The 57,671-nt window shown below is 30.2% G+C and carries 34 protein-coding genes and 1 pseudogene (2 of these 35 running past the window's edge); 13 read left to right on the forward strand and 22 right to left on the reverse strand.

Annotated features, from left to right (window positions below):
• From radC to ACFQZW_RS03490, 18 genes are all read right to left on the reverse strand, one after another.
• Positions 1-76: the beginning of a RadC family protein gene (gene radC / locus ACFQZW_RS03405; RefSeq protein ID WP_298264344.1), read on the reverse strand. The gene continues 623 nt to the left of window position 1, outside the view; the window shows 76 of its 699 coding nt (coding positions 1-76); its start codon is at positions 74-76; its stop codon lies off the left edge, out of view.
• 353 nt (positions 77-429) lie between these two features.
• Positions 430-2,358: a SusD/RagB family nutrient-binding outer membrane lipoprotein gene (locus tag ACFQZW_RS03410; RefSeq protein WP_386781462.1), complete on the reverse strand. Its 1,929-nt coding sequence runs from the start codon at positions 2,356-2,358 to the stop codon at positions 430-432.
• Between the two features lie 18 nt (positions 2,359-2,376).
• A complete protein-coding gene (locus ACFQZW_RS03415) occupies positions 2,377-5,499 on the reverse strand; it encodes a SusC/RagA family TonB-linked outer membrane protein (protein ID WP_386781463.1) in 3,123 nt (1,040 codons plus the stop codon).
• Between the two features lie 869 nt (positions 5,500-6,368).
• Positions 6,369-7,205, reverse strand: coding sequence for an endonuclease/exonuclease/phosphatase family protein (locus tag ACFQZW_RS03420; RefSeq protein ID WP_386781464.1), 837 nt, complete (start codon positions 7,203-7,205; stop codon positions 6,369-6,371).
• An 8-nt stretch (positions 7,206-7,213) separates the two neighbouring features.
• Positions 7,214-9,232, reverse strand: a complete 2,019-nt coding sequence (locus ACFQZW_RS03425) for a glycoside hydrolase family 97 protein (protein WP_386781465.1) — start codon at positions 9,230-9,232, stop codon at positions 7,214-7,216.
• Positions 9,233-9,246: 14 nt separating this feature from the next.
• Positions 9,247-11,511, reverse strand: coding sequence for a DUF4838 domain-containing protein (locus ACFQZW_RS03430; RefSeq protein ID WP_386781466.1), 2,265 nt, complete (start codon positions 11,509-11,511; stop codon positions 9,247-9,249).
• Positions 11,501-12,682, reverse strand: a complete 1,182-nt coding sequence (locus tag ACFQZW_RS03435) for a PNGase F N-terminal domain-containing protein (RefSeq protein ID WP_386781467.1) — start codon at positions 12,680-12,682, stop codon at positions 11,501-11,503. The genes ACFQZW_RS03430 and ACFQZW_RS03435 overlap by 11 nt, the downstream gene beginning before the upstream one ends.
• A gap of 11 nt (positions 12,683-12,693) precedes the next feature.
• Positions 12,694-14,943: a GH92 family glycosyl hydrolase gene (locus tag ACFQZW_RS03440; protein WP_386781468.1), complete on the reverse strand. Its 2,250-nt coding sequence runs from the start codon at positions 14,941-14,943 to the stop codon at positions 12,694-12,696.
• 7 nt (positions 14,944-14,950) lie between these two features.
• The gene (locus ACFQZW_RS03445; RefSeq protein ID WP_386781469.1) at positions 14,951-16,426 is read right to left on the reverse strand and encodes an alpha-L-fucosidase; all 1,476 of its coding nucleotides are present in this window, start codon (positions 16,424-16,426) and stop codon (positions 14,951-14,953) included.
• A 4-nt stretch (positions 16,427-16,430) separates the two neighbouring features.
• Entirely contained in the window at positions 16,431-18,746 is a 2,316-nt protein-coding gene (locus tag ACFQZW_RS03450; RefSeq protein ID WP_386781470.1) for a GH92 family glycosyl hydrolase, read from the reverse strand.
• A 9-nt stretch (positions 18,747-18,755) separates the two neighbouring features.
• A complete protein-coding gene (locus tag ACFQZW_RS03455) occupies positions 18,756-21,077 on the reverse strand; it encodes a glycoside hydrolase family 20 protein (protein WP_386781471.1) in 2,322 nt (773 codons plus the stop codon).
• A gap of 33 nt (positions 21,078-21,110) precedes the next feature.
• Entirely contained in the window at positions 21,111-22,130 is a 1,020-nt protein-coding gene (locus ACFQZW_RS03460; protein WP_386781472.1) for an isoaspartyl peptidase/L-asparaginase family protein, read from the reverse strand.
• A 10-nt stretch (positions 22,131-22,140) separates the two neighbouring features.
• Positions 22,141-24,378 (reverse strand): GH92 family glycosyl hydrolase, encoded by a 2,238-nt coding sequence (locus ACFQZW_RS03465; protein WP_386781473.1) that lies wholly within the window; start codon positions 24,376-24,378, stop codon positions 22,141-22,143.
• 6 nt (positions 24,379-24,384) lie between these two features.
• Positions 24,385-25,503: a hypothetical protein gene (locus ACFQZW_RS03470; protein WP_386781474.1), complete on the reverse strand. Its 1,119-nt coding sequence runs from the start codon at positions 25,501-25,503 to the stop codon at positions 24,385-24,387.
• A gap of 7 nt (positions 25,504-25,510) precedes the next feature.
• Positions 25,511-26,572, reverse strand: coding sequence for a sugar-binding protein (locus tag ACFQZW_RS03475; protein ID WP_372800638.1), 1,062 nt, complete (start codon positions 26,570-26,572; stop codon positions 25,511-25,513).
• Between the two features lie 11 nt (positions 26,573-26,583).
• Positions 26,584-27,549, reverse strand: a complete 966-nt coding sequence (locus ACFQZW_RS03480; RefSeq protein WP_298264321.1) for a glycoside hydrolase family 130 protein — start codon at positions 27,547-27,549, stop codon at positions 26,584-26,586.
• A gap of 37 nt (positions 27,550-27,586) precedes the next feature.
• A complete protein-coding gene (locus ACFQZW_RS03485) occupies positions 27,587-29,467 on the reverse strand; it encodes a sodium:solute symporter family protein (RefSeq protein WP_298264319.1) in 1,881 nt (626 codons plus the stop codon).
• A 12-nt stretch (positions 29,468-29,479) separates the two neighbouring features.
• Positions 29,480-31,732, reverse strand: a complete 2,253-nt coding sequence (locus ACFQZW_RS03490; protein ID WP_386781475.1) for a GH92 family glycosyl hydrolase — start codon at positions 31,730-31,732, stop codon at positions 29,480-29,482.
• 134 nt (positions 31,733-31,866) lie between these two features.
• Between ACFQZW_RS03490 and ACFQZW_RS03495 the strand changes: the two genes are divergently transcribed.
• The 4 genes from ACFQZW_RS03495 to ACFQZW_RS03510 all read left to right on the forward strand — a co-directional run bounded on the left by ACFQZW_RS03495 (position 31,867) and on the right by ACFQZW_RS03510 (position 36,605).
• Positions 31,867-32,946 (forward strand): sensor histidine kinase, encoded by a 1,080-nt coding sequence (locus tag ACFQZW_RS03495; protein WP_386781476.1) that lies wholly within the window; start codon positions 31,867-31,869, stop codon positions 32,944-32,946.
• Positions 32,943-33,644 carry a LytR/AlgR family response regulator transcription factor gene (locus tag ACFQZW_RS03500; protein ID WP_298264314.1) on the forward strand — a complete coding sequence of 234 codons (702 nt, stop codon included), beginning with the start codon at positions 32,943-32,945 and terminating at the stop codon, positions 33,642-33,644. Before ACFQZW_RS03495 ends, ACFQZW_RS03500 begins: the two co-directional genes overlap by 4 nt.
• A gap of 111 nt (positions 33,645-33,755) precedes the next feature.
• A complete protein-coding gene (trkA, locus tag ACFQZW_RS03505) occupies positions 33,756-35,102 on the forward strand; it encodes a Trk system potassium transporter TrkA (protein ID WP_298264312.1) in 1,347 nt (448 codons plus the stop codon).
• 3 nt (positions 35,103-35,105) lie between these two features.
• A complete protein-coding gene (locus tag ACFQZW_RS03510; RefSeq protein ID WP_298264310.1) occupies positions 35,106-36,605 on the forward strand; it encodes a TrkH family potassium uptake protein in 1,500 nt (499 codons plus the stop codon).
• 7 nt (positions 36,606-36,612) lie between these two features.
• Here ACFQZW_RS03510 and ACFQZW_RS03515 read toward each other — a convergent pair whose 3' ends face one another.
• From ACFQZW_RS03515 to ACFQZW_RS03530, 4 genes are all read right to left on the reverse strand, one after another.
• A complete protein-coding gene (locus tag ACFQZW_RS03515; protein ID WP_372802450.1) occupies positions 36,613-36,930 on the reverse strand; it encodes a metal-sulfur cluster assembly factor in 318 nt (105 codons plus the stop codon).
• The gene (locus tag ACFQZW_RS03520; RefSeq protein WP_386781477.1) at positions 36,923-38,212 is read right to left on the reverse strand and encodes a hypothetical protein; all 1,290 of its coding nucleotides are present in this window, start codon (positions 38,210-38,212) and stop codon (positions 36,923-36,925) included. The genes ACFQZW_RS03515 and ACFQZW_RS03520 overlap by 8 nt, the downstream gene beginning before the upstream one ends.
• Positions 38,213-38,216: 4 nt before the next feature.
• Positions 38,217-38,756: a DUF2249 domain-containing protein gene (locus ACFQZW_RS03525; protein WP_298285730.1), complete on the reverse strand. Its 540-nt coding sequence runs from the start codon at positions 38,754-38,756 to the stop codon at positions 38,217-38,219.
• 114 nt (positions 38,757-38,870) lie between these two features.
• A complete protein-coding gene (locus ACFQZW_RS03530) occupies positions 38,871-40,226 on the reverse strand; it encodes a UDP-N-acetylmuramate--L-alanine ligase (protein ID WP_298264303.1) in 1,356 nt (451 codons plus the stop codon).
• Positions 40,227-40,400: 174 nt separating this feature from the next.
• Between ACFQZW_RS03530 and ACFQZW_RS03535 the strand changes: the two genes are divergently transcribed.
• The 9 genes and pseudogenes from ACFQZW_RS03535 to ACFQZW_RS03575 all read left to right on the forward strand — a co-directional run.
• Positions 40,401-43,415 (forward strand): gliding motility-associated C-terminal domain-containing protein, encoded by a 3,015-nt coding sequence (locus ACFQZW_RS03535; RefSeq protein ID WP_386781478.1) that lies wholly within the window; start codon positions 40,401-40,403, stop codon positions 43,413-43,415.
• A gap of 2 nt (positions 43,416-43,417) precedes the next feature.
• On the forward strand, positions 43,418-44,350 hold the full coding sequence (locus ACFQZW_RS03540; RefSeq protein ID WP_298264300.1) for a PorP/SprF family type IX secretion system membrane protein: 933 nt from the start codon (positions 43,418-43,420) through the stop codon (positions 44,348-44,350).
• A gap of 16 nt (positions 44,351-44,366) precedes the next feature.
• Positions 44,367-46,259 (forward strand): OmpA family protein, encoded by a 1,893-nt coding sequence (locus ACFQZW_RS03545; RefSeq protein ID WP_386781479.1) that lies wholly within the window; start codon positions 44,367-44,369, stop codon positions 46,257-46,259.
• Between the two features lie 83 nt (positions 46,260-46,342).
• Entirely contained in the window at positions 46,343-52,465 is a 6,123-nt protein-coding gene (locus ACFQZW_RS03550; protein ID WP_386781480.1) for an alpha-2-macroglobulin family protein, read from the forward strand.
• Between the two features lie 48 nt (positions 52,466-52,513).
• On the forward strand, positions 52,514-53,335 hold the full coding sequence (gene kdsA, locus ACFQZW_RS03555; RefSeq protein ID WP_386781481.1) for a 3-deoxy-8-phosphooctulonate synthase: 822 nt from the start codon (positions 52,514-52,516) through the stop codon (positions 53,333-53,335).
• A pseudogene (locus tag ACFQZW_RS03560) lies at positions 53,332-53,537 on the forward strand (hypothetical protein); the annotation flags it as partial. The gene kdsA and the pseudogene ACFQZW_RS03560, both read left to right, overlap by 4 nt.
• A 179-nt stretch (positions 53,538-53,716) precedes the next feature.
• Positions 53,717-54,274, forward strand: coding sequence for an RNA polymerase sigma factor (locus ACFQZW_RS03565; RefSeq protein WP_386781482.1), 558 nt, complete (start codon positions 53,717-53,719; stop codon positions 54,272-54,274).
• A gap of 116 nt (positions 54,275-54,390) precedes the next feature.
• On the forward strand, positions 54,391-55,524 hold the full coding sequence (locus ACFQZW_RS03570; protein WP_386781483.1) for a FecR family protein: 1,134 nt from the start codon (positions 54,391-54,393) through the stop codon (positions 55,522-55,524).
• 271 nt (positions 55,525-55,795) lie between these two features.
• A protein-coding gene (locus tag ACFQZW_RS03575) for a SusC/RagA family TonB-linked outer membrane protein (RefSeq protein ID WP_386781484.1) crosses the window boundary here: on the forward strand, positions 55,796-57,671 show its 5' portion. It continues 1,703 nt past the right edge of the window; the window shows 1,876 of its 3,579 coding nt (coding positions 1-1,876); the start codon lies at positions 55,796-55,798; the stop codon falls past the right edge of the window.

Genomic DNA, 57,671 nt, shown 5'->3' on the forward strand with positions numbered 1-57,671 from the left:
TTAAAAGCATTTTTTCTCTTGGTCTATCATCTTCAGCCCAAAATTTAATTGATCGAATGTGGTTTTCATAATTCATAAGCATCTTTTATCCAAAGATAACAGATTTTTAGATACTTAAGTAAAAACAAAAAAAAGAGAACTGGGACAAGCAGTTCTCTTTTAAAAAAAATCAATTACTAATTCAAATATTATAAACATTGGCATTTTTAAATAAACCTGAAAACTTATTTAATAAAATAAAAATTTATAATTCTTTTTGACATGATAAAGGAACGTAAATATATATTGACTAAATAATTATTTCGACCAATAACCTATTTCAAAAGACCAATTAATTAATTTACTTATTATCTTATAGTTAAGTATAAAAAAATCCCTATAAAATTATAGGGATTTTTACTTATATTAATTCAAAAATCTAGATCATTTTTAATGTTTTGCCCACCATAAAGGAGTAAATACATTATCTGATCCACCTAAATGATTGATAGCTTGCTCATAACCTTGAGGATAACTATTGTTTAATCCTGAAGGGTATTTTAATCTTTGAGGGAATACTTTAACACTATTTGTCATATAATTTCCTAAAGTTAAATCAGGTAAATTATCAATTAAATTTTCAATAGCAGGGTTCTCAAAGAATGGTAATCCAAGTCTTCTATGATCATTCCAAGTTTCTAATGGTAACCAAGGTGTTTGAGCAATAAATTTTTGAGTTATAATTTTTGTTAATAAATCATTTTTAACTGCTCCTCCTTTATAAATGGTATTTTCAGGATATTTAAACTCATAAGTTCCTGCTTGACCTGTGTAACCATCAATATAATCCATTGTTACTGTAGCAGAAGGTTCTGCAGTGTGAGTCCAACTTACTGAAGTACCAGCTCTGTTATAATTTTCTGAAGCTAAGTAAGTTCCTATATATGAAGAAACTCCATTGTATTCAAAACTAAGGCTAATTCCTTCTTCATAAGCAGCTTGACCACTTAATGGAACATCCCAACCTCTTACAGCAGCTTCAGCAATTAAGAAATATGATTCCCAAGGGCCAAAAAATACACGTTTATTAGTTCCATTTCTGTATTTATCAGCTAAACGAGGAATACTTCCTCCCCAGCTTCTTACTCTATTATTGGAACCTTTTTCTGCCCAATCTCCAGCAACTGGAGCATTCCAAGTATTTGTAGCTTCAATAGATATATCATTTGTTTCACCATTTTCTGAATTATCAGCGTTTCCAATAACTAAGTTTCTTTTAGTTGTTGAGGTCCAACTTGGAGACCAAGAAGGGTATCTGTTATACTGTGAGTTATCAAAATCACCAGGAATTGGATACAATGCGTATGCTCTAGGATCTATTGAATGGTGTAGTCCATCAAACCAGAATCCAGCTGAAGGATCATTTGTTAATGTAGTAAAATGATCTTCAAATTTTAACCCCATATAATTAGCTGGCTTAATACTTCCTTGCTTGTCAGCCGATACTTGATCTGCAGAAGATACACCACCTAATCCAACCATTAGATTGTTTTGAGTTGCTGTTAAGAATTGATCCCACCATTGTCTTGTCATCACACCTGTAATAGCATCCCATCCATTATTTTCTTGAACTTGGAATGTATCATCTAAAGTGGAAATATAAACTCCCCCACGAGCTGCATCTTCAAACTCTGCTTGCGCTTTTGCTGGTGCTACTTCTGATAAACGCATAGCCAAACGCATTCTTAAAGAGTTTCCGTATTGAACCCATTTTGTATAATCGTATCCATATGCAGGATCCCAATTAGCTAAACCATCATTAGTTACACCTTCATCAATTGAATTTGTAGCCTCTTTAAGTTCTGCTAAAATAAAAGTATAAACTTCTTCAACACTGTTATAGTCAGGGTTTACACCTTGAAAACCTCCTACTGGTATTGGACCAAAATTATCAGACATTTCACTCATTAAATAAGCTCTCCAAATTCTTGCAATTTGTTTTAAGTTTGCTGTATATACTTTTGAAGTACCCGCTTCAATTTGTTCATCAGCAACTTTAATTGCATTATTAGCATCTTTTAGCCAACCTGAAATATATCTGTAATAATCACTTGTCCATCCATCACTATGGTAACCTTCTGATAAAGAACCAACAACTTGCATTCTACCTGCATCTGTCCAATACAATACAAACACTCTTTCAGCAATATGTGGATCTTGTTGTGCTCCTACAATAGAATTATCAATAAAGTATTCTACTTGAACTTGACTACTACTTGCAGCAGTAGGGTCTACATTTATTTCTTCAAATTCTGAACATGATACAATCAAACTCGCAGAACCAAGAAATAAACCTATTTTTTTAAATATTTTTTTCATTATAATATATTTTTTTTATTAAAAACTTAATGACAAGTTTAAAAATATGGTACTTGATGTAGGAGCTGACATGTTCTCAAATCCAACAGCATTTGTTGCTGTAGCATAAACAGACTCAGGATCTACACCATTTAAATGACTTGAAATTAGCCATACATTGTTAGCAGAAATTCCAGCTTTAGCATTTTGAATTCCAGTGTTTTCTAACCATTTTTTAGGCAAGTTATAATTTAAAGCAACATTTCTTAATCTTACATTTGAAGCATCATAAATATTATGCTCACCTATACCTAAGTTACCAGTTCTAGAATTTAATGCTGACCAATATATTTGAGGTGAAACTCCTACTGTATTTTGAGTATATCCACCATTTCCATCATCAATAACACCATCAAAAACTATGTCTTCTCTTGCTCCATTTACTACAGTTACCGCTGCATTACCAGAACTTTGTAGAGCTCTGTTGGTACCTGAATAGATTTCTCCTCCAATTCTAGCATCAATTAAAAAGCTGAAAGAAAGGTTCTTGTAAGCAAAACTATTAGAGAATCCAATTAAAGCATCAGGTTGTTGGTTTCCTAATTTAAATTGTTCAGTAGTTGCAGTTGGAAGTCCTTGAGCATCAACTATAATTGCTCCATTGTGTGGGCTTGTTGCATCATCAACTCTTTGAAATTTAGTACCCCAAATTTCACCATATCCTCCACCTGCTACAGCTACAATTGATAAATTATCAAATCCTCCAAGTTGTCTTTGAGTAACATCCTCAGTTAATTCAATTATTGAATTCTCGTTTTTTGAATAATTTAAATTCATACCCCATGAAAATCCATCAGGGTTGTCAATTATAGTTCCATTTAACATTAACTCAAATCCTTTATTTTGAATATCACCAGCATTTACAATTTCACTTGTATAACCACTTAAAGGATCTAATGGTAACGCAACTAATTGATTTGTTGCATTTGATTTATACCAAGAAAAATCAATAGTTAAACGATTGCTAAACATACGAGCATCAAAACCAAATTCTAATGATTTAATTAACTCGCTCTTTACATCTGAATTGAATAATGTAGAATTACTAGTAGCAGTTGTATGTCCAAATGGATCTTTACCTATAGAATAAGAATTGTACAGTTTGTAAGGGTCTAAATCGTTACCAACAGTTGCATAAGAAGCTCTAATTTTACCAAAGTTTAACCATTCTGGTAAATTTCCGTCATTTTTCTTAATCATTTCTGTAACTACCAATGAGGTACTTATTGATGGGTAGAAGAATGATCTGTTTTCTTTACTTAATGTTGAAGACCAGTCATTACGACCTGTTAAATCTAAGAAAGCATAACCATCATAACTTAATTGTAAAGTTCCATATAATGAATTCATTCTTCTTTCACTAAATCCTTGATTTACAGTTGCTTTATTTTTACCATTGTTTAATGAAAATAAGTTTGGAACTTCTAGCTCACCTGAACTAGAACTTAATCTACTAGATTCTCTAGACATTAAATTTCCTCCTAAAGTAAATCCACCACCAAACTTTCCAAATAATTCGTCTTTTTGACCAATTAATAAGGCACTATAATTCTTTTCAATAAAGGTATTTTTACCTAAACTATATCTACCTGTTGAAGACAACGGACTTCCTGCATATAACTTAGATTCTGTATTTGTAGTATATAAATCAGCTCCAGCTTTAATTTCAGAAGTTAACCAATCTGCAATTTGGTATTTTAAAGATCCGTTTAACATAAAACGATCTCTTGAATCCATACTTAAATTATTTTTTGAAGCCCAATAAGGGTTTATAGCTTGTGAATTAGGATCGTACCAAAACATTTTTCCAAACTCATTTGTACCTGCCTTAAAATCTGTAATATCTAAAGTTATTGGTAATGAATACATAGTTGCAAACGCATTTGAAGCATTTACACCATTTAATGGACGGTTTTCTGCTTTCGCATTGATATACTGAACTTTAACATCCGTTGTCCATTTATTATTTTTCCCAAAAGTAGATACCGATCTAGTTAATAAATTAACTCTTTCTAAAGTTGCTCCAGGAATTTTACTATCATCATTTAAATAGGTTGCAGATGAAAATAATGAGCTTTTATCACTCACTTGTTGTTGGAAAGAAATTGTATGAGTTTGGTTAATACCAGTTTTAGAATAATTTTTTAAATTATCATACGCTTTTAAGGTAACTTGCTCTCCATTCCAATTTTCAACTTGTTGTCCTTCAATTTTTGGTCCCCAACTTGAACCTCCCATTTGATCATATACTCCATTAGACCCTTGTCCGAAAGTATTTTGTAACTCTGGACTTGACCCTAAAGTTTCAAAACCTATAGAAGTTGAATAAGTAATTCCTAAACCAGGAGTTTCTTTACCTTTTTTAGTTGTAATTAAAATTACCCCATTACCTGCTCTAGACCCGTACAATGCAGCCGCAGAAGCTCCTTTTAGCACAGACATACTTTCGATATTTTCAGGGTTTAAATCTCCTAAACCGTTCCCCATATCTTGAGATGGATTCCAAAAATCATTATTCGCAGCTCCTGTAAAGTTATCCATTGGGATACCATCCACAACAATTAATGGTTGGTTATCTCCTGTTAATGAGCTATTCCCTCTTAATACAATTTTAGAAGAACTTGCAGGCCCATTACTACCTTTAACAACCTGAACACCAGCCACTTTACCAGTTATCGCATTCGCAATGTTTGATTCTCTTGATTGAGTTATAGCAGCTCCATCAACTTCTTGTACTGCATAACCAAGAGATTTTTTCTCTCTTTTAATACCTAAAGCTGTTACAACTACTTCATCAAGAGATTCAGCACTTTGCTCTAATGTTACATTAATTATACTTTTTCCATTAACAGCTACTTCTTTAGTAGCATAACCTAAAAATGAAAATTGCAATATGGCATTGTCGCTTTTAACGTCAATACTATATTTACCATCAAAATCTGATGAGACACCTGTAGTTGTGCCTTTAATAACTACATTAACACCCGGAAGCGGAGTCCCATCCGTAGCATCTGTAATAGTTCCCGTTACTGTTTGTGCTTGAATACTAGAAAAACCTACTATACAAATCACAAAAAACAGTTTTAGTACTTTTTGTATCATTCATTAATTAATTTGAGTTTATAATAGCCTAAAAGTAATTAATCAATAATTTTTACATACATAATTTCGACCAATGGCGATTCTAATTAGATTAAGGGTTTATTTTTTTATAATTTACATTGAAGTTTCTTGTTAAGAAAAGTTTACTTTAATATTAAAAATAAATAAAGAAAACACAAACAATTTAGGGTTTTAAGATACAAAAATAGCAAAAAGTATTTTGAAAACCATTATTTTGTTGACTGTATTTACCGTAATTAAGGTTAGATAGAGCGCCATTTAATATACTCAATTTTGAAAATTACAGAATTAAAACTCCTTGTTCTAACTCTGAAGAATACCCAGTATACTTATAACTGTCAAAGCTTTAAAAACCGTCTGTATAACTGGCCACACTTATTACATCACAAAGCGAATCTATTTTCCATTTACGTTTATGAATTCCTGACAGCATTTGTGTTTTATCCAAATCTCAGTGTAATACTTTGTTTTTGTTTTTATAAAATATGTTTGCATTAGGTCTAACAGATTACATTTTATCTGCCTATTAATTAACCCTTTTATTAATCTTTTTAATTTTTAATCTTTTGAAATTAAAGGCATTTTCGGTCAAACTTGAGCTGTAGATTCTCACAATCACATAGTATCATTAGCTGTTATAACAAACATATCTGGACAACCATTTATGATTTTAAAATCTATTGTGGTATTTTAAAGTATTTGGAAAAGCAATTTTTAAACATTCAAGCTTATTTCTTCATCTTTAACAGCCTATGTTACTTTTTTACTATTTTTCAACTTCTGCACTAATAAAATTCCTTTGAAACTTTATTGGACGTTTACTTAAAATTTTTTCTTTTGATAATTATCTATTCCGTTTCAAATTCAATAAATACGGGGAAGTGATCTGAAGGATATTTGCAATTATTAGAATCACTTAACACTGCAAATTTTAGCACCTTAATATTATTTTTACTTGAAAAAATATAATCAATTCTATCTGTAACTGGTTTCTCAAATTTAAATCCGTTAAATGTACCTACGGGTCCAAATGGGTTTAAAATACTCGCTTTTTTTGTGTCATTTAATACCGTAGAAATTAATTCAATAGGTTTTGTTGTTGGTTTTAAATTGAAGTCTCCCATCAGCAAAACTGGGAGTTTCTGAATATTAAATTCTTGAATTTTTTGAAGTATCAATTCTGCGCTTTTAAATCTTGCTTCATTTCCAATATGATCAAAATGTGTATTAAACACCCAAAATTGTTGTTTTGTTTGTAGATTTTCAAATAAACCAAAAGTGCAAATTCGTTCCATTGATGCATCCCAACCAACAGAAATAATGTTTGGGGTTTTACTTAACCAAAAAGTTTCCTCTTTCACTATTTTAAATTTGGTATTGTTATAAAAAATAGCACTGTATTCTCCTTTTTGTTTTCCATCATCTCTACCAACTCCAATATAACTATAGTTCTTTAACACATTATTTAAATACACAACTTGGTGGTGTAACCCTTCTTGAATTCCTAATATATCTGGTTGATAAAAGCTAATTTGGTTACTTAAAAATTCTTTTCTTTTTGACCATTGATTTTCTCCATCATTTACATTATCATATCGAATATTATAAGTCATAGCTCTATAAGTTTGACCTTTTATTGAATAGGATAGTAAAAAGACAAGTAAATAATAAAGTAGTTGTTTCATTTTGAAATTTATATTGGTGAAAATTTAATTGCCTGTCCACCTCCTGGGGCAAGTTTTAATGTAAGTACTGTTTTTGATGTTACCTCTTTTTGTTTAATTTCAATAGCTTGTGGATTAGTTTTCCAATTGGCTTTTTGACCATCTGCATAAATATGAGCCATATACTTTTTATTGTTATCTAAAAAGGACAATTCTACGTTTAATTCTCGTTCTTCTTCATCTGAAATACTTCCTAAAAACCAATTATCACTATGTTTATCTTTTCTTGCTATGGTTATATAATCTCCAATTTCACCATTTAAAACGGTTGACTTTTCCCAATCGGTAGCAAAATCTTTAATGAAGTTAAATGCTGGTTGATTTTCATAATTTTCAATTAAATCGGAAGCCATTTGTAAAGGGCTATACAAAATTACAAACAATCCTAATTGCTTTGCTATGGTAGTATTAACTCTTGAGCTACCATCATCTAAAGAATTCCACTTAACCCTATTTATTGCATTTTTAAATAGAATGTCAAAAGTACCAGGAGTATAATCTATAGGTCCTGCTAAGCCTCTTGTAAAAGGTAAAATGGTATGATGTTCAGGAGGATTTCCTGAACTCCAAGCATTCCATTCCATACCTCGTGCTCCTTCTCTTGTCATCATATTAGGATATGTTCTTCTAATTCCTGTTGGTTTTATCGGTTCATGTGCATTAATCATAATTTGATACTTGGCAGCAGATTCCACTACTTTTCTATAATGATTTACCATGTATTGTCCATGGTGAAACTGGCCTTTAGTTTGTATTGCACCAGCATAGCCTGTTTTAACAGTTTTAACCCCTAAATTATGATACATTGAAAATACTTTGTCTAAATTATCTTCAAAATAGGCTGCGTCTCCTCCAGTTTCTACATGGCCAATAAATTCAATATTTTTAGAAGTAGCATAAGAGGTTATTTCTTTTAAATCAAAGTCTTCATAAGGTGTAATAAAATCAAAAGCTCCTTTTTTGCCCCAATTTTCCCAGCCTGTATTCCATCCTTCGGCCAATACTCCTTGTATATTATTTTTTGAGGCAAAATCTATATATTCTTTAGTTGTTTTGGTTGTAGCACCATGTCTTTCTCCTAAAGTCCAAGTATGAGTTCCTAGGTGCATTCCCCACCAAATTCCGATATATTTCATAGGTTCTATCCAAGAAACATCTTCAATTTTATTTGGTTCATTAAGGTTTAAAATTAAATTGGATGCTATCAATTTTTCTGCTTTATCCGTAATTTGAATGGTTCGCCACGGTGTAACCATTGGTGTTTTTGCTTTTACTTTCACACCATTTGGCCATGGAACTAAATTGCTTTGGAATGAGAAATTTTCTTTTTCATTAGTTAACAACGTCATTCCTGCATAATTGGTTAAATTAGCTTCATGTATGCTCAAATAAACGTCCTTTTCTGTTTTAAAAGTTATTGGTGTATTCGCACTTTCAATATGATTTATTGAGTCGTATTGATAAAGTATTTCGTAAGAATCAAAATTTGCTGGAGTGTACCAAGCAGTATAATTTTTATTAAAATTAAACTCCGTAATTTCATTACTTATTAAAAGACTATCCAATAGTTTTTGTTTAGGAATTTCATATCTAAATCCAATACCATCATCAAAGACTCTAAAAATTAATTTCATTTTTCTAAACGGTTGCACTCTTTCATGAACTGAAACCGAGAGCTCATTATAATTATTTTGAATGATTTTATTTTCTCCCCAAACTTGTTCCCAAGTTGAATTTGAGCTTGTAGTTTCAAATAAATCTATCGTGAAATTACTTGCCATATCATTCGTATTTTTAAATTCAAACCCAAGTTTAGATGGTTTGATTAATAATGAATCCTTATAAAAGATAGCATAATTTAAAAACCCTTTTGTTTCATTAAAAACCAGTTCTATTTGTTTGTTAGGTGAGAGAATATTCAATGAATTTTCTTTTTTACAACTTACTATAAAAACTAGCATTAATAGGAATGTAAAAATCTTTTTCATTTAATTTTTAAATTTTAATTAATTAACACCTCATCAGCAAAAATCCAAGAAGGCAACCCAGCAGCATGATGCCAATATGGTGCTTCTTTCATATTTTCGGCAACTACTTTTATGTATTTTGCACTTACATTTGGAAACTTCAGCTTAAAATATTTAATATCATTTATTTTACTTGTCTTAGTTAATGGTTCATCATTAATTACAGTTCCAAGTTTTGTGTAATTAATATCATCATTTGAATAATAGTACGAAACACTTTTTGGGAAAAACACGATATGATTGGTTACCTGCAAAAAAGCTGTAGTTATGGAATTTATATTATTACTTTGTTCTAAATCTATAACTGCTTCCAAATTATTACCTTCAAAACCTAACCAGTTAGCGTAAAAATTACTACCTCCTAAAGCTCCATCTGTTAAGGTTTGTGGATTTTCATTTGCATATTTTTTAGGTTTAGTTAACAAGGTTACTTTTTTTCCTTTGGCTATATTTGGTATTGTTGCAACCTCTAATGATTTTCTATAACCATTATAATATTCTTCAATCGTAAATCCCATTTCATTCATTAAAGTAATATGATTTTTTTTACAAGTTTCATAAAAATTAATGAGTTTTTCGTTCGCATATGGATTGATGTTTTTATTTCCTTTATCATCAAAAATAACTAATTGAAAATCTTTAGAAATTCCTTTTTTACAAGCTTCTAAAATAGCATAATCAACACTTATTCTTGCACATTTAATACGTTCTAAAACTTCAGGAGAGGCTGCTACTTTTTCAGCTTCATTAAAAAAAGAATCATACTGTTTTAATAATTCTGGGTTTAAAAAAGAATCAAAAGCTTGTGATGGGTCTCCATATAAAAACAAGAAAAAGTTTTTATCTTCTTGTATTTTTTTGTGAACTAAATCTATATATTTTTTTACATATACTCCAGCTTCTTTATAATAACCATTGGTAAATTCAGTAATTAACTCCTCAATATCTAAATTTGGGTTCCACAATAATTTAGCTGTTATGTAGGAACGTAGTTCAAACAACTCACTTGGATTTTGACTATGCTGTTCAAAAACCCATTTTGCATTATTATTTTTAAAAAATTGAAGGTTTGGTTGTAACGTATGTATGTTTGGAAATGGTGCTAAAAAATTGGTAAACTGTGTGGTATAATCCCAAATTCTAATATTTTCAGTAATTTGTTTCCAACCTTTTAAATCTTCTGAAAAATCATCACATTTTTCTTCAATAGGCGCACTTCTATCACATTCAATAGAACATAATGTGATTAATACATTACTTAAAGGCTTTGTTTTTGAAGGCTTTCTTGTATATTGATAAGCCAATGTTGAAATGGTTTTATTTGGGAAATCAGCAGCAATTTTATTTACAAATTGTATCATAGTACCACTAGGACTTCCTTCTGCTTCATCTATAGCTTTACACTTTTCACAAGTACAATACTGTTGATTGTCATTTTGACTTACAGAAATTACACTTGCTTCTGGATATTGATGAAACAAAGAAGCTACAGAATCTTTCACAATTTTATAAACCTCATTGTTGGTCAAACACAATTGGGTTGGCAATCTTTTAGCACCTCTTAAAGCATAGTATTCTGGATGCTCTTTGTAAAAAACTTCTTCAGGCAAAAACTTGTTAAAAGTATGAACTCTTGCCATAGGTACGTAATATGGAAAAGCATTTGTTGTTACTTTATGTTTAGCTGCAAATTCAGGGTTTTCATAAAACAATTTTGAATGCACCGTTCTTGTGGTAATATTTGGTTGGTATTCAAAATCTATATTTTTATCTAAAGAAATTATTTTTTGTGTAGGTATATCCTCAACTTTAGGTGTATACCATTTACAATTTAAATAACCCTCTAAGAACTCATAAACTGCATTTTTAAGTGCAATTTCAGAGCCACCAGAAATAACAATATTATTAGTTTCTTCTACTTTTATTTTAAGCTTGTTTTTGTTAAAGTCTTCAACTTTTAAAAACAATTTGTATTTATTTGTAGCTACTTTATTTTCAACAACTATAGGAATTTTAACTGTAGAAATTTTTTGAATATATGCTTGTAACTCTTCTGAGACAGCTAACATTTCATTAGAAAAATTTTCGGCTATTACAATTTCATAATTAGAAGTTCCATTATTTACAAGTTGTAGTTGCTTGTTATTTTTACAAGAAATTACAATGATTCCTAAAAAACCAATCAATAATTTTATATAGATATTTTTCATCGTTACCAATAATCTTTTATTATTCTTCATATGTTATATAAGCTGATACTAACCAATGATTTAATTTATCATCAAAAGCAGCTGTTGCAGGAATTGAAATTTGTAGCGTATGTATTCCTTCTTTTAAATCTCCTAAATCAACCACAAATGGTTTTACAGATGAACCTGGACACCAATTGGATCTAGATAAATCTGACGAAGCAATTCGTTCTTCAATTTCTTTTACTTTGTAAGCTCTAGCTTCAAAATCAATATAAGAAGCCGAATCTTTTTTTAGCCAAACTCCCGATGTTGGGTTAAAGCGTCTAAATGAAGCACAATCATCTCTCCAAGGTATGGTGTCAATTACTAGTTTGTTATTGCAACGAACACTGTTTTTTATTTTAATAAATTCATCTCCTCCACTATGTCCACCATGTCCTGTAGCAGTGTAATATAATTTAACATTTTTAGCTTTTTTTGGGAGTTCAAATTTTTGTTCTAACGTAGTCTTTGCAAAAAAATCAGGTAGAGATTGTCCATTTACATAAGGTATGGTGTTTACTAATGGTTGTACTTTAAGAGTTTTTCTCGCTCGGTTTGAGTACAACAAATCTACATCTACTTCATAGCCTTCTTTTGTCCAAGTATCAACCCATACTCCAACATAAAAGGTGTTAGTAACTAAATTTTTTAACTGAGATATGTCATGTTCCCAAACTACTTGTTTTTCCCATTTTGGAATATATACAGGTTTTCTATGCTTTCCTTCATCATTACTGTAAAAACCTACACCAAAAGGTGTCATAAAGCGCATTAATTCAATAACAGGTTTATAATTCTTGGTTGTTTTTACCCCTTTAAACTTTTCGTCAATGGCTGATTCAATAGGAAATTCTTTGTTGTTTTTTGAAATATTTAGAATCGATAATTCATTTAGGTCTTTTACTACAAAACAAGATCCTGATTTGTCCCATCTATCTCCATTTGAGCGCAATGTTATTTTAATTTTAACATCTGTTCCCTTTGGAAAACTTGGAACGGTTACTTTTTTATAAATAATTCGACCATTTTGCAATCGATTAATTCCATCTTTCTCAACAATATCTCCTCCAAAATTAATAGGTTCGTTTTTAAAAATAGTATATTTTAAACTTTGCTGTGCATGTACTGAAAAAAATGCAGCAAACATTAATGTTATAAATAGGAGTTTTAATTTCATTTGAATGCTATTTACTTTAAAATAATCTTTATTTTTTTTCCTTCAACTAACTCTTTATGATTGATAAAATAACTATTGTGTTTTTTACCATTTAATAAAATATGTTGAATGTTTCCATTTGAATTTGACTCTCTTTCAATTATTAATTCGTTATTTTTATAATATGTAGTATCTAGTTGAATGGTAATTTTGTCAAACATTGGAGTTGTAATGGTATATTTTGGCTCACCAGGAGCAATTGGATAAATTCCCATCATTGAATACACTAACCAAGCCGACATAGTACCAGTATCATCGTTTCCTGGAATGCCATCTGGTGTGTTTTTAAAATATTGTTTCACTAATTTTTTCACTAATTTTTGGCTTCTCCACTCTTGTCCTCTTACATAATTAAATAAATAAGGATACGCTATATCTGGTTCGTTTGCCATATCAAATTGATCTTCATCAAAAACTTTTTGTAATTGTTTTGTAAATCCTTTATTACCGCCCATTAATTTTTTAAGTCCAAGTATGTCATGAGGAATCATAAAAGCGTATTGCCAAGCATTGCCTTCAATAAAGCCAACATTTTTAGTAAAATTAGCTCCTGCCAATGGGTCAAATGGTTCGTACCAATTACCATCTTTGTTTTTGGGTCTTAACAATTTTAAGTTTTTATCGAATAACTTTCGATAAGAAATTGATCTATTTTTAAAACGTTTATAATCTTCTTTTTTTCCTAATTCTTTTGCAAGTAATGCAATGGAATAATCGGCTGCGTTATATTCTTCAGTTGTAGAAACTGACCCTCCATTTTCAGTTGTTAAGTACCCTTTTTCAATATAATCTTTTAATCCAGGTCTTAAAGGGTTGTTTTCAATTTGATCAGCACTTTTAAGCATTGCTTCATACGCTTTTTCTACATCAAAATCTTTAATTCCTTTTAAATACGTATCTGTAATTACAATACTCGCAGGATCTCCGACCATAGTAAAAGTTTCTGTAGAATTTAGTTCCCATTTAGGCAACCAACCATTTTCATCATACATTTCTAACATGCTTTTTATCATATTAGATTGTTGTTGTGGATAAACCAAAGACATTAATTGGTGCAAATTTCTATAAGTATCCCATAATGAAAATACTGTATAACGAGTTCCTTTAGTTTTACCAATGTTTCCTGTTTTAATTTCAGGGTATTCGCCGTTATAATCATTTAAAGTATTTGGATGAATTAGAGTATGGTATAAGGCTGTATAAAAAACTGTTTTATCATCTTTTGTACCTCCTTCAACTTTAATTCTAGATAATAAATTATTCCATGCTGTATATGATTCTTCATAAACATCATTAAACGATTTGTTGGAAGTTTCCTTTTCTAAATTTTCTCGTGCGTTTTCAATACTTACATACGAAACTCCAACTTTAACTTCAACTGTTTCAATTTTATCAAACTTATAAGAAAAATAAGTTCCAATACTATCTCCGGCAACCATTTTTTTGGAAGCATCCATCAATCTAGTTTTTCCATTATAACCCATCCATTGTGCCTCTAATCCTTTATAAGTTGTTGGTTTTTTCCAAACACCAAAATTATCCGCTGGTTTTGAAAATTTTGCTACAAAATATACTGGATAAGCTGCCTCAGGGCTGTTATAACAAAAGGATCCTACTGATCGCATTCCTTCAATTTCAGTAGAAGAAACAATTTTAACCATGGCTCCTTGTTCATTGGTTAACCCTAAACCTAAATTCAATAAAATATTTGATTGCCCTTTTGGAAATGTAAATTTGCTAACACCCACTCTTTTTGAAGTTGTGAATTCTGCTTTTATATTATATTTATCTAGTGTTGAGGTATAATACCCAGCTTTAGCAACCTCCTTAGAGTAGGTTGTACCATATTTTAAATGGTTCGTTTCCACCTCTCCTGTGGTAGGCATCAATAATAATACTCCTAATTCTGGACAACCAACTCCACTCAAATTTACCTGACTAAAGCCTGTTAAAAAAGTATTCTCATACACATATGGATTTGATAACCATCGACTATCTTTTTCGAGAGGTAAATTTTGTGGTCCTGCAACGTTAAAAGGACTGATACTAGCCATTCCTCTAGGTGCTATTGGACCTGGAAAAGTTGCTCCATAATTAGAAGTTCCAATAAATGGATTAACAAAATCTACTGGTTGTTGAGCATTAGAGTTTAAACTTAACAAAACTAAAATTGCAAAAAAAACAGGATTAACTCTCTTATTAAAAAAATTATTTAAAAACATATATATTTTATTGATTAACATCTTCAACTTTTAACGTCCAAGCGTATTTTGCTGGTAAATTATTTCTTAGTTCTTGAGGAATTTCCACTTTAAAACCCTCTTTTATTTTATTCCACTTTAATTTCTTTTTGAAACCAAGCATTGTTATTTCAGTTCCTCTTTTTGGGTTTATTGAATTCACGATAATTTCTGATGGAATAATTTCACCTTCTTCAGCCATATAAAATAAAAACACATTCCCTTTTTTATTCTGAGTCATACAAATATTGTTCTCTTTAAAAGGTGCAATAGGTTTGGTATTATAAATAGCTGAGCTGTTTATTTTCATCCAATCGGCATATTCTTCTAACAAATTATAAGCCTCTTGTTGCCATTCACCCTCTGGACTCGGGGCAATATTTAATAATAAATTACCACCTTTTGCCACAATATCAATTAACATATGAATGCCTTCTCGTCCACTCATATATTTAGCATTTGGCGTGTAAGACCAACCTCCTCCTGAAATTATACAAGATTCCCAAGGATAAGGCAATGTTTTTTCAGGAACTCTATTCTCTGGGGTTAAATAATTTTGATTTTTCCCATGAACGGCTCTATCAACTACAATCAAACCTGGTTGTTTTATACGAGCCTTTTTGACAAGTTCATCCATTCTAATATCTTGATTTACCATTCTATGTTTTAAATAAGCTCCTTCAGTTTTTTGAAGTGTTTTGGTAAACCAATCTATTATCTCGGTTTTAGATGCTTTTGCTACCCATCCTCCATCTAGCCATAAAATGTCTACTTTCCCATAATCGGTTAAAAGTTCTAGAATTTGATTGTGCGTAAACTCAACAAATTTGTTCCATTTCTCTGAGTTTTCTTCTGGGGAATAATTAACATTTCTATCCATTGGAGGAAATTTTGGATCCCAATAATATTTTGAATGCCAATCTGGTTTAGAAAAATAAGCTTCAGTCCATAATCCTTCACTACGGAAAGCTTTAAAAATTTCTTTTGTAATATTTACTTTAGGATTTTTTGAAAAAGAAGTTCCTACGTTTGTTATTTTATAATCTGTGTACTTTGAATCAAACATCGCAAATCCATCATGATGCTTTGTTGTAAAAACAACATATTTCATTCCTGCTTTTTTTGCTGCATTTGCCCATTTATTTGGATTAAATTTATAGGGGTTAAATGTATTTTTTAATTCTTCATACTCTTTTTTATAGGTAAAATAATCGTTTGGATTACTTCCTTTTTTACGCTCACACCAGCCATATTCTTCAGGAGATAATGACCACAATTCTACAATACCCCATTGACTATAAGTCCCCCAATGCATTAATAGCCCAAACTTTTTCCCTTGCCATTCATTTAGTTTTTCTAATACTAAAGTATCTGTTTCAGGGACATACCTTTCATCTTCATAAACTGCTTGTGAGTAAATTTGAGCAGAAAACAAAAGAAAAAAGATTCCAACAGTTCGTTTCATTTTATTAATTTTTACTTAAAGAAAAAGGAATATTTTCAGGATTACTTCCCCAGCTTTTATTTGGATTTTCTCCCATGTTAAACTGCAAACTACCTCCATTTTGAATATCTTTAAATTTTAAAAAAGTATTTTCATATTGTTGACCATTTAAGGTTGCTGATTGAATATAAAAATTCTTTGTTGTATTATTTTTTGAAGTAATATCAAATATATTTCCGTTTTCTAAATGCAACGTTACTTTATCAAATAAAGGGCTTCCAATTACATATTCATCTGTACCTGGAGTAACTGGATAAAACCCTAAAGAGCTAAATACATACCAAGCTGATGTTTGTCCGTTATCTTCATCACCACAATAGCCATCTGGTGTAGCTGAATACAATTTTGTTAAAACCTCTCTTACTTTTTCTTGCGCCTTATAAGGTTTATTTGCGTAATTGTACAAATAAATCATATGTTGAATAGGCTGATTTCCATGAGCATAATTCCCCATATTTACGATTTGCATTTCTCTAATTTCATGAATTGTAAATCCGTAATATGAAGCATCAAAACTAGGAGGCATTTCAAAAACTTCATCTAATTTGGAAGCAAACTTTTCTTTACCCCCCATTAAATCCATTAAACCATGGATATCATGAAACACCGACCAGGTATAATGTAAACTATTGCCTTCTGTAAAAGCATCTCCCCATTTTAATGGATTGAACGGAGACTGAAAATCACCTTCTTTATTTTTTCCTCTCATCCAATTTGTTGAAGGATCAAACAGTTTTTTATAATTCATCGACTGCTTATAATATTTTTCTGCAATATCAGCTTTCCCTAATTTTTCAGCCATTTTCGCAATAGTAAAATCGGCATAAGCGTACTCTAAAGTCCTTGCCGCATTTTCATTAATTCCAACATTATATGGCACATACCCCAAATCATTATAATACTCTAAACCAGCTCTACCAACTGAATTTACAGGTCTTCCTTCTGAAACAGTTGCATTTTTTAACATCGCTTCTAACAACACTTCAATATCCATCTCTTTTACCCCTTTTAAAAAGGCATCAGAAATAATTGGGGCAGAATTAGAACCAATCATACAATCTCTATGACCTGGACTTGCCCATTCTGGCAACCATCCTGACTCTTTATAAGTGTTGGCCAAACCTTGCATAATTTTTCCATTTAGCTCTGGATACATCATATTAAAAAATGGAAAAACAGCTCTAAATGTGTCCCAAAATCCATTATCAGTAAACATATACCCTGGTAATACTTTACCATTATAAGGACTATAATGAACTACATTTTCATCAGCGTCAAACTCATAAAATTTTCTTGGAAATAATAGTACCCTATATAAACTTGAATAAAATGTTCTAATATTATCTATATTATCGTCTTCAATTTGTATTCTGTTCAATTCTTTTTCCCAAGCTTGTTTTGCTTTTTCTTTAGTTTGTTCAAAAGTATCAGCTCCTATTTCTCTTGATAAATTTAACTGTGCTTGTTCTAAACTTATAAATGATGAAGCTACTTTTACATGAACTTCTTCTCCTTTTTTAGTTTTAAAACCAATAATTGCTCCTACATGTTCACCTTCACTATTTGTTGAATTTTCAATCAATTTCCAATCATCATTCCACGTATGATTGATTTCAAAATCTTTATCAAATTCTGCAACAAAATAATTATGAAAATTATCTGGAACACCGCCACTATTATTTCTGCAATAGCCAATAATTTTACGCTCTTCAGGAATAATTTTCACCATTGATCCTTTAAAAAATGCATCGAGCATAATATAAGATTCATCAGATTTCGGAAATGTAAATTTAAAGTGTGCTGCTCTTTCTGTAGGCGTTACCTCAGCAACTACATCATAATCTGCTAAATACACCGAATAATGGTTAGGCTTTACAGTTTCAGCTTTATGTGAAAACCACGAAGCGCGTTCATCTTCCTGAAATTTTAAGTCACCTGTAACTGCCATAAATGAAAATGCCGCATAATCATTTATCCATGGGCTTGGTTGATGGGTTTGTTTTATGCCTCTTATTTTATATTCGTCATATTTATAAGTCCAACCATCACCCATTTTTGAAGTCATTGGAGTCCAAAAATTCATTCCCCAAGGAGTAGCAATAGCAGGGTAAGTGTTTCCGTTTGATAAACTAAACTCTGAATCGGTACCCATTAACGGATTCACATAATCTACCAAGCTAGTTTTAATTGCTTCTGTATTTTCTTGTTTGTTTTGAGTTTTATTGCATGACAATAACGTTATTGCAAATAGTAGAGTTATGTATTTAAAAAAATCTTTCATCTTTCATTTTTAATTGATTAAAATTTCATCTACAAACAACCAAGCTTTTCCTCCTTTAGGAGTTTGTTTTAAACAATTAGCTTTAACTTTAACAAAACGTGTAGTAGTTTTATCAAATTTTAATTTAAAATCTTTTAACTCTGATTTAGAATTTTTTTGAAATTCTCTTTCAATTTTAGCTACTGATTTATAGCTATTTCCATCATTAGAAACCGAAACTTCTATTGCTGTCGGAAAATAAATTGCTGGTCCTTGGTTTTCAAGAACACCCATAACAACTTCAGAGATTTCTTCTTCATTATTTAAATCAATTATTAATTCCATATCAGTTGCCAACCAACCTTGCCATTGTCCATCGTGAAAATTTTTTGTACCCCTTAAAGTATTTACCATTCCAAATTTACCTGCTCCTTGGTATTTTTCACTATAAGGAGTTATATAAGTTACTTTATGTGCTATAGCCTTATGAAATTTAATAGTATCAATAAATATTTTTCCAACTGGTATATTGTTTTTAAATAAGGAGGCTTTTACAATGGTTGTTTCAGATAATTCAATTGGTTTTGTATATTTGGTTGCATTTTCATTCATTTCATTATCTCCAATTACATACCTAATATCTGCATTTGGAAATTCATTTTGCAAGGTTAAATTCACTGTTTTGTTTTCTAAATTAACAGTAGTATTTGCAGAAACTAAATAACTGCTTTTAGCATAATTGATATTTAATAATTCGTAACGATTAAACATGGTGGATATTCTAGAAGAAAAGTCATTCCAATTGCGTAATTCTTTAGGTGACCAAAGTGTTTCTGAAAGTGCTGCTAATCTAGGAAAAATCATATATTCAGATTGCTTTTCATTAGGAATGTATTCAGCCCAAAGATTCGCTTGACCTCCAAGTACATGTTTTGCTTCTGCTGGAGTCATTACATCAACTACAGGATCAAATTGGTATACTTTACTTAAAGGTGTATAACCTCCCCAAGCTAAAGGTTCCTCATTTTGAGGTCCTTGATAATGATCAAAATAGCAGTGCGTTCCAGGTGTCATAATTACGTCATGCCCTTGTTTAGCTGCTTCAATTCCCCCTTTTACACCTCTCCAACTCATTACGGTTGCATCTGGAGCTAACCCACCTTCTAAAATTTCATCCCAACCTATCAACTTTTTACCTTTTGAGTTGATAAATTTCTCCATACGTTTTACAAAGTAGCTTTGTAATTCTTCTACGTTTTCTAGATTTTCATCCTTCATTCTCTTTTTACAATGTGGACAAATTTTCCAGTTAGTTTTGGTAGCCTCATCTCCACCAATGTGAATGTATTTTGATGGGAAAATTTCCATTACTTCTAATAAAACATCTTCTAAAAATTCAAAAGTGTGTTCTTTTCCTGCACAATAAATATCTGTAATTGGCCATACTCCTCCTGAAGGAACTCCAATTGGTTTTTCAAAACAAGATAGTTCTGGATATGCAGCAATAGCACAAGAAACATGTGCTGGCATCTCTATTTCAGGAATGATTTCTACATTTTTAGAAGCCGCATAAGCTACTAATTCTTTTAACTCTTGTTGAGTGAAAAACCCTCCATAAGTCCCTTTCTCATTAGGATCGGTTGTTTCTCTTGCACTCCAATGTTTATCTTCTTGATCAACTCTCCACGCGCCAACATCTGTTAATTTTGGATATTTTTTAATTTCCATTCTCCAGCCTTGATCATCTACTAAATGTAAGTGTAAAACATTCATTTTATGCATTGCCAAACGATCAATTACTTTTTCTAAATATTCTTTATTGAAAAAATGACGCGAAACATCAATCATTAAACCTCTATATTGAAATCTAGGTTGATCTTTAACAACAATAGCTGGAATTATCCAATCTATATTTTTAACAAGCTCATCACTCTCAATTTCTATAGGAAGTAATTGACGAACTGTTTCTAAACCATACATAAAACCTGAATTTCCGTTGGCTGTAATTTTAATAAAATCAGTATGAACTTCTAATTTATAGGCTTCTTTAGCAAATGATTCATCAACACTTAATTGAATATAATTATGTTGAGGAGCAGTTTCAGAAAATCCAAGATTCCAACCAACGACCTTTTTAAATTTATTAACTAAGGTGGTGGTTGCCTCTTTTTGAGATTGATTTTCAATAAAAAATTGAGTGTTTTCAGAAAATTCAAACACTCCGTTCTCTAATTGAACACTTGCAGGTTTTGGTATTATTTGAATATCACTTTCAGTAAATACCTTGCTCTTTGAACAAGAGGTAATTACTACCAATAAAGCTAAAATTTGTAGTTTCTTAACGATTTTCATTGTACTTGTTTTTTATGACTTTTCTATTCTTTCCTAATTTTCCCAAGGCATTTTAAATGCAGCATCTTCCATTCTATTTCCATATTCTTCATCGTAAACTGCATAATTAAAACCTGATCGAAGGCTGTAACCGGCATATTCTCCATTTTTATTAAGTGCTATAAAGCCTACTTGAAGATATTCCAAATCTCTATGGTTTTTGTGTTTATCGTAAATTCGTTCCACAATTTCTTTACAAGCTTCTAAAGGCGATTTTCCTTGGCGCATTAATTCAACCACCATAGCACTACCAGCCGTCCTAATAACTGCTTCACCTAAGCCTGTTGCTGCCGCAGCACCTACTTCATTGTCTAAAAACAACCCAGCTCCAATAATTGGTGAATCTCCAACTCTACCATGCATTTTCCAGGCTGCTCCACTAGTTGTACAAGCTCCAGAAATATTACCATCATTATCTACAACTAACATTGAAATTGTATCGTGGTTTTCAATATTTATTACAGGTTTGTATTTAGACTCTTCCACCCATTTTTTCCAATCTCTTTCTGCTTCTGCAGTTAACAAATTTTCTTCAGTAAAACCTTCGGAAAGCGCAAATTGAAGAGCTCCTTGACCTGACAACATTACATGAGACGTGTTTTGAAGTACTCTTTTTGCCACTGAAATTGGGTGTTTAATTCCTTGTAAAAATGAAACAGAGCCACAATTACTTTGATGATCCATAATACAAGCATCTAAGGTTACTTTACCTTCTCTATCTGGATAACCACCGTAACCTACACTTCTAACTTTTGGGTCTGCTTCAGGAATTTTCATTCCTGCTTCAATTGCATCTAATGCTGATTTTCCATTTTTTAATGAATTCCAAGTTTCTTCATTTGCAGGTAATCCGTGATTCCAAGTGGAAATAATTACTGGTTTTTTCTGATTTTTTTGCACTACTTTTTCAGCAGTTGCATCTTCTTTTTCAGTAAGTTCTTTACAACTTAAAACAGTACTAATTCCGATGGTTCCTAGAGCGGCTTTTTTTATAAAATCTCTTCTTTGCGACATAAACGTGGTTTTAATTGTATATTTCTGAACTTGATGCCATAGTATTTTTTACATTCTTATTTGGAAGATTTCCCATTGTAAAAATCAATGTTCCTCCATTTATTATTTCTGAATGTTTGATATAATTTCGTTCAATTACTTCGCCATTTAATTCAATGGTTTGAATGTATTTATTTTCTGAACTATTGTTTATAGTTTCAACAGTAAATTTTTTTCCATTTTCTAAATTTAGCGTTGCAGCATCAACAATTGGTGAACCAAAGGCGTAAACACCTTGTGCTGGATTAACAGGATAAAAACCTAAAGCACTAAATACATACCAAGACGACATTTGACCGCAATCTTCGTTTCCACAATGTCCGTTTGGTTCATTTTTATATTGAGTTTCTAAAATTTCACGTACCAATTCTTGTGTTTTCCATGGTTTTTCAATGTAATTGTATAAATAGGCTACATGATGGCTTGGTTCGTTTCCGTGTGCATATTGCCCAATCATTCCTGTACTAAAAATTGGTAATTTATCTTCTGGAAGTGGATTTAGCGAAAACATAGTATCTAACTTTTTCTCTAACAATTCTTTTCCTCCAATAATAGCTGTCAATCCTTCAACATTGTGTTGTACAGACCAAAAGTATTGCCAGGCATTACTTTCACAAAAATAGGGTGTGTATTCCTTTGGAATAAATTCTTTTACAAATGCTCCATTTTTTAATTTTGGACGCATAAATGTACTTTGAGAATCATATACATTTCGCCAATTTTCAGAACGTTTTAAAAACTGATTATAAGCTTCTGTTTTACCCAAAGCTTTTGCAAATTGTGCAATACACCAATCATCGTAAGCATATTCTAATGTTTTGGAAACCGACCAATTTTCATGATGTTCATCAACAGGAACATAACCTAGCTCCATATATTCATTTATTTGTCTTGAATTGTCCGTTGCACTTGCTATACAAGCTTCAAAAGCAAGATCGGTATCAAGACCAATTCCTTTAAAATAAGCATCTACAATCACTGGAACCGCATGATAACCAATCATCATATTTGTTTCATTTCCTTGCATAGACCAAACTGGTAATAAACCCGTTTCTTTATAATGTGCTAACAAAGAATTGATCATATCAGAAGTTCTTTCTAGATGTAAAATGGTATATAATGGATGCGCTGCTCTGTAAGTATCCCAAAGTGAAAAAGTATCGTATCTATTAAAACCATTAGCTTTTACAATGTTATCATTCGCACCTTTATAATTAAAATTATGATCGCTTAATAAGGTTGGCGCCAACATAGATTGATACAACATTGTGTAAAAAATGTGTTTTTTGGTTGTATCAGTTGTTGAAATTTCAATTTTACTAAGTTCGTTTTCCCATTTTTCTTCAGCTTTATTTTTGATGAGATCAAAATTAAAATCAGATGCTTCAATTGCTATAGATTTATGTGCACCTTCTATATTTGCTGAAGAAATTCCAGTTTTTAAAATAATTTGTTCGCCTTCAGTAGTTGCATACTCTAAAATAATTTTGGTGTTTTTTGCAGTTACTGGTGAAGTTGTTATACTATCATTCTTAAATAATTGATACGAATTAAATGGTTTTGAAACTTTAATTACAAAATATACACGTTGGTCTTTTGCCCAACCAGTAGATTTTCTGTATCCTTCAATTGTAGTATTATCTACAACATTAAAATATGTTTCCGTTGGACTGTCCCAATTCAATGCATATCCTAAATCGATATGAATTTCTGTTTTATCGTCTTTTGGAAAGGTATATTTATGAATTCCTGTTCTTTCAGTTGCCGTTAATTCAGCTTTAATGCCATAATCTAACAAATCAACCGAATAGTAGCCTGGCGAAGCAGTTTCTTTATCGTGTGAAAAACTTGAAAAAGGTTTGAAATTGTTTTCTTTAATTCTTTTTGAAAACTTACTATTGGTTGGCATTACTAAAATATCATACAAATCTCCTGCTCCAGTTCCTGTTAAATGCATATGAGAAAACCCTGAAATAATAGAATCTTGGTAATAATAACCCGCAATTCTGTCCCAACCAGGAATACCAATATCTGGACTTAATTGTACCATTCCAAAAGGAACAGTTGCTCCTGGATAGGTATTTCCAGGGCCATCTGTTCCAATAAATGGGTTCACATAGTTTGTTAATTTATCAAGTTTTATTTCTGGTTCTGAACAACCAAAAAGCAATCCAAATAGAATGATATATATAAGTCCAAACTGCTTCATAAATTACTACTTCAAACTTTCTTTTGTTTCTTTTATTGCTTTTAAATATTCTGGTGCAATTGCTGGACCATCAAAAAACGTGATTCCTTTTGCTCCGTTTTCTTTAGCCAATAAAATTGCTTGTTTAAAATCTTCAACAGATTTAAAATCTGGCATATAAATTCCTGTGTTTAGACCAATACCTTTGTCTTTTACATCTTCAACACCTTGTTTGGTTGCAAAACCAATCCAGTCTACCTCTTCGTTATAAAAACCGTGATAAATCATTGGATACACTTCATTAATTGTCCATTTATCCCAACGTTGACGTACCATATGATCTGCCATTTCAGGATAAGGAAAAACTGCAGCCGTTAAATTTTTATTGTATTTATGAACAATTTCATAAGCATCATTCACCACATTTCTAACAGCATTTAAACGGAACTGTTTCCACTCCATGTCAATGTCAGTATTTTTAATATTTCTAGGATTTTTATGATGGATTTTTTCAAATTCACTTACACAAACATCACAATAACAAAAATCAAATTCAGGTAATTCTTCATCCTGCACTAAATCGTATTTTGGCAATAAACCAATTGGCAAGAAAATATCTGAAAAACGGATATAATCTAAATGTACACTTTCAATACCTTCAACTTTTGCTAAACCTTCAACTAAGCCTAAAACGTGGTTACGAGATGCTTCTCTAGTTGGGCATAACCACTGGTAATAACCTACATACGGACGCGTATCAAAACACGATTTTCCTTCTCTACTTACAGCATACCATTCTGGATGTTTTAGAGCAATAGTATCCCCAGGACGATTCATTGCCATAATCCATGCGTGCACTTTTAATCCGTTTTCGGTTGCAATTGGTGTAATTTTTTTTAACAATTCAGGATCAGTTCCAGTGTTAATTAACACCTCATCAATACCAGCATCTTTATATTTTTTGAATTCTTGTGCATATTCTTCATTTGATTTTTCATTATTTGCAGTAGTCCAAACCCCAAATTCAAACGAATTTTCAGTTGTTACGTTTTCTGAAATTGCTGTGGTATCTTTTTTCTCTTTTGCAGTTTGGCAAGAAAAAATACTGAATACCAATGCAAAAAATAGTAGTTTTTGTAGTTTCATAATAAATTTAATTTGAAATAATTTTACCGTTTTCTTTAATAATTAATGTGTTGTTAGTAAAAGGACTTTTCACTGAAATATTATAGCCTGTTGCGTGATTTTCTATAGTTGGCTGCAAGGTCTTATGATTTACAACAATAGCTTTAGAAGTTAAACTATCTATAGATGTTGCCCATTTTTTATGCTTTTGACGGTAGCTATTTTGTGCTTTGTATAAATTATATAATTCTTCTTTTATAAAATCATCTTGCGGAATTGTAAATGTATCTTTTGAACCAACTTCTTTAGATGAAAAATACACATAACCCCATTTTTCTGGTTCGTGCATATTTATAACACCTTGTGGAGACCACACCCAATTATACTCGTGTGATAGTTTACCTTCAGCATCTTTTTTTCTTTGATATACACCATTTTCTAATTGATAATCCCAATTAACTCTAGAGAAATTAACTCTCCAATGTTTATTTTCAGGAACATTTTTTTCGAAGTATGAAGTTTTATATGCTTTCCAAGGAATTGCTAATTCAAGCGTCCAACCTTGATCTTTATCTATTGGATTGTTTATTGTTCCATCAACCTTTACAGCCGATTTTAACCCTGTTAAGGTCCAATCGTTCAAAGCGGCATTTCTTTCACGATACGGTTTTGTAATAAATAAATCCCACACTGTGTTTAAGGCATTTACTTCTAATTCGTAATAATTAAAAGTATCACCATCTGGATCAATAAAAACTTCAAAATCATTATTATGAAAAATTATGGCATCGTGTTCTGTAATATCTGCCCAAACGTGCGGTTCTTCCATTTTTGCTAAAATATAAAAGTAAGTTTCATCCCACATCATTTTAACGTGCGTTTTGTAAGTTGGTTCTTTTACGCCTTCAATATCAATAAAAGTATCCGACCATTCTGTTTTAGTCCAAGCTGTTTCTGTAGCTTCACCATCAATGGTAATAGTTTCAGAAGTTTTATATGCAATATAACTTTTAGGAATATCATTTTTTGATTGTGCACAACTAACCGTAGTAAATAAAAGTAATGCAATAACTAATTTAGGTAATTTCATATCTAAAAAATTTATAAACTATTCTCTTTTGTATACTGAATTACTTCACTTAATTTTCCGAATGCCAAAGCAACAACAGTATCTGCTGCACCATAATATATTGCTAATTTATCTTCTTTAACATCGTGTAAAGCGGCACAAGGAAAAACTACATTTGGCACATCACCAACTTGCTCGTAATTTACGTGAGGTCCTAATAAGTACGGTTGCGTTCTGTATTTTACTTTATCTGGCTGATGTTCATCTAAAATTGCGGCTCCCATAGCATATCTAAAACCATTACAGGTATTTATTACACCGTGATATAGCATTAACCAACCTTCGTCGGTTAAAATTGGAATTGGGCCAGCACCAATTTTTGTACATTGCCAAGCACTATCTTCAAAAGGAGTGGCTTTCATTACACAACGATGCTCTCCCCAATATTTCATGTCAGGACTATAACTAATATAAATATCTCCAAATGGGGTATGTCCATTGTCACTTGGGCGACTTAACATGGCATATTTACCATTAATCTTTTGTGGAAATAAAACGCCATTTCTATTGAATGGAAGAAATGCATTTTCACACTGAAAAAATTCAACAAAATCGAATGTATAGGCAATTCCAATGGTTGGTCCGTGGTAACCATTACACCAGGTAATCCAATATCGGTCTTCAATAAACACTACACGAGGGTCGTATTTATAATCTGAATCAATCATTTGGGTATTACCTGCTTTCATAACAATTGGTTCATGATTGATATCCCAATCGATCCCATTTTTACTGAACCCAGCAAAAATATTCATTTGTACCGCTTTATTATCACATCTAAAAACACCTGCAAAACCATCTTTAAAAGGCACAACCGCACTATTAAAAATACTGTTTGAAGTTGGTAATTGATCTCTTTTTATAATTGGATTTTCAGCATATCTCCAAATTATTTCTTTACTCTCTGCCGGTTTATCTTGCCAAGGAATTGTATTCACAATATTATTATTTTAATTTAAAAATTTAATAAAACTATTAATTAGGAAGTTTTCTAACCTTATCTAACCACGTAAATTTAAGTATAATTGAGGTGATTAAAAACACTGCAAATGCTATCCACATTTTAGGATAATCACGAATCATTAAATAAATTGGCAAAACAATCATGCTAGATTGCCATATAATACCAATGACACAATTGAACATATCTGACCAAAATTCAGAATTTTTCTCTGCGGTTTTATCCTCTTTTTTTAACTCAGTTAAAACTGGTTTCCACCAACCCCACGGGTGTACATTTTTATAAAATGATTTTAGTACTTCCATGTTTGTTGGCGCACTTAAATAAGTACCTAAAAAAGAACCTAATAATGAAAAACCAAATATTATTGGAAACAAGTATATTGCAGATAAATTTGATAATTCATATAGGATTGTACCTTCAACAAAATTAGCTTTATTTTGGTCTAATAGAAATTGTAAACTGGCAATAATTAAACCTGCTAACATTCCCCAAAAATACCCCCATCCATTAAATCTCCACCAAACCCATTTTAAAAAATTAGCAGCTACATAGCCTCCAAACAATGCACTTGTTATCCATAAAGTTAATGAGTTGATAGACTCTGCAAAAAAGCCCATAAAAACACCCAAGCCTACTACTAAAAATGAAGCTATATGGCTTGCTTTAATATAATGCTTATCACTTGCCACTGGCTTAAAATATTTTTTATAAATATCATTTACTATATAAGCTGGCCCAGCATTTACAAAGGCAGAAAAAGTGGACATAAATGCAGCTAACAGCCCTGCTAACAATAATCCTTTAATACCAACTGGCACATGAAAATTAATAACTTTAGGAAGTATAATTTCTAAATCTGCCCCTGTTAAATTTGGATTGGCAATCATTTCAGGAGCCAAAACTACAAGAGCAATAACCACTACTCCACCTATCAATAAATATCTTGGGATAAATAATATTAAATTAGTAAACCCAGCCATATATGCTGCTTCTTTTACCGTTTTAGTAGATAAAATACGTTGCATATCAAAACTAGGTGTAGGTCCTGCAATACTTGCAAAAAAGCCTTTAAATAAACTCATTCCTATCAATGCTCCAAACATTTTATAGCCTTCTGAATCTACTAAATCATTAAAGGCTTGATATTTAGAACTATCCCAATGCGGATCTAATTCCCAACTGAAAAATACGTTTTTCCACTCTTCGGAAATTACATTAGCAATTTCTACATCACTAAAAGCAAAAAAAGCATATCCAGCAACTAATACTCCAGCAATTACCATAATTCCGTATTGTAAAACTTCAGTAGCTACAACAGAAAACATTCCTCCTTTAATGGTATAAATTGTAGTAAGAAAAATAATGATTAAGGCATAGGATTGTTCAGAATTAAAAAGTACTGAATTGCCAATTTGCAATGTTAAATCCCAAGGCAAAATAACGGTCATAAATTTACCAACACCTTCAAAAAAATAGGCGATAAACCCTATAGCTGCAACGACTGCAAAAATTGCTACAATTTTATGAGAAGCTCTTCCTGCTTTATCATCTCCAAAACGTGTTAAAATCCATTCAGAACCAGTCATTATATTTGACCTACGTATCCAAACAGCTAAAAACATCATTATAAAAATCTGATTCCATATAGGCCATAGCCACATCAGCATAAAACTTTTAGCTCCGTATAAAAAAAGCCAACCAACCATTAAGGCAGTTCCAGAAATATCAAACATTCCAGAACCGTTACTTAAACCTAAAAAATACCATTTTATATTATTTCCTCCTAAAAAATAAGAGTTTAAACCTTTTGAAGCTTTTTTAGAAACCCATATTCCAACAAATAGAGTTAATAAAACATAGACTACAATTATTGATACATCAATTATATCCATTCTTAAATCTTCTTAATGATTGATTCCCCATTTTTTATTTGGTGTACTTCCCATTATAAATTCCAATACACCTCCTTGTAGAATTTGTTTATGACTTATTGAAGTTTTATTAAATTCTTCTCCATTTAAAGTTGCAGATTGAATATATATGTTCTCATCAGAAGCATTATTAGCTTTTATTGTAAATGAAGTAGTTTCTGAAATTTTAATTGTTGAAGATTTAAACATAGGGCTTCCAATTTGATAGTCTCCAGAAGCTGGACTGTAAGGATACAATCCCATTGAACTAAACACATACCAAGCCGACATTTGTCCACAATCTTCATTACCACTTAAACCATCTGGTGTTGTATTGTATTGGGTTTTTAATATTTCACGAACCCAATATTGTGTTTTCCAAGGTTTATTGGCGTAATTATACATATAAGCTATGTGATGACTTGGTTCATTACCGTGTGCATACTGCCCTATTAACCCTGTGATATCTGCTGAAATATTTTCTCCTGTAATTTCAGAAGATTCAGTAAACAGTTGTTCTAGCTTATCTGTAAATTTATTTTCTCCTCCATGCAATTTAATTAGGTTATCCACATCGTGTAAAACAAACCAACTATGTTGCCAAGCATTTCCTTCTGTATATTCTGCATGTACTCTATGTGCAGAATATTTTGGATCAAATGGTTCTTTCCAAGCATTTCCTTGGTCATTTTTACCTCTCATAAACCCAGTTTCTGAATCAAATAAATATTCATAGGCTTTAGAACGTTGTAAAAAATATTTATAATCTTCCTCTTTCCCTAATTCTTTTGCTATTTGAGCAACACACCAATCATTGTATGCATATTCTAATGTTATTGTTACAGATTCATCTAACAAATTATGAGGAACATATCCATATTTTTTATAATGATTTAGGCCTCTTTCATCTTGCATCATTGTAGTTTTCATAGCTTCATACGCCTTGTTTATATCAAACCCTTTTATTCCCTTTATATAAGCTTCTGCAATTACAGGAATTGAATGATACCCTGTCATAGTATTGGTTTCATTCCCATATAAAGTCCATACAGGCAAAATTTTATTGGTCTCATAATAGGCCAACATAGAATTGATAATATCTGCAACTTTATCAGTTGCTGTAAAAGTTAGCAAGGGGTGTTCGGCTCTAAAAGTATCCCATAGAGACAATGTTGAGTAGGCTGTGTAATCTTCGGCTTTTACAATTTCATCATTTTCTTTTCTAAATTCTCCATTTATATCACTAAAAGTAACAGGGGCAACTTGTGTATGATATAATGCTGTATAAAATATGTTTTTTAGTTCTTCATTATCTGTTTCTACAACAATATTTGATAAATTATTGTTCCATATTTCAGAAGCCTCATTCTTTATTTTTTCAAAGTTGAAATCATCTTTTGATAAATTCTCTAAAGCATTTTTTTCACTTACAGAAGACACTGCAACTTTAACTTGTAATTCATTATTTTCTTTAGAATCAAAATATAATTGAGCAAATGACTTGGTTCCTTCTACTATATTTCCTTCTTTTGTGTAATTTCCATCCTCTGCTAGTTCGAATTTTTCAATAGGTTTAGAAAACTTAGCTACAAAAAACACTTTTTGATTTTTTGCCCAACCTGTACTATTTCTATACCCTGATATAGTTGTTTTATCAATAACATTAATTTTAGAAGCAATTGTTTTATCCCAATTTATAGCAAAACCTAAATCTACAACTACAGACTGCAAATCGTTTTTTGAAAAGGTATATTTATGATACGCTGTTCTTAAATTAGAAGTTAATTCTGCTTTGATATTAAAATCTTTCAGATCCACACTATAATAACCAGGTGAAGCAGTTTCATCGCTATGAGAGTACAGTGATTTGTATGGAACATCATTCCTAGTTTTAACTTCTTTTGCTAAATCTACTTTTTTATTTAGAGGCATTAAACGAATATCTGCTAAGTCGCCAATTCCAGTTCCACTTAAATGTAAATGACTAAATCCAATGGTGATAGAATCAGAATAGTGATAACCCGAACACCAATCCCAACTAGATATTCCATTATCAGGACTTACTTGTAACATTCCAAAAGGAACTGTTGCACCTGGGTATGTATGTCCGTGCCCTCCCGTTCCAATAAAAGGATTTACATATTTTGTAAGTTTAATAGTTGATTCTTTATCTTTCTTAATTGTACTTGTACACGATATAATACTTAATACAATTCCTAATAAAACTAATTTATAGCTATGCTTCATTGTACGTTATTCTATAATTGTAAAATTTGTAATTTTTAATTTAGTTATAAATATTGTTTAATTTTGTGTTTTAAAAAAAAATATTAGACGTACAACGTGTAAAAAGGGTTAAACATAAAAAAAAGTATTAAACAATGTCTAAAATACTACAAAAATTCAATGCCAATTCCTCTAAAGTTAAAGAAATAACTTTAAGGCATCATTTCATTTTTTGGACACTTTACTTTATCTTTAACACACTTCGTTGGGGTAGCTATTTTGATGATTATATTTACTCTTTAAAAACTAACCTTATAGGCTTTCCTATACATATGACTTTATGCTATTTAAACATCTATGTTTTTATGCCTAAGTTTATTTTTAAACGAAAATACTTAACCTATGTAATTCTCTTAATTCTATCATTGTTTATTATGTTACTTGCTAAATTTAACCTTACCTACTACTTAGTTAGTGAGAATGTTTGGCCTGAAGGAACAGAAGTTATAAGCAAGTTAACATTTAATTATTCTGTAGATATGATGATTGGAGAACTCTATGTAATTACATTTGTAACTGCAATTAAAGTAACTATGGACTGGCTAAAGGAACATCGACGTGTAGCAGATTTAGAAAAGGCCAAGCTTGAAACTGAGTTATTATTTTTAAGAACACAGGTTTCTCCTCATTTCTTTTTCAACACCCTCAACAATATCTATTCTTTATCATTAGAATGCTCTAAAAAAACACCTAAAGTTATTCTAAAACTCTCCGATTTAATGAGGTATTTTCTATATGAAACAAAGAAAAATAAACAGAGTTTGGAAAAAGAAATTCTTTGCATTCAAAATTATTTAGATATAGAAAAGATTAGGTTTGATGAAAATCTAGAAGTTGATATGAGTATTTCTGGAGATATTAAAAATAAGAAAATTGCCCCATTACTTTTATTATCTTTTATTGAAAATGCTTTTAAACACGGAGCAAATAAAAATATTGGGAAAATAAAAATCACTATTGATTTTACAATAGACCAAGATTTCCTTTACTTTACCATTTCAAATCCATTACCCGCAAAAACGAATTATAAAAAACAATCAAAAGAGATTGGAGGAATTGGATTAGAAAATGTAAAAAAAAGACTAGCTTTGGGGTATAAAAAAGATGAATACAATTTAAATATTGAAGAAAAAAATAACCTATTTATAGTGGCATTAAAAATTAAATTAAAATGAAAACAACCTGCCTAATAATTGACGATGAGCCTTTAGCTATAAATGTTATAAAAAATCATTTAAAACAATTTAATGATATTGAACTTGTTAATACGTTCAACAATGCAATTGACGCATTGTCATTTTTGAATGACAACTGTGTGGACTTGATTTTTTTAGACATAAATATGCCATTATTAGATGGTCTAAATTTTATAAAAACATTAGAAAACAAACCTCAAATAATTATTACTACTGCACATACTGAGTTTGCTGTTGATTCCTATGAATTAGATGTTTTAGATTATTTAGTAAAACCAATTGCTTTTCCAAGATTTGCAAAGGCTATTAACAAAGTATTTAAAATTTTAAATGCAACCAAAATCAATATTCAAACTAAAGAAAGACCTTATATTTTTGTTAAAATTGACAAAAAGAAAATGAAGAAAATTTATTTAGATGAAATTTTAGTCATTGAAAGCTTAAAAGATTATTTAAAAATAACAACTTTAAATAACAAATACATCATTCACCAAACATTATGTAGTTTTACAGATCAGTTACCTGAAGATAATTTTATTAGAATTCATAGATCTTATACAATTGCTATTGATAAAATTGACACTATAGAGGGAAACAGTGTTGAAATTGGTGGAATCCGATATCCTTTTGGAAGAACTTATGTAGAAGAAGTAAAACATAAAATTTTAAATTCTTAAGATTTTCAGTAATTATTATTTCAAACGTCCATAAAAACCAAATAATCAACACTTTAAAAAAAGTAACAAATTTTAAAATAAGTATAATATCTTTGTACCAAATTTTTTAACATGAAAATTATTATTGCAGGTGCGGGAGATGTAGGTTTTCATTTAGCAAAACTTCTTTCTTATGAGTCTCAAGACATCTATTTAATTGATACTGATGCTGAACGACTTGAATATGCCAGCAACCATATTGATGTAATTACAAAAAAAGGCGATGCAACTTCTATAAAGCTTTTAAAAGAAATTAACATTGATAAAGCAGATATTTTTTTAGCAGTAACTGAATCTCAAAACACCAATTTTATGTTAGCCGTAATTGCTAAAAAATTAGGTGTTAAAAAAACAATTGCTAGAATTTCCAGTCATGAATTTACTCAAAACTCTGAAATAGATTTTAGTGAATTAGGTATTGATAGTATGATTTCTCCAGGTGAATTAGCTGCTGATGAAATTAAAATGTTATTACACCAATCTGCATTTAATGATACTATTGAGTTTGAAAATGGAACTCTTAACATCTTAGGAAGCACTTTAGAGTATAACTCACCATTAATTAACTTAACTGTTCAAGAAGCTCGTGAACGGTTTTCTGATGTAGATTTTATTACCATTGCAATTAAACCTGAAAATAGCGATGAAACTATTATCCCAAGAGGGAATTCTATTTATAGAGCTTACGATCAAATTTATTTTTCAGCTCCCCAAACTAGTATAAAAAAATTATACAAGCTTATGGGTAAAACTCAGTTTGGAGTTAAAAATGTAATGATTTTGGGTGCTAGTAAAATTGGTGTTAAAGCGGCAAGAAATTTATGTGATAGTAATTTCAATATTAAATTAATTGAAATTGATAAAGAAAGAGCTAAAGATGTTGCAGAAAAATTACCCAATGCTTTAATTATTAAAGGTGATGGTAGAGATGTAGAACTTTTAGAGGAAGAAAACATTGCCGAAATGGACGCTTTTGTTGCTGTAACTGGAAATTCCGAAACCAATATTATGTCATGCTTGGTTGCCAAATCAAAAGGTGTAAAAAAAACAATTGCTTTAGTTGAAAACATGGATTACATCAATATTTCACAAACCATAGGAATTGACACTTTAATTAATAAAAAATTACTAGCAGCCAGCGCCATTTTTAAACATGTTAGAAAAGGAGAAGTTTTAAAATTAGCAAACTTACATAATGTAGATGCCGAAGTTTTAGAATTTAAAGTAAAAGAAAACTCATCAGTAACAAAAAAATTAGTAAAAGATATAAAATTGACAAAAAAAGCTGTCTTTGGTGGAGTAATTAGAGATGGTGTAGCGCACATGACCTTTGGTGATTTTCAAATTTTAGCTGGAGATAAAGCAGTTGTTTTCTGTTTGCCAGAGGCTATTCATAAAGTTGAAAAACTATTCAATTAATTTATGAAGCAGTTTAACATAAAAATTATCATTAGTTTTTTAGGCTTAACATCTATGTTAAATGGTGTTTTTATGCTTATTGCAGTTCCTTTTAGCATATACCATAATGAACCTGAACAATTGGGAATTCTACAGGCTGGTTTAACAACAATTATTATTGGTTTTCTACTTTGGTTTTTTAATAGAAATGCAAAGAAAAATTTAGGTAAAAAAGAAGGATATTTAATTGTTACTTTGGGGTGGTTAATGTTGTCATTCACTGGAACACTTCCCTATGTTTTTACAGGTGCAATTCCAAATTACACCAATGCTTTTTTTGAGACAATTTCGGGGTATTCAACAACTGGATCTTCTATTTTAACTGATATCGAATCTATGCCAAAAGGAATTCTGTTTTGGCGAAGTGCCACTCATTGGATTGGAGGTATGGGTATTATTGTTCTTACCGTAGCTATTTTACCTTTATTAGGCATTGGTGGTATGCAGTTATTTATGGCAGAAGCTCCAGGTCCATCAGCTGATAAAATGCATCCAAGAATAACTGAAACTGCTAAAAGATTATGGATTATTTACTTTTCTTTAACCTTTACAGAGTTTTTCCTACTTAAAATTGCTGGAATGACATGGTTTGATGCAATTAATCATGCAATGGCAACAATGAGTACTGGAGGTTTTTCAACTAAAAATGCAAGTGTAGCTCATTATAATAACTTTCCAATAATACAATACATTATTACATTTTTTATGTTTGTTGCAGGAACTAACTTTATACTTACCTATTTTGTACTAAAAGGAAAAGTTAGAAAGGTACTCAATAGTGAAGAGTTTAAATATTTCTTTTTTGGCATTTTAGGATTAACCATTATCATAACTTTTTTAATAGTTAATCACCAAGATCCTAACTTAGTAACCACAGTAAATCACCCTAAACCTTGGGGAGAAACTGAAAGTGCTTTTAGACATGCAATATTTCAAATAACTTCTGTACTAACCACCACAGGTTTTGTTACTGCAGATTTTACAATGTGGAATTCATTAGCAACCATGCTTATGTTTTCCTTATTCTTTATTGGAGGTTCTGCAGGTTCCACAAGTGGTGGGGTAAAAATTGTGAGGCATATTATTATGATAAAAAATAGTTTGCTCGAATTTAAAAAACAATTGCACCCTAATGCTATAATTCCTATAAGGTATGATGGCAATCCAGTACCAAAAAATATTGTTTATAATATTCTTGCTTTTTTTATTTTGTATATGGGTATTTTTATTACTGGATCTATTTTACTTACCTTATTTGGACTCGATTTTCAATCTGCTATGGGAGCAGCCACTTCTTCACTAGGTAATATTGGTCCAGCAATAGGCTCAGTAAGCCCGGTTGATAATTTTGAGCATTTATCAATTCCTGCAAAATGGCTTTGCTCATTTTTAATGCTAATTGGAAGATTAGAACTATTTACGGTTTTAGTATTGTTTACTCCTTTTTTTTGGAAAAAGTGTTAACCACATTTTACAATCCTAAAATTTTTCTTCCCTCTTCACTTACCATTGTGTTATTCCATTGAGGATGAAAAACAACATCAATTATGGTTTCAAAATTGGGGTGTTTTTGCTTTATAGTTTCTTTTATATTTGAAATAATTGTTTCTCCTAATGGACAAGCAGGTGTAGAAAATGTCATAACAATATTAATTTTTTTATCACCATCATAATACAATTCATATATCAATCCTAAATCAACAATATTAATTTCTATTTCAGGATCCATAACTGATTTTAGAAGTTCTAAAGTTTTTAATTCAAATTCGGTAATTTGTTGTTTATTCATTTTCAATAGGTTTTACTTTATGTAAAATAATTTTAAATACGTTCATCATATACAAAACACTTACTAATAACAGTGTAAAACACCCTAATTTAACTATAATTTCTTGATTCAATAAAACCCCTATTGGAGTTAGTATGATAAATATTAAATACAGGTAAAATTGAATTGAAGCTATTCTGTTAGAGTATAGTTCTCGTGGTAATGGTGTTTTTATTTTACCAACTAATTTTTTATACCTATCAAGCCAAATAATAAAAGGAAGTGTTTTATAAGTTTGACCTAAAATTAAAGTTGTTATAAATCCAAATAAGATTGAAAATCCGTAAAATATTGTTATACGAGAAAGCAATTCAAATTGAATATTAAATCTTAAAATTAAAACACTACTTATAACTATTGGTAATAAAATTGAAGCAATTGCTATCATAGAGTATTGCATACCAACATCTAATTTTTTACGCATTCTTTTTTTAAATGAATCAAAAATAAAGGACACAAAAAACAAAACTCCAAAAGCAATTAAAAGCCAATTTATATAAATTAAACTTGAAACATTTATAAAAAACCCATTTAAAATAAATAATAACAACCCTATATTTATAAAGTAAAATGAAGCCTTTAGCTTGTTTTTATTTAATTCATGTGAAATTAAAAACATTGGAATTAAAGTAGAACCTACCCCAATAATTAATAATAGAAACCACCCTACTAAACCAACAGTTGCATGTATTTTTAGATAATGTATATGAGTTTCATTAAAAAAATTAAATTTAAAATTTAAAGCGACTAAAGTTCCTAAAATTTCTGTTATCAAAAGCCAAATAATTGCAGCAACCACTAACCTAGATGACCAATTTTTTATAGCTGATTTTTGGTGAGAAAGTAAAACATTGACTACAAACAGCAGTAATGAAAAAAACATACATAAAGATGCATAAGGCAGCAATATGGTGTAAGAAGCCACCCAAAAAGAATAACACAAAAAACATACGCTAAATACTGAAATCCAAAATGTAAACTTTGCTAATTTTTCACTAAACAAAGTAGTTTCGAATACCACTGGTATTAATTGATATAAAGCCCCAAAAATAATCATAGTAGCCCAGCCTAAAACTCCCATATGAGTGATCGCCACCAACTTATTATTAAAGTAAACTTCTAACAAGTTTGAGCTTGATAAAAATAGCATTACAGCCAGTAAAAAAAAGCTTATGGCTCCAAAAATAAAATGAGGAACAACCACACTACTATTTGGAGCGTTATTTGTTTTTAAGCCATTCAAAGCATTATTTTTTAAAAATTAGTAACTGTATATGAGTTAAAGATTTTTTATGAAATAATATTTCAAACCCTCTTTCTTCTAATTCAGGCAATAAAAATTGTGGTACTTTTTTATGGTCCACAAACAGCGCAAAACTTTCAGGTAAATGTTCTAACTCCTCTAAAATAGCAGTCATTGGTTCTGGCATTTCTAAATGACGAACATCTATACTTTTCAATTTACCAATAAAAGATTTATAACAAGCTTCAAATTTTAAGCTTTCTTCTACATTCTTATTCTCAAAATTTGAAGTAAGCACTTCCTCTTTTTTAAAAAAAGTATGATAAACTCCAATTTCAGGTTGCTCTGTCCAAGATTTATAACCATTATTTTCTAATTTATTGATTAGAGGAATTGGCTGAAATGTATTAATAATTTGAAGTGTTTGTCCTTTTTCTAGCTTTTGAACCACAGCCATAATTTCATTAAAAGGATCATTGCCATTTGCTAAAATTGGTCTTACATCTAAACAAACCGTTAAATTATCTTTTGAAATTGATTTCATAAAAGTTTTTTTAATTAATAAAGGATAAATTTATCCTTTATCAAAAGTACTTATAAAATTATTATTATCATAATTTAGATTAAATAAATTTAAACGCTTATGACAGTTGTCATATTAAGCTAAAAGCTCTTTGAATTTTTCAAAATCTAAACCTCCATAATTTCCTGAACTCATTAAAAGTAATGCTGTGTTCTTAAAATTCTGATTAAACAGAAAATCTTTAAATTCTTTAGGGTTGGTATACACAATTAAATCACTTCTATTAAAGGCTTTTTTTATTTGTTCTTCAGTTACTTTTTCAAGTTTTTTAATTTCTAAAGCATGTGGAGAATAAAAAACAGCTGCAATATCTGCACTTTCCAAAGCACCTTCGTATTCCCTTAAAAAATTTGCATTTAGGCTACTGTAAGTGTGTAATTCTAAACAAGCTAATACGGTTCTATCAGCATACTGATTTTTAACAGCCTTAGTAGTAGCTTCTACTTTACTTGGTGAATGTGCAAAATCTTTAAAAATTACAGTATTGTTATTTTCAGCTATTTTTTCAAGTCTTTTACTTGCCCCTTTAAAACTTGAAATTGCTTCATAAAATTCATCTTCACCAATACCCATATGCTGACAAATCCATTTGGCACCTGCCATGTTTTGTAAATTATGTTTTCCGAAAAATTCTAAAGGCATTTCTCCATCAGAAGTTTCAATAAAAGTAGTTCCATTTTTTATTTTGTAATCTGGAGTTTTATAAGGATATTTTTTAATAGGGTTTTCAGATTCTTCAACTACTTTTTTTACTAGTTCATCCTCTTCATTATACACCATAATCCCTCCATTAACTAATGAATTTGTAAATATTGAAAACTGTTCTACATAATTATCAAAAGTTGGAAAAACATTAATATGATCCCAAGCAATTCCACTTAAAAGTGCAATATTAGGTTTATATAAATGAAATTTAGGTCTTAAATCTATTGGACTAGATAAATATTCATCGCCTTCCAACACTATAAATTCATTTTCTGAAGTTAAGTGAACCATGGTATCAAAACCGTCCAATTGCGCTCCCACCATATAATCAACATCCATTTCATGATAATTCAGTACATGCAGTACCATAGAAGTAATGGTAGTTTTTCCATGCGAACCACCAATAACAACCCTTGTTTTATCTTTGGATTGTTCATATAAAAACTCAGGATAAGAATAAATTTGAAGTCCTAACTCTTTAGCCTTTATCAATTCAGGGTTATCAGCTTTGGCATGCATTCCTAAAATTATTACCTCTAATTTATTAGTAATTTTTTCTGGGAACCACCCAAATTCACTAGGTAATAGTCCTCTATCATTTAATCTCGATTTTGATGGCTCAAATATAACATCATCACTTCCTGTAACTTGGTATCCTTTTTTATGTAAAGCTATGGCTAAATTATGCATTGCACTACCACCAATAGCTATAAAATGTACTTTCATTTATTATATAATTTTGCTAGTTCAAATGTACATAAAGTAAGACTAATATTGAAGTACAAATTTATTAATAACCTGTTTATAACTTATTTTTTTTCCTATCTTAATTAAATCTCATCTTAAAAAAAATTCTTATCTTATACTTTATAAAAAAGTATATCAAACTAACTAACTTATATGAAAAAAGAAGAGATTTCTATTTCCTATAAAACTGTATTGCTATTTATATTTATTTTATTATGTAGTAATTTAAATTCAAATGCCCAATGCACAAATGATATCCCCTCTGGTGAACCTATTCAAACTTTTTGTAAAAATGATAACAATACTATAGAAAGCTTAATAGTATCTGGAACTCTTATTGCTTGGTACGATGCTCCTTCTGGAGGAAATGAATATAAGTTAACCGATTTATTAATAGATGACACCATTTACTATGCTGATGATATTAGTAATGGAGGATGTAGCACTAGCAGACTTGCTATTTCTGTAGAAGTTTATGGAGATATTCCAAAAGATGTGGATGTTTTTGTTGGAAAATGTGCTAGCAACAACCCTACAGTAGCAGATTTATCAGCTACAGGAACAAATATTGAATGGTTTGATGCCCAAACTGGAGGAAACCTTTTACCAAACGATGAACTTTTAATTGATGGTAAAACATATTGGGTACAACAAACTGAAAATGGCTGTGTAAGTGATCGATTTCCTACCACGGTAACCATCATTAATCCTCCTCCTCCAACTACTGAACCATTTCAGTCATTTTGTGCTCCTCCAGATCCAACCGTTAGCAACTTACAAGCAGCTGGCACAAACATAATTTGGTACGATTCTGAAACTTCTATTACCCCTTTGTCTCCCGATGAACTTTTAATAAATGGTGAAGACTATTGGGCTGCTGAAATTTCTTTTCCTTGTGAAAGTAGTATTCGTTCTCAAACAATTGTAACAATCGATTCTGTACCTAATTCAGGAGAAAGCAATTCATATATAGTTTGCGAAATTGATTTAGAAACCACTAATTTATTTGAATTATTAGGTGGTAATCCTGAAACTACAGGTACTTGGTCAGGTCCTAGTGAATTATCAAATGGTTATTTAGGTACTTTTGAACCCAATATTAATACTATTGGAACCTATATCTATACTGTTTCAAGTACCTTAGGAGTTTGTCCAAGTAATTCTGCCAGTATCACTGTTAATATTACTGAAACACCACCCCCAACAACAAATTCAACAACACAAACTTTTTGTGAAATTAACAATCCAATAATCGCAAATTTAAACGCAGAAGGAAGCAATATACTTTGGTTCGACTCTGAAACCTCATCAACACCACTAAATCAAAATGAGCCAATTATAAATGGGAAAGATTATTGGGCAAGTCAAACTAATGCATCTGGTTGCCAAAGCAATTCAAGATTAAAAGTTAGTGCTAACATTATAAGTGTTCCTCTACCTACCACCACTGAAACCAATCAGAATTTTTGTAAAAATGACAACCCAACCATTACTAATTTAATTGCTAATGGAACAAATTTATTATGGTATGATACTGAAACATCATCAACTCCACTAAATGAAAATGAGCCAATCATTAATGGGGAAGATTATTGGGCTACACAAACCGATACTAATGGTTGTCAAAGTGCTTCTAGATTAAAAATTATAGCTCATCTTATAGAGGTTGAAACTCCAACAACATCTCAAACAACTCAAACTTTTTGTGAAGTTGATCATCCTACCATTGAAAATTTAAGCATTCATGAAACAAACATCCTTTGGTATGCTTCCGAAACTTCATCAACTCCACTAAATGAAGAGGAACTTTTAGTTGATGGAGCAAATTATTGGGCTGCACAAACCAATTCTAATGGCTGTCAAAGTAGTTCAAGGTTAAAAATTACCGCTTCTATAATTTCAACTCCACCTCCAACAAGTACAGTAATAAATCAGAGCTTTTGTGTTCAAAATTATTTACCAAACAAACCAACCATTGCCAATTTAAATGCTAATGGAACAAATTTAACTTGGTATGACACTGAAACCTCATTAACTCCATTAAATGAAAATGAACTATTAGTTGATGGTGAAGATTACTGGGCGAGCCAAACAAATAATAGTTGTGAAAGCAATAGCAGGCTTCTTGTTAATGTAACTATAATAAACCCAATTGTACCTACAACTTCTGATACAACTCAACTATTTTGTACTGTCAATAACCCTACTGTTGCTAATTTAGAAGCTGATGGAGAATCAATTGTATGGTTTGAAACTGAAAATTCAACAACAGCTTTAAATCCAACGGAATTATTAATCGATGGAGAAGATTATTGGGCCGCTTCCGTAAATGATGCTACAGGATGTGAAAGCACCTCTAGGTTAATAGTTACAGTAAAAATGGTAGAAACAGCTCCTCCAGTAATTGAAAATACCGTACAAACTTTTTGTAAATCTGACAACCCAACTATTACAGATCTTCAAGTTGAGGGCAATAATGTAGTTTGGTATATCTCAGAACATGATACAACACCTTTAAGTGCTACAACAGAATTACTTGATGGTGTTAGTTATTGGGCAGCACAAGTAAATTCATCAACAAATTGTGAAAGCTCCGTAAGGATAGTGACAACGGCTTCCTTAATAAATGTTGAAACACCTACAATTACTCCTTCAGGAAATAAATTCTGTAAAATTAACAACCCTACACTTTTTGAACTTAACTTAAACGTTTCGACAGCAAATGACGGAGAGATTATTTGGTACAATTCATATCCAAATGGATCCATACTTTCAATGTCAGAAATTTTAATGGAAGGAAAAACTTATTATGCTGTTGAGAAAAATGAAAGTGGATGTACCAGTCCAACTCCATTAGCTGTAACAGTAACATTAAACGCTTGTGAAGCGTATGATATTGAAATTTACGATGGATTTTCGCCTGATGGAGATGGGAATAATGACACTTTTCATATTAAATATTTACGAGAACTGTATCCTAATTTTAAGGTAGAGTTTTTCAATCGATGGGGTGCTAAAGTCTATACTTCAAATGCCTCAAAAGTTGATTGGAATGGAAGGCTATATGGAACTGATGAATTGGTACCAACAGGAGTTTACTATTTTATAATTTACTTTAATGAGAGTGCTAAAAAACCAATACAAGGGAGGTTATATATAAGTCGTTAAAAATGAAAAAAATACTTTTAAAATTTATCCTCGTTTTTACAACAATATTTATGTGGTCGCAGCAAGATGCTCAATTTACACAATATATGTACAATATGAGTGTTGTAAACCCTGCTTATACAACAGATAACCTAGGGTTTGTAAACATTGGTGCTTTACACAGAACGCAATGGGTTGGAGTAATTGGAGCACCTAAATCATCAAATTTATTTGTTCATACTCCAATAAGTGAAACTATTGAAGTTGGTTTTTCATTAATTAACGATAATATAGGTGAAGTTGTTAAAGAAAATAATTTGTATGCTGATATTGCCTACAAATTAAATTTAGAATCTCATGGAAATTTATCCTTTGGTTTAAAAATAGGTGCTACGCTTTTTGATGTAGATTTTAATGGTTTTGAATTGGAATCTGGCGATGTTTTTTCTGACCCAAATTTTGCAGATAATATTCATCAATCCTATTTTAACATTGGCACAGGTATTTACTATAACACCCATAATTTTTATTTAGGAGTGTCAGTTCCCACAATTTTAAAAGCTAAACATCTCGATAGAAATAATGGTAAATATAAAGGTACAGAAGAACCTCACCTATTTTTAACAAGCGGTTATGTATTTAAAATTAACCCTCAATTAAAATTAAAACCTGCTTTTATGGCAAAAGCGGTGAAAGGTGCTCCAATAACTATTGACTTTACTACAAATATTTTATTTAATGATAACGTAGAATTTGGTTTAGGCTATAGATTGGAAGATGCTTTTAGTGGGCTTATTAATTTTAAAATTACTCCTGAATTTAGAATTGGGTATGCTTATGATCACACCATCTCTAATTTAGGACCTTTTAATTCTGGATCACATGAATTATTTATGCTATATGATTTAGCAATTATGGGTACAAAAGGATATGATAAATCCCCTAGATTCTTTTAACTAAATGCTCAAAAAAATGAAAAAAATACAGTATATAATTTGGGTGTTCATCCTAATAACAAACTACACAAACGCACAAAATTTAAAACGAGCAAATCATTTATTTGAAACTAGAGCTTATATTTCTGCTGCTGAATTATATTTAAAAATTGAACCTAAAACTCAAGAAATTTTAGAGAGGTTAGGAGATTGTTACTATTTTAACACTAAGATGGAACCCGCTTCTCACTGGTATAAGTTATTATTACAATCGTTCGAAAAAGATGTTAACTCAACCTATTTTTTTAAATATTCACAAACATTAAAAGGAACCAATCAATTAAAAGAAGCTGAGTTATGGTACACTAAATATTTAGAAAAAAAAGAATTAACCAGAAAAAAAGTCACTGAAACTAATACTATAAACGAAAACACCAAAAACACCTATCCAATTACCATTCAAAATGTAACAGCAAATACTATATATTCAGATTTTGGAGCTAGTTTTTTTAATGATAAAATTATCTTTTCTTCAACTAGAAACGAAGGAAACTCCTACCAATGGAATGAACAGCCTTATTTAGACTTATTTGAAGCTATTTTAACTGAAAGCGGTGATATTATTACCCCAAAACCAATTGCAGGAAACATCAATACAAAACTACATGAATCAAATGCAATTGTTACTAAAAATGGTAAAACCATGTATTTTACAAGGAATAGCTTTATCAATAACAAAAAGCAAAGAGACAAGCATAAAGTTACACACTTAAAAATATACAAAGCTCAACTTATAAACAACCATTGGACAAATGTTACTGAGCTTCCTTTTAATAGCAATAATTACTCCATAGAACATCCAGCTTTAAATTATAATGAAACTCAACTTTACTTTTCTTCTGATATGCCTGGCACTATAGGTTCATTTGATTTATTTGTAGTTGAAATTAACAAAAATGGATCTTATGGAAAACCTATAAATTTAGGGCCTAAAATTAATACCGAACAACGCGAACAGTTTCCTTTTATAAGCAAAAATAATATCCTTTATTTTGCTTCTGATGGACATATTGGCTTGGGTGGTTTAGATGTATTTAAAAGTGAAATTATAAATAACAACTTTACAACCCCAGTTCATTTAGGAGCGCCCATTAACAGTAATTTAGATGATTTTAGTTTTGTAATTGATGAAAATGATGAAAAAGGATATTTTTCTTCAAATAGATCAGGGGGTAAAGGCGACGATGACATATACTCATTTACTCAACTAAAAAAATACTATGTTTCTGGACAAGCAAAAAACAAAAATACTCTTGAAATATTACCCGGCTCAACAGTTACTTTGTTGAATGATCAAAATGAGATTATTGAAACCAAAATTACAGAAAAAGACGCCGCTTATTCTTTTGAAATTAAACCAAATAACCATTACAAACTTAAAGGCACATTAAAATTATTTAATCCTGCAGAAGTAAGTTTTTCTACAGATTCCAAAGGAAACATCAATAAAGATATCTTTTTATTACTTGAATCTTATGAAGATGCAGAAAAACAAATTGTTAAAGAAAATGGTAAAACTCAAATAAAAATAAATCCAATATTTTTTGATTTCGACAAGTGGAATATCCGTTCAGATGCTAAAATTGAATTAGAAAGCATTGTAACTATTATGAAAAAATACCCCAATATGGTTATAGAAATTGGTGCTCACACTGATTGCCGAGGTTCCAACTCTTACAATATAGAATTATCACACAAACGAGCTAAATCTGTAAGAGCATATCTTATAAGTCAAGGTATTGCTAATCTTAGAGTTAAATCTGTTGGATATGGAGAAACACAACTTTTAAATCGTTGCTCAAAAGACTGGATGTGTAATGAAAAAGAACATGCAATTAACCGAAGATGCGAATTTGTAATTCTTAACTAAATTCTAGAAAATTTTATTTTTTTTCAATTCAACTTATTTTAGGTATAACTTTTGCTAATTGTATTATTTTAAGTTAATAAATTATGAAAAAAGTTGCACTCACATTAATTACTATTCTTTTATTTTCAAACTTTGCTAATGCTCAAAAAAATGAAGATTATGATGTTTTATGGAAAAGCATTGACAATTTTGAAAAAAAAGATTTACCAAAATCTGCCTTAAAAATAGCTGCTCAAATTTTTGAAAAAGCAGCCAAAGAAAATAACAGTTCACAACTTATTAAAAGCTTACTTTACAAGTCTAAATATGCTTTAATTCTTGAAGAAGATGCTCAATTAAAAATTATTAATAATTTCAAACAAGAAATCTCTACTGTTGAATTTCCTACCAAAAACATTTTAGAAAGTGTACTTGCAAATTTATATTGGCAATATTTTCAACAAAATAGGTACAAATTTTATAATCGTACTAAAACCAATCAAAAAATTGATGCTATAGATTTTAGAACCTGGGATTTAACAACTCTATTTTCAGAAATTCATATGCATTTTCAAAATTCATTAAAAAATGGGTTAATGGCTCAACAAACAACATTGAATAATTTTGATGCTATTTTAAACCTTCAAAAAAATTCAAAAAAATACAGGCCAACTTTATTTGACTTTTTATCATACAATGCTTTAGAATTTTATAAAACTTCTGAAACTTCTATAACAAAACCAAGCTATCAATTTGAAATTAACACTCCAAAATATTTAACTAATTACCAGCAATTTTCAGTTATAGAACTTAACGCAAAAGATTCTTTATCATTAGAATTAAACGCTTTAAAAATCTATCAAAACTTAATAGCTTTTCATATTAAAACCAATAATAAAAATACCTTAATAAGTGCTGATTTAGCCCGTTTACAATTTGTAAAGCAACACGCAACTTTTAATGATAAAAACAACATTTATTTAAAAGAATTACTAAAATTAAAACAAGAGTTTATTAGCGCTGAGGCTTCAACTTTAATTGATTTTGAAATCGCTTCAATTTACAACGAACAAGCCAATGAATACCCTTTAAAAAATAGCCACCAATTTAAAAAAGTAGCAGCTTTAGAAATTTGTAACAAGGCAATTAAAAATTTTCCAAACAGTTTTGGAGCTAAAAAATGTAAGGTTTTAAAACAACAAATAGAAGAAAAAACATTTCATATTCTTGCTGAAAAGTATATTCCTACAAATTTGTATAGTAAAGTACTTGTAACTTATAAAAATGTTGAGTTTTTAAACTTTGCAATTTATAGCATGAATCAAAATGAAATCGTACAATTCAATCAGTTCAATAAAATTGAAGATAAAATTAGCTTTTTCAACAATAAAAAAGCCTCTACAAATTTCGAACAAAAGCTGAAAACTGTGAATGATTATCAAAATCATACAACCGAAGTAATCATTCCACCGCTAAACAATAATAGCTATCTAATTGTAGCTTATAATGGTCAAAACTTACATCAATCTAGCGTTATAGCAACCAGCGTACTTCAAGTAACAAATATTGCTTTAGTACTAAATAATAAAAACGACACCAATAGTTTTCAAGTAATTGATAGAAATACTGGTCAACCACTGGTAGGAGCAAAAGTCCATCTTAAAAATTATAATACTGGAAAATACAACGCTCCAATTAATCGAAAATTTACTACAAACAACCTGGGAGAATTTGAATTTAAAACCAATCAATACCACAGAAATGTGAACTTTTTTATAAGTTTCAATAACGAAGAAGCTGCTTTTAGGGACTATTATCTTTATCACACAAATAATTCTCCAATTAATAAACCTCAAGAAGAAATAACCATTAAACCGTTTCTTTTTACAGACAGAAGTATATACAGACCTGGGCAAACTGTATACTTTAAAGGAATATTTGTAAAAAAAACCAAAGAAAACTCACAAGTTTTCACAAATGAATTTGTTGAACTTATTTTAGAAGACCCTAACGGTCAAGAAATTCAACAATTAGATTTAAAATTAAATGATTTTGGAGCAGTTTCTGGACAATTTATTTTACCAAATAATGGATTGACAGGCCAGTACACCATTTTAATTGACGAAAGTTATAAATACAAAAGTAAATTTTATGATACTGTAGATTTTTACTTTGAAAATGATGAAGCACAAATTTCAGTAGAAGAATACAAACGACCAAAATTTGAAGCATCTTTTCAACCAATAACTGAGAGCTATCAATTAAATAATCAAATTACAATTCATGGAAATGCACAAGCGTATTCAGGAAGTACTATAAGCAATGCCAAAGTAACTTATCGCGTTCATAGAAAAGCTCAATATCCTAAATGGTATTATTGGTATCGTCCAAGTTTTAACACCTCCAAAGCTCAAGAAATTACACACGGCGAAACTATTACCGATTTAGAAGGAAACTTTAATATTACTTTTGAAGCAATTCCAGATAAAAGTATTAACAAAGACAATGCGCCCATATTTATTTACGAAATTACTGCCGATGTTACCGATATAAATGGAGAAACTAGAACTGCAAACACTCAGGTAAAAGTTGGTTACCAAGCACTAACTGCTAATTTAAGTGTTCCTAAAAACATTTATAAAAACAGCAAAACAACCACCATTTTATTTGAAACAAAAAACCTAAATAATCAATTAGTAAATAGTAAAGGAATTTTAAAAATATACAAGTTAAATTCCCCAGAACGTATTTTAAGAAAGCGCCCTTGGCCATCTCCAGATTTTCAACAAATCCCAAAACAAGAATTTGAGCACAAATTTCCACATGAAGCGTATCAAGATGAAAATGATGAAAGAAATTGGCAAAAAGGATCGTTGGTTTTTCAAGAAAATTTTGACACTTCTATAGCTTCAAAAATTGAACTTAAAAAAATAAAAAAATGGCTTCCTGGCAAATATATTGTTGAGATTGAAACTACGGACAAATTCAACGAAATTGTGACTGCAAAAGAAATATTTACCATAAATGATTTAAAGGAAACCAAAGTTGCTGATGCTCAGTTATTTGAAATTTCTCATAACAAAACTAAATATCAACCTAACGAAAATGTATTGTTAAAAATAGGTTCTGCATCAAAAAACATGGTTGTTACTATTGATATTGAAAAAAACAATCATATAGTAAGCACTCAAATTATCCAACTAAATAATACCTCTAAACTTATAAAAATTCCTGTAAGTAAAAATGATGTTGGCGGCTTTGCAATACATTATAGTTATAGCAAATTTAATTCATTTCAACATGGAACTCTACCTATTTCTGTTCCCTTCCCTGAAAAAAAATTAGAAATTGAAACTAGTACGTTTAGAGATCATTTACAACCAGGACAAAATGAAACTTGGAGTTTTAAATTAAAAGGTGAAAAAGGTGAAAAAATTGCCGCTGAATTGCTAGCAAATATGTACGATGCTTCATTAGATCAATTTAAAAATCACCATTGGGAGTTTAATCCAGTTGAACAGCCATACTATTATTCAAGGTTTAACAGAAATGCAAATCGTAGTTTTGGAAACTCTTACTTTAGAATTCTAAATTCTCAGCACTACAATTTTAACTATCCTCAACAAGTATTTGACAGTTTTAATTGGTTTGGGTTTAGATTTGGACGCAACTACAATATTTTAATTAGAGGTGCTAAAGTTGAAACAGATGTTGTAGAAGAAGTTGAAGAAGTTGCATTTGCAATGGATAACAATGCTGAACTTAATGAAGTAGTAGTTACAGCTCTTGGTAAACAACAAGAAAAAGATATTCCTACAAATAGTATAGATATATCGTCAGTTAAAATACGTAAAAACTTTCAGGAAACTACTTTCTTTTATCCACACTTACAAACTGACGATAATGGAAATGTAAGCTTTAGCTTTACAGTGCCAGAAGCCTTAACACAATGGAAACTTCAGCTATTAGCTCATACCAAAGAACTAGCTTATGCAACCAAAAATTTAACTACCGTTACTCAAAAAAAATTAATGGTATTACCAAATCCGCCACGTTTTTTAAGAGAAGGTGATATGGTGCAGTTTTCTAGTAAAATTTCCAATCTGTCAGAAAAAAAATTAAATGGAATTGCTCAACTTATTCTCACAGATGCACTCTCTGGAAAAGAGCTCAATTATTTAATTGAACAAAACAATACAAATCAAAATTTTACAGTTGATAGTAAAGGAAACACTCAAATTAATTGGACGCTAAATATTCCTGAAGAAATACAAGCAATACAATATAAAATAGTAGCAAAAGCAGATGAATTTAGCGATGGAGAACAAAATGTATTACCTGTATTATCTAATAGAATGTTAGTTACTGAAACCTTACCAATGTGGGTAAAAAGTGGTGAAACTAAAACATTTAGCTTAGATAAATTAAAAAACAACCATTCATCAACTTTAAAAAATCATAAATTAACTCTTGAAATTACTTCAAATCCTGCATGGTATGCAGTCCAAAGTTTACCTTATTTAATAGAATACCCTTACGAATGTTCAGAACAAACATTTGCTCGCTACTATGCAAACGCACTTGCAAGTCATATAGCAAATTCGAACCCAAGAATTCAAAAGGTTTTTAACCTTTGGAAAAATAGTGATGCTTTAATTTCAAATTTAGAAAAAAATGAAGCATTAAAATCTATTCTTATTCAAGAAACTCCTTGGTTAAGAGATGCACAGAATGAAACTGAACAAAAAAAGAGAATTGGCTTATTATTTGACTTAAACATTATGAAAAATGAACAAGAAAGGGCCTTAAACAAACTAAAAGAATTCCAATTTAATAATGGTGGTTTTCCTTGGTTTAAAGGAAGTAAGTATCCTAATAGGTATATTACGCAACATATTGTTTCAAGCTATGGTCATTTAAAACAATTAAATGTTGTAGAAAATAATGATACTGAAAAAATGATGCTTAAAGCCATTCATTTTTTAGATGAAGAAATTTTAGATGATTACACAAAGTTACTTAAAGAAGCTGAAAAAATTGGGGATAAAAAAAGTAGTAAAAAAGAAAAGGAAAAAGCGGTTGCCAATTTTTTAAATAAAAATCATTTAACAACCACCCAACTGCATTATTTATATATGAGAAGCTTCTTTAAAAATGTAAAAATAAATGCTAAAGTTAAAACTGCTGTTGACTATTATACAAAGCAAGCTGCCACTTATTGGACAGATTTCAATTTATATTCTAAAGGATTGATAGCGTTAATTCAACATAGAAACAAAAACCCTAAAGTTGCTTTAACCATCTTAAAATCTTTAAAAGAAAATAGCATCTCATCAGATGAATTAGGAATGTATTGGAAAGAAAACTCGAGCAATTTAAATTGGTACCAAGCTCCTATTGAAACACAAGCATTATTAATTGAAACATTTACTGAAATTGAAAATAAAACTACAACAATAGATGCATTAAAAATTTGGTTGTTAAAAAACAAACAAACCCATAGTTGGAAAACCACAAAAGCCACAACTGAAGCCATCTACGCTTTATTATTGCAAGGAAGTGAATGGTTGTCTGTTAATGAAAATATTAAAGTTAAAATTGGTGAAAATATAATTGAACCTACCAAAGATGAAAATATTTCAATAGAAGCTGGAACAGGGTATTTTAAAATCTCTTGGAATAGTCATGAAATTACTCCAACTATGAGCAAAGTAACATTAACCAAACAAAATAATGGCATTGCTTGGGGTAGTTTGTACTGGCAATATTTTGAAGATTTAGATAAAATTACTTCGGCTGAAACAGCTTTAAAATTATCAAAAAAAATCTTTCTAAAATCTAATACAGCTTTTGGAAAAGAATTAACAGAAGTGACCCAAAACTCAACTTTAAAAGTTGGTGATTTAATAACAATTAGAATTGCATTAAATGTAGATAGACCAATGGAATTTGTACATTTGAAAGACATGAGAGCCAGCGGTTTGGAACCCATAAGTATACTTTCACAATATAAATGGCAAGATAATTTAGGATATTACCAAAGCACCAAAGATGCTTCAACCAATTTTTTTATAGAATATTTGCCAAAAGGAGTGTATATTTTCGAATATGACTTACGTGTCAACAATGCAGGTAACTTTAGTAATGGTATTACAACTATTCAAAGCATGTATGCTCCAGAATTTAGTAGCCATAGTAAAGGTGTTAGAATAAATGTAGTTAATTAAGAATAACGATTACAGATTAAAAAGTATCTTTGCAAAAAATTTACCATTATGAATTTAAATCTAATTCCAAACATCAAACATGTCAACAGTAATAATTTCTTTTTATTAGCTGGACCATGTGCCATTGAAGGTGAAGAAATGGCTTTACGTATTGCTGAACATATTTTAAAAATTACGGATAAATTAGAAATTCCCTTAATTTTTAAAGGAAGTTTTAAAAAAGCAAATAGAAGTAGAATTGATAGTTTTACGGGAATTGGAGATGAAAAAGCATTGAAAATTTTACAAAAAGTATCTAAAACCTTTAATGTTCCAACAGTTACTGATATTCATGAAGTTTCCGATGCAGCAAAAGCTGCAGAATATGTTGATGTATTACAAATCCCTGCATTTTTGGTTCGTCAAACTGATTTAGTTGTAGCTGCTGCAAAAACTAACAAAGTGGTTAATTTAAAAAAAGGACAATTTATGAGCCCTTCTGCCATGAAACATGCAGTTCAAAAAGTTAAAGATAGTGGAAATGAAAAAGCATGGATTACAGATAGAGGTACTATGTTTGGGTATCAAGATATGATTGTTGATTTTAGAGGAATTCCTGAAATGCAACAATACGCCCCAACCATTTTAGATGTTACACATTCGCTACAACAACCAAATCAAAGTACAGGAGTTACTGGTGGTAGACCTGATATGATTGAAACTATTGCTAGAGCTGGTATTGCTGTTGGTGTAGATGGTTTATTTTTAGAGACACATTTTGATCCTAAAAATGCCAAAAGTGATGGAGCAAATATGCTAGATTTGAAATATTTGGAATCGCTTCTAACAAATTTAACAGCCATTAAAAAAACCATTAATGGCTTTAAATAAACCAAGCTTTTAAAGCAACCTTCTCTAAAGAAGAATTAGCAGAAAAAGGAGCTTATCAAAATGTTATAACAAAGCCGAAAAAAGTGCTATTAGAAACCTAACACTTGAAGAAGGCCTGAGATTAGATGGAGGAAAGACTACTGAGATTCGTCCAATTTGGCATGAAATAGATTACTTACCATCAACACGTAGATCTTCAATTATTTGATGATATCTATTTTAACTTGTTTATTTATAATATTAATCTAAACTTAAATTTATAATAACATAACACACTCATTAATTGACAAGTAGCAACTAACTCGATAAATTTAGAATTGTTTTTCATAAAACTTATATATCTTTCTTAAATTTGGTTTTAAATATGACTAATAAAATTAAATGAATCTTATACTAATAGAAATACGTAACAAAAATGAAAAAGCATTTAAAAACTTTTTTAACAAGCATTATGTTGATTTAGTTACGTACGCTAATAAATACCTTTTCGATAAAGATTCTAGTGAAGATATTGTACAAGAAGTATTTATTTATATTTGGGAAAATGCGGATACCCTAAATATAAAATCATCTTTAAAAGGTTATATGTATTCTATGGTTAGAAATAAATGTTTAAACTTTTTAAAATCTATAAAAATTACGGATAATTATGAACTTTTAGAGTTTAATATAAATTTAATAACTGAGCACGTTTTTAATTCAAATACAGAAGATGAAAAAAAAATAGTTTACCATCAAATTTTAAAAATTATTGATACACTTCCTGAAAAAATGCAACAAGTGGTACGCTTAAAGTTTTTACATAATTACAAATATTCTGAAATTGCAACCGAATTAAATATATCTATAAACACGGTTAAAACACAGCTTAAAAGAGCAAAGTTTAAAATTACAGAATCAATAACTGCCATTCTTATTTTACTTCAAACAAATCAATAAAAAACGTATTTCAATAATTAATCATCATCATTATTTATTTCTTATTAAAAAAAAATACATGTTTTTGTAACCCATTATTACGTTTTTGTTGTCTTAATGTTAAACGAAAACAACTAATGGAATTTAAGCTAATTATTAAAAAGCTAAATAAGACACTTACAGACCAAGAAAAGGTTATTTTTAACACATGGTACAACGAATCGGAGAAACACAGAGTCTATTTTAACCACGTAGCTAAAAATTATTCAAAAGATTTAAATATTATTGATCTTAAAAAAGGATGGAGTCAAATTGAAAAACAAATAAAACCCGTATCAACTTTTACTAAAAATAATTATTGGAAATATACTGCGGTTGCTGCATCTATATTATTATTGATTTCTATAACCTTTAATTTTAATAAAAATAAAACAATAGAACTTGAATCTAAAATAATCAATCCAGAAATAAAAGCTGGTTCAGACAAAGCTACTTTAACCTTAGCTAATGGCTCAAAAATAAACTTAGAAAAAGGTAAAAATATTAAAACAACAAATGCCGAGAGTAATGGTGAAAAGATTGTTTATAAAAAATTAAACGAAATACAATCTCCCGAAATAACATATAACTATCTTACTGTTCCTAGAGGTGGACAATTTTTTATCGAATTAGCTGATAACACCAAAGTATGGCTAAATTCTGAATCTCAACTAAAATACCCAGTGAATTTTATTGAAGATGAAACGCGAAAAGTAGAATTAGTTTATGGAGAAGCGTATTTTGAAGTATCTCCTAGTACTAAACATAATGGTGCTTCATTTATAGTGCAATCTAAAATGCAAGATGTAGAAGTTTTAGGTACAGAATTTAATATTAAAGCTTATAAAGATGAAGCTTTTTCGTATACCACTTTAACAGAAGGTAAAGTAGCTATTAAAACAAAATACAATACCAAAATATTAAAACCAAATCAACAAGCTATTGTAGATTCAAAATCTAAAACCATAAATATTAAAACAGTTGCTGTTTATAATGATATTTCTTGGAAAGATGGAATTTTTAGTTTTGATCATATGCCACTAAACAAAATTGTTAAAGTACTATCTCGCTGGTATGATATTGATATTGAATTCGAAAATGAAGAAATAGAGACTATAGCGTTTAATGGGATTTTACGAAAAAATCAACCTTTAGAAGATATTTTAACAACCATAAAGAACACAAATAACATCAATTATAAAATCGATAATAAAACAATCATATTTAATTAACAACAAAAAATAATTTTAAAAATGACAAAAAACTAACATTCTGTTTTCTAATTCTTTTATTAAAATTAGAAAACCTTTAAAAAAAATCTAAATAAAAAAAGGGAAGTTAGGTCCAAATCTCTCACAATACAAACCTAAAATTCCCCTAAATACTAATTAATTAAAACAATGTTTAACTAACTAACTTTGCAAATTTATGGAAAATATGTTTACTAACACGCTTTTCTTTCCGATAACTATCGGATTTAAAAAAAAGCTCTTACTCAACCTTATGAAATCTTTTTTATTCTTGTTTTGTACTACGATCTTTGGTTTTTCGTCTGGTGAAATTCTTTCCCAAAATGCAAAAGTTAAAATTGACACAGACAAAATAATTACTGTAGATGAGGTTTTTAAAATTATTAAAAGCCAAACCGAATATACCTTTATTTATCGCTCAGATTTATTTAAAGACTACCCAAAAGTAGCCGTTAAAAAAGGAGTAATTGAAGCCAATAAATTATTGGATATGAGCTTATCTGATGGAGATTTTAACTTTGAATTTTCTAAAAACAATACTATTATTATTAAGGAAAAAACACCTCCTATTATTCAACAAACTATTAACGGAAAAGTTACAGATGAAAATGGAGAACCTCTATTAGGTGTAACAGTTCTTGTAAAAGGTACTACTACTGGTACTGTTTCTAATATAGATGGAATATTTTCAATTAAAGCAAACATAGGAGATGAATTAATATTAACTTATGTTGGTTTTATAGAACAAACTATAAAAATTGAAGACTTGTCTAACTTAAATATTACTCTAAAAGAACTTACCAATAAATTGAAAGAAGTAGTAGTAACAGGATATTATTCTATCCCAAAAGAGAGAGCTACTGGTTCATTTAGTAATGTAACAGGTGAAGAATTACAAAAAATTACTAGTTTAAGTGTAAAAGACAAAATTGAAGGCATTATACCTGGGTTATTATTTGAACCTAATTATGCATCAGACCAAAGCCCTTCTACAGAAAGGAGTCGTGGTTTAATCATTCGTGGAGCTAGTACTTTAGGAGATAATTCTCCTCTAATTGTAATAGATGGTTTTCCTGTAATCTCATCAGATGGTGTGGACCCTTGGTCTACAATTAACCCTGATGATGTAGAGAGTTTAACTGTTTTGAAAGATGCTGCTGCAGCCTCTATTTGGGGAGCTCAAGCTGCGAATGGAGTAATTGTAATTAAAACCAAAACTGGAAATATTTCAAAAAAAGCAAAAATAGATGTATCTGTTGAATATTTAGTACAACCTAAACCCGATTTATTTGCAATACCATTTGCCTCGAGTGCTGAATCTATAAACATCTATAAATCATTATTCTTAGACAGCAACTACAAGGATAACTTATTACAATCATATTTTCGAAATCGTTATGAATTTCCTGAAGTTATCGATATTATAATGCAAATGAAAGCTGGTGAAATTACAGAACAAAATGGAGATCAACTTTTAAGTGAACTTTCAAAAATTGATGTTCGTAATGAGTTTTCAGATTTATTTTACCGTATGGAAACAAACCAAAAAGTAAATATTTCATTTAGTAAAGGAGATGAAACAAATAGCTTACGCGCATCTTTAATGAGCCTTGAAAGCAACAAATATGCAAAAGGAGATTCTAACAGTCAAATTATTGGAAACTTCAACAATACTTTTAAACCAGTTGATTGGTTTAATATAACTTTTGGAATGAACTTTTCGATGTTAAAACAAGAAAAAAATGGAGTTGCAATTGGTGAGTTAAGTTATATACCACAAATGTCACGTATTTTAGATAGTAATGGAGATTATTTACCAATGATTAAGAATGATTATGATGACAGTTATTATGATGTACCAACCCAACGTAGAAGAGATCTTGTAGACCAATATAACTTACCTTATGATTGGGATTGGAATTTAAAAAGAGATATTGATAATAAGGATATAAAAGATGAAAAAAATGATCTTCGTTTAAATGCTAAAGTTTCATTTATTCCACTTAAAGGCTTAAATATTGATGTGTCTTACCAATATCAACGTAACTCTTCATTATACAGCAACTACATGAACGAGGAAACTTGGTATGTAAGAAATGCAGTAAATGAATTTGCACGTACAGATGGAT

Origin of the sequence: Lutibacter aestuarii (genome assembly GCF_042676885.1) — a bacterium.
Lineage (GTDB): Bacteria > Bacteroidota > Bacteroidia > Flavobacteriales > Flavobacteriaceae > Lutibacter > Lutibacter aestuarii.

Excerpts from the sequence above, each read along its gene's own strand:
- ACFQZW_RS03410 (WP_386781462.1), bottom strand. The coding sequence starts at position 2,358 with ATGAAAAAAATATTTAAAAAAATAGGTTTATTTCTTGGTTCTGCGAGT.
- ACFQZW_RS03415 (WP_386781463.1), bottom strand. The coding sequence starts at position 5,499 with ATGATACAAAAAGTACTAAAACTGTTTTTTGTGATTTGTATAGTAGGT.
- ACFQZW_RS03420 (WP_386781464.1), bottom strand. The coding sequence starts at position 7,205 with ATGAAACAACTACTTTATTATTTACTTGTCTTTTTACTATCCTATTCA.
- ACFQZW_RS03425 (WP_386781465.1), bottom strand. The coding sequence starts at position 9,232 with ATGAAAAAGATTTTTACATTCCTATTAATGCTAGTTTTTATAGTAAGT.
- ACFQZW_RS03430 (WP_386781466.1), bottom strand. The coding sequence starts at position 11,511 with ATGAAGAATAATAAAAGATTATTGGTAACGATGAAAAATATCTATATA.
- ACFQZW_RS03435 (WP_386781467.1), bottom strand. The coding sequence starts at position 12,682 with ATGAAATTAAAACTCCTATTTATAACATTAATGTTTGCTGCATTTTTT.
- ACFQZW_RS03440 (WP_386781468.1), bottom strand. The coding sequence starts at position 14,943 with ATGTTTTTAAATAATTTTTTTAATAAGAGAGTTAATCCTGTTTTTTTT.
- ACFQZW_RS03445 (WP_386781469.1), bottom strand. The coding sequence starts at position 16,426 with ATGAAACGAACTGTTGGAATCTTTTTTCTTTTGTTTTCTGCTCAAATT.
- ACFQZW_RS03450 (WP_386781470.1), bottom strand. The coding sequence starts at position 18,746 with ATGAAAGATTTTTTTAAATACATAACTCTACTATTTGCAATAACGTTA.
- ACFQZW_RS03455 (WP_386781471.1), bottom strand. The coding sequence starts at position 21,077 with ATGAAAATCGTTAAGAAACTACAAATTTTAGCTTTATTGGTAGTAATT.
- ACFQZW_RS03460 (WP_386781472.1), bottom strand. The coding sequence starts at position 22,130 with ATGTCGCAAAGAAGAGATTTTATAAAAAAAGCCGCTCTAGGAACCATC.
- ACFQZW_RS03465 (WP_386781473.1), bottom strand. The coding sequence starts at position 24,378 with ATGAAGCAGTTTGGACTTATATATATCATTCTATTTGGATTGCTTTTT.
- ACFQZW_RS03470 (WP_386781474.1), bottom strand. The coding sequence starts at position 25,503 with ATGAAACTACAAAAACTACTATTTTTTGCATTGGTATTCAGTATTTTT.
- ACFQZW_RS03475 (WP_372800638.1), bottom strand. The coding sequence starts at position 26,572 with ATGAAATTACCTAAATTAGTTATTGCATTACTTTTATTTACTACGGTT.
- ACFQZW_RS03485 (WP_298264319.1), bottom strand. The coding sequence starts at position 29,467 with ATGGATATAATTGATGTATCAATAATTGTAGTCTATGTTTTATTAACT.
- ACFQZW_RS03490 (WP_386781475.1), bottom strand. The coding sequence starts at position 31,732 with ATGAAGCATAGCTATAAATTAGTTTTATTAGGAATTGTATTAAGTATT.
- ACFQZW_RS03495 (WP_386781476.1), top strand. The coding sequence starts at position 31,867 with ATGTCTAAAATACTACAAAAATTCAATGCCAATTCCTCTAAAGTTAAA.
- ACFQZW_RS03500 (WP_298264314.1), top strand. The coding sequence starts at position 32,943 with ATGAAAACAACCTGCCTAATAATTGACGATGAGCCTTTAGCTATAAAT.
- trkA (WP_298264312.1), top strand. The coding sequence starts at position 33,756 with ATGAAAATTATTATTGCAGGTGCGGGAGATGTAGGTTTTCATTTAGCA.
- ACFQZW_RS03510 (WP_298264310.1), top strand. The coding sequence starts at position 35,106 with ATGAAGCAGTTTAACATAAAAATTATCATTAGTTTTTTAGGCTTAACA.
- ACFQZW_RS03515 (WP_372802450.1), bottom strand. The coding sequence starts at position 36,930 with ATGAATAAACAACAAATTACCGAATTTGAATTAAAAACTTTAGAACTT.
- ACFQZW_RS03525 (WP_298285730.1), bottom strand. The coding sequence starts at position 38,756 with ATGAAATCAATTTCAAAAGATAATTTAACGGTTTGTTTAGATGTAAGA.
- ACFQZW_RS03530 (WP_298264303.1), bottom strand. The coding sequence starts at position 40,226 with ATGAAAGTACATTTTATAGCTATTGGTGGTAGTGCAATGCATAATTTA.
- ACFQZW_RS03535 (WP_386781478.1), top strand. The coding sequence starts at position 40,401 with ATGAAAAAAGAAGAGATTTCTATTTCCTATAAAACTGTATTGCTATTT.
- ACFQZW_RS03540 (WP_298264300.1), top strand. The coding sequence starts at position 43,418 with ATGAAAAAAATACTTTTAAAATTTATCCTCGTTTTTACAACAATATTT.
- ACFQZW_RS03545 (WP_386781479.1), top strand. The coding sequence starts at position 44,367 with ATGAAAAAAATACAGTATATAATTTGGGTGTTCATCCTAATAACAAAC.
- ACFQZW_RS03550 (WP_386781480.1), top strand. The coding sequence starts at position 46,343 with ATGAAAAAAGTTGCACTCACATTAATTACTATTCTTTTATTTTCAAAC.
- kdsA (WP_386781481.1), top strand. The coding sequence starts at position 52,514 with ATGAATTTAAATCTAATTCCAAACATCAAACATGTCAACAGTAATAAT.
- ACFQZW_RS03565 (WP_386781482.1), top strand. The coding sequence starts at position 53,717 with ATGAATCTTATACTAATAGAAATACGTAACAAAAATGAAAAAGCATTT.
- ACFQZW_RS03570 (WP_386781483.1), top strand. The coding sequence starts at position 54,391 with ATGGAATTTAAGCTAATTATTAAAAAGCTAAATAAGACACTTACAGAC.